52 protein-coding genes (1 of these 52 running past the window's edge) are annotated in these 55,187 nt (G+C 69.0%); 29 read left to right on the top strand and 23 right to left on the bottom strand.

Annotated features, from left to right (window positions below):
• Both SALMUC_RS00005 and SALMUC_RS00010 read right to left on the bottom strand, forming a co-directional pair.
• Positions 1–235 (bottom strand): transposase (locus SALMUC_RS00005; RefSeq protein WP_020041751.1); only part of this gene is annotated, 235 nt, incomplete at its 3' end.
• A gap of 404 nt (positions 236–639) precedes the next feature.
• Positions 640–1,254 (bottom strand): cupin domain-containing protein, encoded by a 615-nt coding sequence (locus tag SALMUC_RS00010; protein ID WP_020042058.1) that lies wholly within the window; start codon positions 1,252–1,254, stop codon positions 640–642.
• Positions 1,255–1,517: 263 nt separating this feature from the next.
• Between SALMUC_RS00010 and SALMUC_RS00015 the strand changes: the two genes are divergently transcribed.
• The 4 genes from SALMUC_RS00015 to SALMUC_RS00030 all read left to right on the top strand — a co-directional run bounded on the left by SALMUC_RS00015 (position 1,518) and on the right by SALMUC_RS00030 (position 4,981).
• Positions 1,518–2,258 (top strand): ABC transporter substrate-binding protein, encoded by a 741-nt coding sequence (locus tag SALMUC_RS00015; protein ID WP_020042059.1) that lies wholly within the window; start codon positions 1,518–1,520, stop codon positions 2,256–2,258.
• Between the two features lie 69 nt (positions 2,259–2,327).
• The gene (locus SALMUC_RS00020) at positions 2,328–2,984 is read left to right on the top strand and encodes an amino acid ABC transporter permease (protein WP_020042060.1); all 657 of its coding nucleotides are present in this window, start codon (positions 2,328–2,330) and stop codon (positions 2,982–2,984) included.
• On the top strand, positions 2,981–3,712 hold the full coding sequence (locus SALMUC_RS00025; RefSeq protein WP_020042061.1) for an amino acid ABC transporter ATP-binding protein: 732 nt from the start codon (positions 2,981–2,983) through the stop codon (positions 3,710–3,712). The genes SALMUC_RS00020 and SALMUC_RS00025 overlap by 4 nt, the downstream gene beginning before the upstream one ends.
• Positions 3,713–3,781: 69 nt before the next feature.
• Complete coding sequence (locus tag SALMUC_RS00030; protein ID WP_198014463.1) at positions 3,782–4,981, top strand: NAD(P)/FAD-dependent oxidoreductase; 1,200 nt, start codon at positions 3,782–3,784, stop codon at positions 4,979–4,981.
• Positions 4,982–5,020: 39 nt separating this feature from the next.
• Here SALMUC_RS00030 and SALMUC_RS00035 read toward each other — a convergent pair whose 3' ends face one another.
• Genes SALMUC_RS00035 through SALMUC_RS00045 form a run of 3 tightly spaced genes read right to left on the bottom strand, consistent with a single transcriptional unit; the run spans position 5,021 to position 8,116 of the window.
• Positions 5,021–6,079 carry an ABC transporter substrate-binding protein gene (locus SALMUC_RS00035; protein WP_020042063.1) on the bottom strand — a complete coding sequence of 353 codons (1,059 nt, stop codon included), beginning with the start codon at positions 6,077–6,079 and terminating at the stop codon, positions 5,021–5,023.
• Positions 6,076–7,449, bottom strand: a complete 1,374-nt coding sequence (locus SALMUC_RS00040; protein WP_020042064.1) for a sensor histidine kinase — start codon at positions 7,447–7,449, stop codon at positions 6,076–6,078. Before SALMUC_RS00040 ends, SALMUC_RS00035 begins: the two co-directional genes overlap by 4 nt.
• Positions 7,442–8,116, bottom strand: a complete 675-nt coding sequence (locus tag SALMUC_RS00045; protein WP_020042065.1) for a response regulator — start codon at positions 8,114–8,116, stop codon at positions 7,442–7,444. The genes SALMUC_RS00040 and SALMUC_RS00045 overlap by 8 nt, the downstream gene beginning before the upstream one ends.
• 157 nt (positions 8,117–8,273) lie before the next feature.
• Here SALMUC_RS00045 and SALMUC_RS00050 point away from each other — a divergent pair, with 157 nt between their 5' ends.
• From SALMUC_RS00050 to SALMUC_RS00060, 3 genes are all read left to right on the top strand, one after another.
• The gene (locus SALMUC_RS00050) at positions 8,274–9,266 is read left to right on the top strand and encodes a Bug family tripartite tricarboxylate transporter substrate binding protein (RefSeq protein WP_020042066.1); all 993 of its coding nucleotides are present in this window, start codon (positions 8,274–8,276) and stop codon (positions 9,264–9,266) included.
• A gap of 79 nt (positions 9,267–9,345) precedes the next feature.
• Positions 9,346–9,777, top strand: a complete 432-nt coding sequence (locus tag SALMUC_RS00055) for a tripartite tricarboxylate transporter TctB family protein (protein ID WP_020042067.1) — start codon at positions 9,346–9,348, stop codon at positions 9,775–9,777.
• Positions 9,778–9,787: 10 nt separating this feature from the next.
• Positions 9,788–11,329 (top strand): tripartite tricarboxylate transporter permease, encoded by a 1,542-nt coding sequence (locus SALMUC_RS00060; RefSeq protein ID WP_020042068.1) that lies wholly within the window; start codon positions 9,788–9,790, stop codon positions 11,327–11,329.
• Positions 11,330–11,400: 71 nt separating this feature from the next.
• On the opposite strand, the gene rhaI is transcribed toward SALMUC_RS00060, so the two are convergent.
• Positions 11,401–12,675: an L-rhamnose catabolism isomerase gene (gene rhaI, locus SALMUC_RS00065; protein ID WP_020042069.1), complete on the bottom strand. Its 1,275-nt coding sequence runs from the start codon at positions 12,673–12,675 to the stop codon at positions 11,401–11,403.
• 58 nt (positions 12,676–12,733) lie between these two features.
• Complete coding sequence (locus SALMUC_RS00070) at positions 12,734–14,836, bottom strand: bifunctional rhamnulose-1-phosphate aldolase/short-chain dehydrogenase (protein ID WP_020042070.1); 2,103 nt, start codon at positions 14,834–14,836, stop codon at positions 12,734–12,736.
• 193 nt (positions 14,837–15,029) lie between these two features.
• On the opposite strand from SALMUC_RS00070, the gene SALMUC_RS00075 reads away from it, so the two are divergent.
• The 7 genes from SALMUC_RS00075 to SALMUC_RS00105 all read left to right on the top strand — a co-directional run bounded on the left by SALMUC_RS00075 (position 15,030) and on the right by SALMUC_RS00105 (position 22,174).
• A complete protein-coding gene (locus tag SALMUC_RS00075; RefSeq protein ID WP_020042071.1) occupies positions 15,030–15,836 on the top strand; it encodes a DeoR/GlpR family DNA-binding transcription regulator in 807 nt (268 codons plus the stop codon).
• A 43-nt stretch (positions 15,837–15,879) separates the two neighbouring features.
• A complete protein-coding gene (rhaS, locus tag SALMUC_RS00080; protein ID WP_020042072.1) occupies positions 15,880–16,875 on the top strand; it encodes a rhamnose ABC transporter substrate-binding protein in 996 nt (331 codons plus the stop codon).
• 83 nt (positions 16,876–16,958) lie between these two features.
• The gene (locus SALMUC_RS00085) at positions 16,959–18,500 is read left to right on the top strand and encodes a sugar ABC transporter ATP-binding protein (RefSeq protein WP_020042073.1); all 1,542 of its coding nucleotides are present in this window, start codon (positions 16,959–16,961) and stop codon (positions 18,498–18,500) included.
• On the top strand, positions 18,497–19,480 hold the full coding sequence (locus tag SALMUC_RS00090) for an ABC transporter permease (RefSeq protein ID WP_020042074.1): 984 nt from the start codon (positions 18,497–18,499) through the stop codon (positions 19,478–19,480). Before SALMUC_RS00085 ends, SALMUC_RS00090 begins: the two co-directional genes overlap by 4 nt.
• The gene (locus tag SALMUC_RS00095; protein ID WP_020042075.1) at positions 19,477–20,475 is read left to right on the top strand and encodes an ABC transporter permease; all 999 of its coding nucleotides are present in this window, start codon (positions 19,477–19,479) and stop codon (positions 20,473–20,475) included. Before SALMUC_RS00090 ends, SALMUC_RS00095 begins: the two co-directional genes overlap by 4 nt.
• On the top strand, positions 20,475–20,789 hold the full coding sequence (rhaM, locus tag SALMUC_RS00100) for an L-rhamnose mutarotase (protein ID WP_020042076.1): 315 nt from the start codon (positions 20,475–20,477) through the stop codon (positions 20,787–20,789). Before SALMUC_RS00095 ends, rhaM begins: the two co-directional genes overlap by 1 nt.
• Positions 20,786–22,174 (top strand): FGGY-family carbohydrate kinase, encoded by a 1,389-nt coding sequence (locus tag SALMUC_RS00105; protein WP_020042077.1) that lies wholly within the window; start codon positions 20,786–20,788, stop codon positions 22,172–22,174. The genes rhaM and SALMUC_RS00105 overlap by 4 nt, the downstream gene beginning before the upstream one ends.
• Before the next feature lie 15 nt (positions 22,175–22,189).
• On the opposite strand, the gene SALMUC_RS00110 is transcribed toward SALMUC_RS00105, so the two are convergent.
• The 4 genes from SALMUC_RS00110 to SALMUC_RS00125 form a co-directional block, all read right to left on the bottom strand.
• Positions 22,190–22,906, bottom strand: a complete 717-nt coding sequence (locus tag SALMUC_RS00110; protein ID WP_020042078.1) for a CbiX/SirB N-terminal domain-containing protein — start codon at positions 22,904–22,906, stop codon at positions 22,190–22,192.
• A gap of 103 nt (positions 22,907–23,009) precedes the next feature.
• Positions 23,010–23,768, bottom strand: a complete 759-nt coding sequence (locus tag SALMUC_RS00115) for a uroporphyrinogen-III C-methyltransferase (RefSeq protein ID WP_020042079.1) — start codon at positions 23,766–23,768, stop codon at positions 23,010–23,012.
• A gap of 251 nt (positions 23,769–24,019) precedes the next feature.
• Entirely contained in the window at positions 24,020–24,583 is a 564-nt protein-coding gene (locus SALMUC_RS00120; protein WP_020042080.1) for a DUF4202 domain-containing protein, read from the bottom strand.
• Positions 24,584–24,696: 113 nt separating this feature from the next.
• Entirely contained in the window at positions 24,697–25,299 is a 603-nt protein-coding gene (locus SALMUC_RS00125; RefSeq protein ID WP_037371015.1) for a response regulator transcription factor, read from the bottom strand.
• 302 nt (positions 25,300–25,601) lie between these two features.
• On the opposite strand from SALMUC_RS00125, the gene SALMUC_RS00130 reads away from it, so the two are divergent.
• Entirely contained in the window at positions 25,602–27,485 is a 1,884-nt protein-coding gene (locus SALMUC_RS00130; RefSeq protein ID WP_217626323.1) for a sensor histidine kinase, read from the top strand.
• Positions 27,430–28,107, top strand: a complete 678-nt coding sequence (locus SALMUC_RS27880; protein WP_020042082.1) for a response regulator — start codon at positions 27,430–27,432, stop codon at positions 28,105–28,107. The genes SALMUC_RS00130 and SALMUC_RS27880 overlap by 56 nt, the downstream gene beginning before the upstream one ends.
• A 23-nt stretch (positions 28,108–28,130) precedes the next feature.
• Here SALMUC_RS27880 and rlmN read toward each other — a convergent pair whose 3' ends face one another.
• Positions 28,131–29,318, bottom strand: a complete 1,188-nt coding sequence (rlmN, locus tag SALMUC_RS00135; protein WP_020042083.1) for a dual-specificity RNA methyltransferase RlmN — start codon at positions 29,316–29,318, stop codon at positions 28,131–28,133.
• 76 nt (positions 29,319–29,394) lie between these two features.
• The gene (locus SALMUC_RS00140) at positions 29,395–32,283 is read right to left on the bottom strand and encodes an error-prone DNA polymerase (RefSeq protein WP_020042084.1); all 2,889 of its coding nucleotides are present in this window, start codon (positions 32,281–32,283) and stop codon (positions 29,395–29,397) included.
• A gap of 198 nt (positions 32,284–32,481) precedes the next feature.
• Here SALMUC_RS00140 and SALMUC_RS00145 point away from each other — a divergent pair, with 198 nt between their 5' ends.
• The gene (locus SALMUC_RS00145) at positions 32,482–32,826 is read left to right on the top strand and encodes an antibiotic biosynthesis monooxygenase family protein (protein WP_020042085.1); all 345 of its coding nucleotides are present in this window, start codon (positions 32,482–32,484) and stop codon (positions 32,824–32,826) included.
• A 55-nt stretch (positions 32,827–32,881) separates the two neighbouring features.
• On the opposite strand, the gene SALMUC_RS00150 is transcribed toward SALMUC_RS00145, so the two are convergent.
• The 5 genes from SALMUC_RS00150 to uraH all read right to left on the bottom strand — a co-directional run bounded on the left by SALMUC_RS00150 (position 32,882) and on the right by uraH (position 36,290).
• Entirely contained in the window at positions 32,882–34,066 is a 1,185-nt protein-coding gene (locus SALMUC_RS00150; protein ID WP_020042086.1) for an amino acid aminotransferase, read from the bottom strand.
• Positions 34,066–34,923, bottom strand: coding sequence for a 3-mercaptopyruvate sulfurtransferase (sseA, locus tag SALMUC_RS00155; RefSeq protein ID WP_020042087.1), 858 nt, complete (start codon positions 34,921–34,923; stop codon positions 34,066–34,068). Before sseA ends, SALMUC_RS00150 begins: the two co-directional genes overlap by 1 nt.
• Positions 34,924–34,999: 76 nt before the next feature.
• On the bottom strand, positions 35,000–35,236 hold the full coding sequence (locus SALMUC_RS00160) for a hypothetical protein (RefSeq protein ID WP_020042088.1): 237 nt from the start codon (positions 35,234–35,236) through the stop codon (positions 35,000–35,002).
• Positions 35,237–35,329: 93 nt separating this feature from the next.
• Entirely contained in the window at positions 35,330–35,809 is a 480-nt protein-coding gene (gene smpB / locus SALMUC_RS00165; protein ID WP_020042089.1) for an SsrA-binding protein SmpB, read from the bottom strand.
• A gap of 121 nt (positions 35,810–35,930) precedes the next feature.
• Positions 35,931–36,290: a hydroxyisourate hydrolase gene (uraH, locus tag SALMUC_RS00170; RefSeq protein WP_020042090.1), complete on the bottom strand. Its 360-nt coding sequence runs from the start codon at positions 36,288–36,290 to the stop codon at positions 35,931–35,933.
• Between the two features lie 139 nt (positions 36,291–36,429).
• Here uraH and puuE point away from each other — a divergent pair, with 139 nt between their 5' ends.
• The 4 genes from puuE to SALMUC_RS00190 all read left to right on the top strand — a co-directional run bounded on the left by puuE (position 36,430) and on the right by SALMUC_RS00190 (position 40,901).
• Positions 36,430–37,848: an allantoinase PuuE gene (puuE, locus tag SALMUC_RS00175; RefSeq protein ID WP_020042091.1), complete on the top strand. Its 1,419-nt coding sequence runs from the start codon at positions 36,430–36,432 to the stop codon at positions 37,846–37,848.
• A 21-nt stretch (positions 37,849–37,869) separates the two neighbouring features.
• Entirely contained in the window at positions 37,870–38,889 is a 1,020-nt protein-coding gene (alc, locus tag SALMUC_RS00180; protein ID WP_020042092.1) for an allantoicase, read from the top strand.
• Positions 38,889–39,374 carry an ureidoglycolate lyase gene (locus SALMUC_RS00185; protein ID WP_020042093.1) on the top strand — a complete coding sequence of 162 codons (486 nt, stop codon included), beginning with the start codon at positions 38,889–38,891 and terminating at the stop codon, positions 39,372–39,374. Before alc ends, SALMUC_RS00185 begins: the two co-directional genes overlap by 1 nt.
• A gap of 66 nt (positions 39,375–39,440) precedes the next feature.
• Entirely contained in the window at positions 39,441–40,901 is a 1,461-nt protein-coding gene (locus tag SALMUC_RS00190) for a uracil-xanthine permease family protein (protein WP_020042094.1), read from the top strand.
• Positions 40,902–40,951: 50 nt separating this feature from the next.
• On the opposite strand, the gene SALMUC_RS00195 is transcribed toward SALMUC_RS00190, so the two are convergent.
• Positions 40,952–41,503, bottom strand: coding sequence for a hypothetical protein (locus tag SALMUC_RS00195; RefSeq protein WP_020042095.1), 552 nt, complete (start codon positions 41,501–41,503; stop codon positions 40,952–40,954).
• 187 nt (positions 41,504–41,690) lie between these two features.
• Here SALMUC_RS00195 and SALMUC_RS00200 point away from each other — a divergent pair, with 187 nt between their 5' ends.
• The 7 genes from SALMUC_RS00200 (at position 41,691) to SALMUC_RS00230 (ending at position 48,819) form a co-directional block, all read left to right on the top strand.
• Positions 41,691–41,984: a hypothetical protein gene (locus SALMUC_RS00200; RefSeq protein WP_021119647.1), complete on the top strand. Its 294-nt coding sequence runs from the start codon at positions 41,691–41,693 to the stop codon at positions 41,982–41,984.
• Entirely contained in the window at positions 41,962–42,660 is a 699-nt protein-coding gene (locus tag SALMUC_RS00205; RefSeq protein ID WP_020042097.1) for a winged helix-turn-helix domain-containing protein, read from the top strand. Before SALMUC_RS00200 ends, SALMUC_RS00205 begins: the two co-directional genes overlap by 23 nt.
• A gap of 165 nt (positions 42,661–42,825) precedes the next feature.
• Positions 42,826–43,857, top strand: a complete 1,032-nt coding sequence (locus tag SALMUC_RS00210) for a BMP family protein (protein ID WP_020042098.1) — start codon at positions 42,826–42,828, stop codon at positions 43,855–43,857.
• A complete protein-coding gene (locus tag SALMUC_RS00215) occupies positions 43,857–45,395 on the top strand; it encodes an ABC transporter ATP-binding protein (protein ID WP_020042099.1) in 1,539 nt (512 codons plus the stop codon). Before SALMUC_RS00210 ends, SALMUC_RS00215 begins: the two co-directional genes overlap by 1 nt.
• Before the next feature lie 150 nt (positions 45,396–45,545).
• Positions 45,546–46,592 carry an ABC transporter permease gene (locus SALMUC_RS00220; protein ID WP_020042100.1) on the top strand — a complete coding sequence of 349 codons (1,047 nt, stop codon included), beginning with the start codon at positions 45,546–45,548 and terminating at the stop codon, positions 46,590–46,592.
• Entirely contained in the window at positions 46,589–47,536 is a 948-nt protein-coding gene (locus SALMUC_RS00225) for an ABC transporter permease (RefSeq protein WP_020042101.1), read from the top strand. The genes SALMUC_RS00220 and SALMUC_RS00225 overlap by 4 nt, the downstream gene beginning before the upstream one ends.
• A complete protein-coding gene (locus SALMUC_RS00230) occupies positions 47,536–48,819 on the top strand; it encodes an amidohydrolase family protein (RefSeq protein WP_020042102.1) in 1,284 nt (427 codons plus the stop codon). Before SALMUC_RS00225 ends, SALMUC_RS00230 begins: the two co-directional genes overlap by 1 nt.
• A gap of 277 nt (positions 48,820–49,096) precedes the next feature.
• On the opposite strand, the gene SALMUC_RS00235 is transcribed toward SALMUC_RS00230, so the two are convergent.
• The 4 genes from SALMUC_RS00235 to SALMUC_RS00250 all read right to left on the bottom strand — a co-directional run bounded on the left by SALMUC_RS00235 (position 49,097) and on the right by SALMUC_RS00250 (position 54,601).
• Positions 49,097–50,047, bottom strand: coding sequence for an ABC transporter ATP-binding protein (locus tag SALMUC_RS00235; protein WP_020042103.1), 951 nt, complete (start codon positions 50,045–50,047; stop codon positions 49,097–49,099).
• Entirely contained in the window at positions 50,044–51,921 is a 1,878-nt protein-coding gene (locus SALMUC_RS00240) for a dipeptide/oligopeptide/nickel ABC transporter permease/ATP-binding protein (protein WP_037371018.1), read from the bottom strand. The genes SALMUC_RS00235 and SALMUC_RS00240 overlap by 4 nt, the downstream gene beginning before the upstream one ends.
• Positions 51,921–52,868 carry an ABC transporter permease gene (locus SALMUC_RS00245; protein ID WP_020042105.1) on the bottom strand — a complete coding sequence of 316 codons (948 nt, stop codon included), beginning with the start codon at positions 52,866–52,868 and terminating at the stop codon, positions 51,921–51,923. The genes SALMUC_RS00240 and SALMUC_RS00245 overlap by 1 nt, the downstream gene beginning before the upstream one ends.
• A 161-nt stretch (positions 52,869–53,029) precedes the next feature.
• Positions 53,030–54,601 (bottom strand): ABC transporter substrate-binding protein, encoded by a 1,572-nt coding sequence (locus tag SALMUC_RS00250; RefSeq protein WP_020042106.1) that lies wholly within the window; start codon positions 54,599–54,601, stop codon positions 53,030–53,032.
• Positions 54,602–54,707: 106 nt separating this feature from the next.
• On the opposite strand from SALMUC_RS00250, the gene SALMUC_RS00255 reads away from it, so the two are divergent.
• A protein-coding gene (locus tag SALMUC_RS00255) for a DUF1028 domain-containing protein (protein ID WP_037371019.1) crosses the window boundary here: on the top strand, positions 54,708–55,187 show its 5' portion. The gene runs 222 nt beyond the window's last position; only the first 480 of its 702 coding nucleotides appear in the window; it begins with the start codon at positions 54,708–54,710; its stop codon lies off the right edge, out of view.

Genomic DNA, 55,187 nt, shown 5'->3' on the forward strand with positions numbered 1-55,187 from the left:
GCCGCCGCTCGGACCGGATACCAAAGCAGTATCCGACCAGGAGCATGCGGATCAGCAATTCGGGATCGACGGAGGGGCGCCCTGTGTGACTGTAGAAATCGGCAAGGTAGGCGCGGATGCTGCTGAGATCGACGAACCGATCAATGGATCGAAGCAGATGATCCCGGGGGACGTGATCTTCCAGCGAGAACTCGTAGAACAGCGCTGGCTGCGCCTCCTGCTTGGATCCCATCATCGCCATTCCTCCCGCCCGTTGGCGGAATTGAATCAGCAAGATGCCCCTCGATCAAGCGCGAGTTTTTCAACAAAATAGGCCGAACCAACATCCTCTTCGCGGCATCGCCCCGGTCGCGCGCGCCCCTGGACCAGGTGCCGGACGGCTACGGCCCCACGCAGCTCTCCGACGCGCGGGCCTTTACCGACGATCGCGGCTGGGTCGGGCACCGCTGAGCCCGCATCTTCATCGGTCGGTTCCTGGCGGTTGCCGACTCTGGCCCGGAGGCCAGCCGACGCGGCGCGGCCTGGCGCGCGAGGGCATCGGCCGAGCCGATCATGTGAGAGGGATCAGCCGTCCGAGCGGGAGGACGAAGGGCTTTTGGCTGCGCTGGTTGCGCGCCTCGGGGGCGTGCCGTTGCCCTCTCACCAGACCGGCGGCGTCGTGATCCAGATCACGCGGGTCTCGACCTCGGCCAGGTTTCGGAAACGGTGCGGCCGCGTGCTTTCGAAGTGAAAGGCATCCCCCGGCGAAAGCTGGTAGCGATGGTCATCCACGACGAGCTCCAGTCGTCCGCTCAGGACGAGACCGCATTCCTCGCCCTCGTGGGCGTAGGACTCCTCGCCGGAGCTGCCGCCTGCCTCGAGGACGATTTCCATGACTTGCAGCGCGCCCTCGTCGTGAACGGTCAGGAAGGATTTCACCATCTTCCGGTCGCCGAAGTCGACCGTCTTGCGGCGGTCCGCCCGCACGATCATGCGCGATTCGCGGCTGGCCCGCGCCTCGCCGTCGTCGAAGAGCGACAGGAAGGGAATGCCGATGACCTCGCAGATGGCCCGCAGGTTGCGCACCGAAGGCGAGGAGATGCCGCGTTCGATCTGGCTCAGCAGGCCGGTCGAGATGCCGACGCCATCGGCCACCAGTTGCAGCGAGAGGCCGCGCGCCTTGCGGGCGCGCCGAACGGCATCCCCGAGCGAGACATCGTCCGTCTCGTCCAGCGGGTTCGTCTTCAGCTTGGCTTCGGTTTCGAGAAGGGACAACGGCGATTCTTCATCTTCGTGAACGGGCTTGTCGCGTGCCGCGCGGCTGCACACACCGCCTTGTTACCTGAAATGAGTAAGGAAATGAAGGTTTTCTGTGCGGAGATCGAGACAATTTCATTTGAGTGAAGAAATTTGGTGGATCGAGTTGCATCCCCTAATGTCTTCAATATGGTGAAGGCTCCAATTGCAGAATGCCGCCCGGCGCGACCCGGGAAGAGCCCGCCACGGGCCGGCCTCCATAACAACAGGGAGTTACAATCATGAAATTCAGCAATCTCGTCTGCGCGGCCGCGCTGGCGCTCGCCGGCACGGCGGCCTCCGCACAGGAAAGCCTCTCGGTCGGTGTCACCACGACGGGCGTGCCCTTCACCTTCATCGACACCTCGACGCAGGACCCCACGGGCGCGATGGTGGACCTCGCGGCGGCGATCGCCGAGGACATCGGCCGCACGCCCGAGTTCGAGGTGATGCAGTTCTCCGGCCTGATCCAGGGCCTGAAGATCGGCCGCATCGACCTGATTTCCGCCGGCATGTTCGCCACCGACACCCGCAAGGAAGTCGTGGACTTCAGCCAGACCGTCTACAGCTACGGTGACGCGATGTTCGTTGCCGCGGATGACGAGACCGAATATGCGATCGACGACCTCGAAGGCGAAGTCGTGGGTGCGCAGATCGGCACGACCTTCGCGGACCAGCTGCAGGCGATGGGCACCTTCAGCGAGGTGAAACTCTACGACAGCCTCGTGGACATCATGCGCGACGTGCAGCTCGGCCGGATCAAGGCGGGCTTCGGTGACAAGCCGATCATCGGCTACCAGATCGCGCAGAACCCGCAGCTTGGCGTGCGCCTGGTCGAGGGTTACGAGCCGATGGGCATGGGGCAGGTCGCCCTCGCGGTCTCCAAGGAGAACCCGGAGCTGCTCGAGCAGGTCAACGCATCGATCTCCGAGATGAAGGAGAGCGGCGAGCTCGAGGACATCTTCGGCAAATACGGCCTCTAAGGCCCTTTCGACACGGGCGCGGTCCCGACGGATCGCGCCCCAATCCTGCTGCATCATCGAGGGATTCAGATGGCCCCTTTATCCGAACGGATCGTGGAGTACCTTCCACTCCTGATCTCTGGCCTTTGGCTCACGGTCGCGGTGACGTTCCTGTCGCTGATCCTGGCGACCGCGCTCGGGCTTCTCTGGGCCACCATGCGCACCTCGGGCAATGCGCTGATCGAACGCCCGGCCCGTTATATCGTCGAGTTCCTGAGGGGCATCCCGATCCTGGTGGTGCTGTTCTACATCTACTTCGTCATGCCCGAACTGGGCGTCGACCTGTCGGCCTTCCAGGCCGGGGTGATCGGCCTGGCGCTGACCTATTCGTGCTACATCGGCGAGACCTTCCGCGGCGGCATTGAGGCCGTCGACAAGGGGCAGGTCGAAGCCGCCAAGTCGATCGGAATGCGCCACGGCAAGATGATGCGCCGGATCGTCCTGCCCCAGGCTTTTCGCATCTCGCTGCCGCCCTACGGCAACAACATGGTCATGCTTCTGAAGGACAGCTCGCAGGTCTCGGTGATCTCGGTGGCCGAACTGACCCTGCAGGGCAAGATGCTGGCCTCGTCGACCTTCGACAACCTGACCGTCTTCTCGATGGTCGCGGTGCTCTACCTCTGCCTGACGATCCCGCTCAACTTCCTGATGCGCCGCCTCGAACTCAGAATGGGAGCTTCGCTGTGATCCGCTTCGAGAACGTCCACAAGTCTTTCGGCCATATCGAAGTGCTCAAGGGCATTGATGGGGAAGTGGAAAAAGGCCAGGTCGCCTGCCTGATCGGCGCCTCCGGGTCGGGCAAGTCAACGCTGCTGCGCTGCGTGAACGGCCTCGAGGATTACCAGCAGGGCCGCATCCTCGTGGACGACCAGCTTGTCGATGCGCATGCCGCCTCGATTCACGACATCCGCACGCGGGTGGCGATGGTCTTTCAGCGCTTCAACCTCTTCCCCCACATGACGGCGCTCGAGAATGTCATGGAAGGCCCCCTGCACGTTCTGGGAGAGCCCAGGGCCGAGGTGCGGGAGCGCGCCGAGGAACACCTGACGCGCGTTGGCCTTGCGGACCGCGTGAACAGCTATCCCTCCGCCCTCTCGGGCGGGCAGCAGCAGCGCGTGGCCATCGCCCGGGCGCTTGCCATGCGCCCCGACGCGATCCTGCTGGACGAGCCCACGTCGGCGCTCGACCCGGAGATGGTGGGCGAGGTGCTGACCGTTCTGCGCGATCTCGCCGAGGAGCGGATGACGATGCTGGTTGTCACGCACGAGATCCAGTTCGCGCGCGAGGTGGCGAGCAGCGTCTTCTTCCTCGACAAGGGGCTCATCGCCGAGCACGGGTCGGCCGAAGAGGTGCTGACCCGGCCCCAGAATGCGCGCACGCAGGACTTCCTGCGTCGCGTCACCCATCCGGTCTGAACGGAGGTCGTCATGCGTTTCACGTCGCTCTGGTCGGCGACAGCCGGGGCCGCGCCCGGCTGGCCCGCCTTGCAGGACAGCCGCCGGGCCGACGTGCTCGTCGTGGGTGGCGGATTCCAGGGCTTGTCGGCCGCGCTGCATCTCGCGGAGGGCGGCGCGGACGTGGTTCTTCTGGAAGCCGAGACGCCGGGCCACGGGGCCTCCGGGCGCAACGGCGGCCAGGTGATCCCGGGCCTGAAGGACGATCCCGACGCGCTCGACGCGCTTCACGGAGCTGAAACGACCGCCTTCGCGGGCGCCACCGCGCAGACGCTGTTCGACCTGGTGGACCGGCTGGGTATCGATTGCGATCCCGTCCGGGGCGGCTGGATACAGGCCGCCTCCCGGCGCAAGCATCTGCCCGGGCTGCGCAGCCGCATGGAGCAGTGGCAGGCGCGCGGCGCGCCGGTCGAGTGGCTGGATGCCCGCGACATGTCCGAGCGTATCGGCTCCGACGTCTTCCACGGGGGCTGGCTGGACAAGCGGGCCGGCAAGATCCACCCGCTGAAACTGGCGTGCGGGCTTGCAGTCGCCGCGAGCGCCGCAGGGGCGCAGATCCACGGCACGTCCCCCGTCGCCCGGCTCGAGCGGCAAGGTGGGCTTTGGCGGGCCCGCACGAAGGGCGGCGCGGAGGTCACCGCGGATCGGGTCATCCTCGCGACCAACGCCTACACGACGCGCCGGTTCTTTCCGGCGCTCAGCCAGACCATCGTGCCGGCCAACAGCTTCCAGCTCGCGACGGCGCCGCTGTCGGACGCGCAGCTGTCGCGCATCCTGCCGTCTGGCGCCGCGGTGTCGGAAAGCCGCAGGGTCGGCACCTATTTCCGCACCGGACCGGAAAACCGTCTGCTGATCGGCGGACGCGGCAGCTTTGCCGATCCCGGCAGTGCGAGCGACTTCCGGCGCCTCGAGGCCGAGCTGGCCGCGATCTTCGGGCCGGGGTTCGAGGTCACGCATCGATGGTTCGGCCGTGTCGGCATGACGCCGGATCACCGGATCAGGCTGTGCGAGCCGGAGCCCGGCCTGATGGCGGGCATCGGCTTCAATGGCCGGGGCGTGGCTCTCGCGGTGTCGCTGGGACGTGCGCTTGCGCAAAACCATCTGCAAGGCACCAGGCTGCCGTTTCCGGTCGAGACCCGTCCGAAGCGACTGCCGCTGCACGGGCTTCACGCGGTCTACGGCGGTGTGGCGATCCATTACTACCGGCTGCGGGACGCGCTCGAGAGCTGAGCCTCTTTCTCCTGCAGCCGGAAGGAGCGGCGATGCCGCTCACTCGGGTTGCGGGAAGGCGTCGCGCCAGCGCCGGATGAAAAGCTCGCGCTTGTCGGCGTCCATCGCGACCAGGAGTGTCGGGTCGAGGCCGATCGGGCGCTCCATTGTCTCCACGGTGCCCGTGACCTCGACGATCTGGCCGTCGCCCTCGTCCAGACGGATCATGAGATCGTTGGCCTCCAGCCCGGCCCGGCCCTCGGGCGAGAGCAGGTAATCGAGCAGGTCCCGGGCGAGCTCGGGCGCGGCGGCGCCGGCGGGGATCATGGCCGCGCGGGAGAGGATGAGGGTGTAGTCCTCGGGTGCGACGACGCCGAGCCGGTCGTCCCGGCGGGCGCGCTGGATCGCGTAGGACCCCAGGACATTGTAGGCAACGAGGTACCGCCCCGACGCGACCCCGTCGATGATCTCGGCCGAGCAGCAGGTCGCGATCGCGCCACTGCGGCCGAAGGCCTCCATCAGGCCGCCGAAGGTCGTCGCCTCGAGCGAGTCGATGAAGGCGAAGAGAAAGCCCAGGCCCGATTCCTCGATGTCGTAGGTCGCCACCCGCCCGGCGAAGCGGCTGGTCTCGGGCCGCAGCAGGTCGAGCAGATCGAAGCGCGACCGCGGCACCTCGGCCGGGGTGAGCAGGTCGCGGTTGTAGACCACGACCGCGGGTTCGCGGCTCACGCCCCAGAGCTGGTCGCGCCACGACAGCTGCGGAGCGAGCGCCTGGGTCCAGCCCGAGGTCGCGGTCGAGGCGCAGCCCTCGTTCACGAGCCCGACCATGTGATGCGCGGCCGAGCTGATGACGAGGTCGGCGCCGGCCTGTCCGCTTTGGCACTCCTGTTCCGAGATCGCGCGCAGATCGTTGGAGCCCCACTGCTCGTAGAGGACACGCGTCTCGCTGCGGGCCTCGGCATAGGCCTCGATCACGGGGCCGAGCACCGCAAGGTCCGTCGTGCTGCGCAGCACGAGCGCGTTCGTGGCGTCCCCGGGTCCGATGACCGCCGTCAGCTCAGCAGTCTGCGCGGCGAGCGGTTGCGAGAGCATGGCCAGGAGGATCGCGAGCCGGATCATGCCGCGCGCCCCGGAAGCTCGATGGCGACGACGAAGCCCGCGTCGCCGGTCTTCATTGTGATGCGGCCGCGGTGCACCTCGGCCACCTCGCGCGCGATGGCGAGGCCGATGCCGCTGCCGCCGGCCGCGCCGCGGGAGGAGAAGCGCTCGGTCGGGCCCTGCGTCATGTCCTCGGCCGGTCCGCTGCCGCAGTCGCTGACCCAGAGGGCGGCCTGCGGGCCGGGCGTCACGCCAAGGCGGATCGGCGGCTTGCCGTGGCGGAGCGCGTTGGTCAGCAGGTTCTTGCCCGCCTCGGCCAGCGAGAGCGCATCGCCGGTCACAGGCACGGCCCGGCCCGGAAGCTCGAGCATGACCTCGAGCCCGGCCTCGACGAAGAGGTCGTCGGTTGCCTCGACGATCTCGACGGCCACGTCGCGCAGATCCAGCAGCGTCGCCGGCTGCGTGTCGGCGCGGTGGATGATCATCGCCCGGCTGAGGATCTGGTCGAGCAGCCGCCCCAGCCCCACCGCGCGGTCCTGGATCCGGGCCGTGATGTGGTCGCGCCGCTCGGGGTCGTTCTCGGCGGCGGCAAGCTGGGCCTGCGCCCGGATCGCCGCGACAGGTGTGCGCAGCTGGTGGGCGGCATCGGCGATCAGCTTGCCGGTGGCGACGCTCTGGCGGTCGAGGCGGGCCATGAAGCCGTTCAGCGAGGTGAGCATGCCGGCCACCTCCCTCGGCGCGGCAAGGGACAGGGGCGTGAGGTCGGTGGAGTCGCGCGCCGCGAGCGCCTCGCCGATGCGGGGAAGCGGCTGCAGGGCGCGGCTGACCACGAGCCAGGCGAAGAGCGCCATGACCGCACCCGCCCCGCCCAGCACGAAGAGGGCATTCTGCGCGATGTCCCGGGCGAGGTCGCGGCGCGCGAGCAGCGTGTGGCCGATCACCACGCGGACCGGCCCCGAGAAGCTGCGTTCGGCGAAGCGCCGGGTCAGCGCGACATAGCGGGCAGGTTCGGGGCCGAAGGTCGCGTCGTAGAAGACCACTTCACCGCCGTCACCGTCTTCAGGCAGCGGTGTTGCGGGGTCGCCCGTGAGCGTCGCACCGTCCGGGCCGACGACCCGGTAGCGGATGCGGTCGTCGGGCGCGAGCGACATGAGCTCGAAAGCCGAGATCGGCAGATCGACGATCGCGTCGCCGTCCCGGATCGAGATCGCGGTGGCGATGTCGGCCGCGGCGCCGAGCAGGAGACGGTCGTAGGCCTCGCGCGCGGCCTGCTGTCCGTAGGCCAGCGCCGCGATCAGCACGACCGCGCCGCCCAGCACGAGAACGGATCCCACCGCCAGCGCCACGCGGGTCTTGAGCGAGAGCGTCGCGCGCACGCCCGCGTCAGGCATCGTCGGCGTCCATGCGGTATCCGAGCCCGCGATGCGTTTCGATCCGCGCGCTGGAGCCGGCCAGCTTCTTGCGCAGCCGGGCGATGTAGAGTTCGACGGCGTTGGTGCCGACCTCGGCCCGCTCGAAGGAGAACAGCCCCTCGAAGAGCCGTTCCTTGGACAGGATTCGGCCGCGCTGGGACATCATCAGGTTGAGCAGGGTCATCTCGCGGCGGGTCATGGGCACCGGCGCTCCGCCGACCTGGACCGACTGCGCCGCCGGATCGAAGGCGAGATCCCCGAGCTGCATCACGCCGCTCGCCTGGCCCTTGTCGCGGCGGATGAGAACGCGCAGCCGCGCCTCGAGCTCGCGCAGGTCGAAGGGTTTGACGAGGTAGTCGTCGGCGCCCGCGTCCAGCGCCTCGACCCGCGCGGTCACCTCGAATTCGGCGGTCAGGATCAGGATCGGCGTGCCGGCGCCGCGCTTGCGCAGCTGCCGGAGCAGGCTGCGGCCGTCGCCGTCAGGCAGGCTGAGGTCGAGCACGATGCATTCGTAGGACTGCACGGCAAGGAATTCCTCCGCCATCTGCAGCCTGTCGGCGAGATCGCAGGCGTAGCCCGCCCGCTCGAGGCTCGCGACCACGGCCTCTCCGACGTCGGCAGTGTCTTCCACGATGAGAATGCGCATCCGGCCCCTGTCTTGCGTCGGCACACTCTATTCCCTCGGCGCGGCGCGGGAAAGCGCCGCGTGTGCCGGGATGACAGGTTGGTGACAGGTTCGGACGCTAATGTCCGCCGCGACGGGACGCCACGAGCCGGCCCGTGGAAGTACCAGGAGGAGACACATGACACTCACGACCATCCGGCGCGGCCTTGCCGCCGCTGCCATCCTGGCCTGCGCGCCCCTTGCCGCAGCCGCACAGGATTTCACCCCCGAGAACCCCGAATGCATCGCCCCGGCCAACCCCGGCGGCGGCTGGGACTTCACCTGCCGCCAGGTGGGCAAGTCGCTTCAGGATCTCGATCTCATCCCCTCGACCATGCAGGTGGTGAACCTCTCCGGCGGCGGCGGCGGCGTGGCCTTTGCCGAGGTCGTCAACAAGCGCGCCGACGACAACGACCTGATCGTCGCGGCCTCGTCGGCAACCGCAACGCGGCTGGCGCAGAACGCCTACCCGGGCAACACCATGGACCAGGTCCGCTGGCTGGGCGCGATCGGCGCGGACTACGGCGTGATCGCCGTTGCCGCGGACAGCGAGATCGACACGCTTCCGGAGCTGATGGACCAGATCAAGGCCGATCCGTCGTCCACCTCCATCGGTGGCGGCTCCGCGGTCGGCGGCTGGGATCACCTCAAGGTCCTGATCGCCGCGCAGGAATCGGGCATCGAGGACGTGCGCCAGGTCAAGTACATCGCCTTCGCCGGCGGCGGCGAGGCCGTGACGCAGCTGCTGGCCGGCTCGCTGCAGGCCTTCACGGGCGATCTGTCCGAAGCGCAGGGTTTCGTGGAATCGGGCGACATCAAGGTCGTCGCCGTGCTGGCGCCCGAGCGCCTCGGAGGCGACTACTCGGAGTTCCCGACCGCGCGTGAACAGGGCATCGACGCCATCGGCGCCAACTGGCGCGGCTTCTACGCCCCCGGCGACATGAGCGACGCGGCCTACGACTACTGGGTCGACCGCATCGGCACGCTCTACGACAGCGATGAGTGGAAGACCGTGATGGAGAACAACGGCCTCGCGCCGCTCGACCTCCAGGGCGAGGAGTTCCAGAGCTTCGTCGCGGACTCGGTCCAGAGCATCCAGGACATCTCGCGCGAGATCGGCATTCTCCAGTGATCCGCTGACATCGCATGGGCGCATCCGGCCACGGCCGGGTGCGCCGCCCGCATTTTCCAATCCGACGGGAGATATCTCAATGAGCGACCGCATCTTCGGCGGGATCGGTCTGGTTCTCGCCATCATCTTCGCCTGGCAGGCATCCATCATCCAGGAGAGCTTCCTGTCCGATGCCGTGGGCCCGAAGATGTTCCCCTACATCATTGCCGCGGTCATGGCCGCCGCCTCGATCTATTTCCTGGCGAAGCCCGACCCGGCGCCCGACTGGCCCAGCACGGGGCACCTGGCCGAGATCGGCCTCGCCGCCCTGGTGATGTTCGCCTACGCGCTGCTGCTGCCCGAGCTCGGCTTCGTCATCGCGACCTCGGTTGCCGCCGCCTACCTGACCTGGCGCCTCGGCTCCCGCCCGGTGCAGAGCATCGTCATCGGCGTTGCCACATCGGTCGGCATCTACGTGATCTTCCGCCTCGTGCTGGGCCTGAGCCTCGCCCGCGGCCCGCTCGGTTTCTGAGGAGCGCACCATGGAACTCATGTCCCAACTCGGCGACGGCTTCGCTGTCGCGCTCACCTGGCAGAACCTCGCGCTGGCGCTGATGGGCTGCTTTCTCGGCACGATCATGGGGGCCCTTCCGGGGCTCGGCCCGTCGAACGGCGTCGCCATCCTGATCCCGCTCGCCTTTACCCTCGGCCTCGGCGCCACGCCGTCGCTGATCCTTCTCACCAGCGTCTACTACGGGGCCATGTACGGGGGGCGGATCTCGTCGATCCTGCTGAACATCCCCGGCGACGAACCGGCGATGATGACCTGTCTCGACGGCTACCCGATGGCGCAGCAGGGCCGTGCCGGCGAGGCGCTCGCCCTCTCCGGGGTCGCCTCTTTCGTGGGCGCCTTCTTCGCCACCTGGGGGCTGGTGCTGCTGGCGCCGCAGCTGGTCAAGGTCGCGCTGCTCTTCGGGCCGGCGGAATACTTCGCGCTCTTCGCGCTGGCCTTCGCCACGCTGGGCGGGATCTCCTCGACCAACCAGGCGAAGTCGGCCTTCGCCGCGGCGCTCGGCCTCGGCCTCGCGATGATCGGCGTCGACACGCAGACCGGCGTGCCGCGCTTCACCTTCGGCGAGGTGCACCTCTACGACGGCATCGACTTCCTCGTCGCCATCGTGGGCCTCTTCGCGCTGTCCGAGGTCTTCATCTTCCTCGAGCATCGCGGCACCGAACGCGACATCTCGAACCGTCCGAAGATGGAGATCGGCCGGATCATCCCCTCGTGGAGCCTGATCCGGTCCTGCATCCCGACCATGGGCCGGACCACGGTGCTGGGCTTCATCGCCGGCGTGCTTCCGGGGGCCGGGGCCTCGCTGGGGTCCTTCATCTCCTACTCGATGGAAAAGCGCCTGGTGGACCGCAAGAAGACCTTCGGCACCGGCGATCCGCGCGGTGTCGCGGCGCCCGAGGCGGGCAACAACGCGGCGGCCGGCGGGGCGCTGGTGCCGATGCTGGCACTGGGTGTGCCGGGATCGGGTACGACGGCGGTGCTGCTGGCGGTTCTGCTGGCGCTCAACATCACGCCCGGCCCGCTGCTCTTCACGCAGAACCCGGACGTGGTCTGGGGCCTGATCGCGGCGCTCTTCATCGGCAACGTGATGCTTCTGGCCATGAACATCCCGATGGTGGGGCTCTTCACCCGCGTCCTGCTGGTGCCGCCGCGGATCCTCATGCCGATCGTCGCGATGATCTCCTTCGTCGGGATCTACGGCATCTCGGGTTCGAGCTTCGACCTCATGGTCATGGTCGGCTTCGGCGTGATGGGCTGGGTGCTGCGCAAGCTGGACGTCCCGCTGGTGCCGATCATCCTCGGCACGCTTCTCGGCAACGAGATGGAGGTCAACTTCCGCCGGGCCGTGAACATCGCCGACGGCGACTACTCGGTGCTGGTCTCGTCCCCGCTCACGATCATCCTGTGGACCGTGGCCATCATCGGTTTCATCCTCCCGATCCTCGTCGGAGGCGTCGTGCGCCGGCGGATGCGGATGGCGAAGGACGTCGAGGGATCGACCGTCGACTGATCCCCGGCGGTTCGAAGAAAAAGGCCGTTCGCCCCTTGCAGGGCGAACGGCCATTCTTGTGCCTGGGCGCGCTAGACGATGCCGCCGCCGCTGCCGTCGGCCTTGGGGCGGGTCTGCGCGACCGCGGCGCGGTAACCCGAGCGGCGGTAGGCCGAGACCGGGTCGATGGCCGCGCCGCTTTCCCGCCGCGCCATCTGCAGGATCGGGGTGACGTCGGTACGGAAGGCCGCCTTGAGCGTTTCCGATGCCATGAGCGCGTCGTTCTCCTCCTGGTGGCCCGCCAGCGCGGAGCGGTCGACCAGTAGCGCCTGGGCGTAGGCGCGCTGCACCTCCATGGCGGAGTTCATCAGGCTCTCGATCGGGTCGGTGACGTTGTGGCTCTGGTCCAGCATGTGCGCCGGATCGAAGTCCGGGGTGCCCTCGGAGTCCACCAGCTCATTGAAGACGAGAAACAGGCGGTAGGGATCGATCGCGGCGGTGTCGAGATCGTCGTCGCCATATTTGCTGTCATTGAAGTGGAAGCCGCCCAGCTTGCCGAACTGGATGAGGCGCGCGACGATCATCTCGATGTTCACGTTCGGCGCATGGTGGCCGAGGTCGACGAGGCAATGCGCCTGCGCGCCCAATTCCTTGGCGATCATGTAGTTGGTGCCCCAGTCCTGCACCACGGTCGAGTAGAAGGCGGGCTCGAACATCTTGTGCTCGGTGAAGAGGCGCCAGTCGGCGGGCAGGCCGGCGTAGACCTCCTTGGCGCTGCCGAGGTAGCGCTCGAACTGCTTGGTGAAGTGACTCTGGCCGGGGAAGTTGGAGCCGTCGCCGACCCAGATGGTCAGCGCCTTGGAGCCGATCTTCTGCCCCAGCTCGATGCAGTAGAGGTTGTGCTCGACCGCCTGCGCGCGGGTCGCGGCGTCGGTGTGCGAGAGCGAGCCGTACTTGTAGCTGTGGGCCTGTCCCGGCTGGTCCTGGAAGGTGTTGGAGTTCATCGCGTCGAAGGCGAGGCCCGTCTCCTCGGCCTTGGCCAGGAGGTCGGCGGGGTCGGCATCGTCCCAGGGGATGTGCAGCGAGACGCGCGGCGTGGCGCCGGTCAGCTGGTGGATCACGCCGCAGTCGTCGAGCTTGTCGAAGACGTTGGCGGGTTCTCCCTCGCCCGGGAAGCGGGCGAAGCGGGTGCCGCCGGTGCCGACGCCCCACGAGGGGATCGCGACGCCGTAGGCGGCGACCCTGTCCTTGATGGCGGCGATGTCGATGCCGCGGCGCGAGAGGTGTTCGCCAAGCGCATCGTAGTCGGCGCGCAGGGTTGCGTCCGCCGCCTCGTTGGCCGCGGCGATGGTGGTTTCGTCGATCATGGGTCTCCTCCCTCGGGGTGCGCGCCGCCCGGTCGGGACGCGCGGCCCCGGTTCTGTCTCAGCGCGTGAAGGCCTGCACGTTGCCGGCGTCGACGTTCAGGATGTTGCCCGTCGATTTCGCGCTCGTGTCGGCGGCGAAGAAGTAGCAGGCCTCGGCGATGTCCTCGGGCAGCACGCTGCGCTTCAGCAGCGAGCGGTCGCGGTACATCTCTTCGAGCCCCTCCTTGTCGGTGCCATAGGTCGCGGCGCGCTGGTCGAGCCATTCGCCGGTCCAGATCTTGGAGCCGCGCAGCACGGCGTCGGGGTTCACCACGTTCACCCGGATGCCCTCGGGCGCGCCCTCGAGCGCAAGGCAGCGGGCGAGGTGGATCTCCGAGGCCTTGGCGGTGCAATAGGCCGAGGCGCCGGGCGACGCGGCGAGGCCGTTCTTCGAGGCGACGAAGACCATCGAGCCGCCGATGCCCTGTGCCTTGAGCACCCGGAACGCCTCGCGCGCGACGAGGAAGTAGCCGGTCGAGAGGATCGACATGTTCTTGTTCCAGAGCTCCAGCGTCGTGTCCTCGACCTTGGCCGAGGAGGCGATGCCGGCGTTCGAGACCACGATGTCGACCCCGCCGAATTCCACGGCCATGTCGGCGTAAGCGGCGGCGACGGCCTCTTCCGAGGTCACGTTCATCTCGACGCTGCGGACCATGTCGCGGCCGTAGCGCTGGACAAGCGCCTCCTTGGCCTTGCCAAGCGCCTCGGCGTCGATGTCGGCCAGCACCGCGCAGGCGCCTTCCGAGAGGTAACGCTCGGCCGTGGCCATGCCGATGCCCCCGGCGCCGCCGGTGACAATGGCGATTCGGCCGGCGAGGCTCTTGGGCTTGGGCATGCGCTGCAGCTTGGCCTCTTCGAGTAGCCAGTACTCGATGTCGAAGGCCTCCTGCTCGGGCAGGCCCTGGTATTCGCTGACCGCGTCCGAGCCGCGCATGACGTTGATGGCGTTGACGTAGAATTCGCCCGAGATGCGGGCTGTCGCCTTGTCCTTGGCGAAGGTGATCATGCCGACGCCGGGCACGAGGTAGACCACCGCGTTGGGGTCCCGCATGGCCGGGCTGTCGTCGTGCTTGCAGCGCTCGTAGTAGGCGGCGTAATCGGCGCGGTAGTCCTCGATCATGCCGCGCAGTCGGTCGAGCGTGCCGTCGATGTCCGGGTTCGCCGGGTCGAAATCGACCACCAGCGGGCGAATTTTAGTGCGCAGGAAGTGGTCCGGGCAGGAGGTGCCGAGCGCCGCGAGGCGCGGCATGTCGGTGGCGCCGACGAAGTCGAGCACCGCGTCCTGGTCGTCGAAGTGGCCGACCTTGTGGCTGTCCTCGGAAATCATGCCGCGAATCGCCGGCATCAGCGCGGCGGCGACGCGGCGGCGTTCGGCCTCGGGCAGCGTCGGGTGCGCCGCGCCGCCGAAGGGGGCGACGCCCTCGGTCTGCTCCTCGAACCAGGCGATGGCGCGGTTGATCGTGTCGAGCGTCAGCTCGTAGCACTCCTTGGCGTCGTCGGCCCATGTGAAGAGGCCGTGGCTTTCGAGGACGACGCCCTTGGCCTCGGGGTTCTTCCTGCAGAAATCCTCGAGCCAGAGGCCCAGTTCGTAGCCGGGCTTCTTCCAGGGCAGCCAGCCGATCTCGTCGCCGAAGATCTTCTGCGTCAGCTCTTTCGAGTTCGTCGAGGCCGCGATGGCGATGATCGCGTCGGGGTGGACGTGATCGACGTGCTTCTTCGGCACGTAGGCATGCAACGGCGTGTCGATGGATGCGGCGCGCGGGTTCAGGTCGTAGGTGCAGTGGGGCAGGTAGCCCACCATCTCGTCCTCGTGCTCGGGGCCGCGGTAAAGGCCCTTCAGCGCTTCGAGTTTCTCCATGTAGAGGGTCGCGAAGCCGGACTTGTCGATCGTGCCGATGTCGCCGCCCGAGCCCTTGACCCAGAGCACCTCGACCTCGGCGCCGGTCAGCGGATCGGTCTCCATCACCTTCGCCGAGGTGTTGCCGCCACCGTAGTTGGTGACGCGCTTGTCCGACCCCAGAAGGTTCGAACGGTAGAGCAGCTTGTCGGACTCGGTCATCCCGGACGCCTTCGCGTCGTCCCACAGGTTGTCGAGCCCGGTTCCGGACACGGTCTTGAGCATGGTGTTTCCTCCCATCAGGCCCGCGCTGGGCCGGTCGTGACGTTGGCCGCAGGATGGGTGGCGGAACCGCCATTGTCAATCACAAACAATCATAAGCAATCATTATGCAGCTGCAGAAAGATCAGTTTCGATCATTTATGATTGACAATGATTGGAATGCTGCGCCATGCTGCAGCACCAAGGGAGGCAATCCATGCACGAGAACGAGCGACATCGCGTGATCCTGTCCGCCGTCGAGGCCAAGCCGTTCGTGTCGGTGGCCGAGATGGTCGAGATGACGGAATCGTCCGAGGCGACGATCCGGCGCGACGTCGCGACCCTGCACATGCAGAAGAAGCTGCGCCGGGTGCGGGGCGGGGCCGAGTCGGTCGCGCCGCCGGCCGTGACGGGGCTGCTGGGGCGTCCGTTCTCGGTGAACCAGTCAAAGAATGCCGCGCAGAAGCGCGCCATCGGGCGCGCGGCGGTCGAGATGCTCGAGGACGGCGAGTCGATCATCATCAACGGCGGGACGACCACCTTCCAGATGGTGCATCCGCTGGCGACCCGCCGCTGCCAGGTCTTCACCAACTCGTTCCCGATCGCCGAGCACCTGCTGAAGCAGACCAAGAACACGGTCGTGCTGCCGGGCGGCACGATCTACCGCGAGCAGAACATCATCCTGTCGCCCTTCGACAACGACGTGACCCGCAATTTCTACGCGCGGCGCATGTTCATGGGCTGCCAGGGGGTGGCGCCGCTGGGGATCATGGAGCCGGACCCGCTGGTGATCCAGTCCGAGCAGAAGCTCATCGGGCAGGCGGAGGAGGTGGTGATCCTCGCCGACAGCTCGAAGTTCGAGAAACGGTCGAGCCTGATCCTGTGCCCGCTCGAGCGGGTTGACACGCTGATCACCGACGACCGCATGGAAGATGCCCACGCCGCGATGCTCGAAAGCGCCGGCGTGACGCTGATCGTGGCGCCCGTGGGCGCCGCGGACGAGGAGGAGGCCGAGGCGGGCTGACCGCCCGGCCGCATTCGCCAGTCGTTTCAAGGGAGGAAAACAAATGACACTGACCAGACGTTTCGCCATCGGGCTCGGCATCGCCGCGTCGCTGATGGGCTCGACCGCGATGGCGCAGGACAATGTCCGCATCGCGCTTGTCGCCAAGTCGCTGGGCAACGGCTTCTTCGAGGCCGCCGCGCGCGGGGCCGAGGAAGCCGCCGGAGAGCTCGGCAACACCGAGATCATCTACACCGGCCCGACCTCGACCACCGCCGAGGGCCAGATCGAGGTCATCAACTCGCTCATCGCGCAGCGGGTCGATGCCATCGCGATCTCGGCCAACGATCCCGACGCCGTCGTGCCCGCGCTTCAGAAGGCGATGCAGCGCGGGATCACGGTGATCTCGTGGGATTCGGGCGTCGCGCCCGAGGGGCGCGAGATGCACCTCGCGCCCTCGTCGGACGAGCTGATCGGCCAGACGATCATCAAGCTCGCCGCCGATCAGCTGCCCGAGGGCGGCAAGGTGGCGGTGCTGTCGGCGACCTCGACCTCGACCAACCAGAACACCTGGATCGAGGAGATGAACAAGGTCATGGACCAGTATCCCGACATCGAGGTGGTGGCGACGGTCTACGGTGACGACCTGGCCGACAAGTCCTACCGCGAGGCGCAGGGCCTCATGCAGTCCTACCCCGACCTCGACGCGATCATCGCGCCGACCTCGGTGGGCATCGTCGCCGCAGCGCAAGCGGTGCAGGACGAAGGCAAGGTGGGCGAGGTCAACGTGACCGGCCTGGGCCTGCCCTCGGAGATGGCGGGCGCGATCGAGAGCGGCGCGTCGAAGTCCTTTGCCATCTGGAACCCGGTGGACCTGGGCTACACCACGGCGATGATCGCGCATGCGCTGGCCACCGACGAGGCCACGGCCGAGCCGGGCGCCGAGATATCGACCGGCCGGATGGGCAGCGTGACGCTGGACGACAGCAACAGCGCGGCGATGTCCGAGCCCTTCACCTACGACGCGAGCAACATCGACGAGTTCAAGGGCATCTTCTGATCCTCTGAACACGTTCGCGCGCGCGGGGCGGATCCCGTCCCGCGCGGCCGCTCATCCTTCATCCACCGTCCTGCGGGGGTTCGATGAACTATTCCGAAAACATTGCCGGTGTCTCGGTCGCAACGGATCCGATCCTGCGGCTCGAGGGCATCACCAAGACCTTTCCGGGCGTGCGTGCGCTGGGGGATGTCGAGCTGGCGCTCTATCCCGGGCAGGTGACCGCCCTCGTGGGCGAGAACGGTGCGGGCAAGTCGACGCTGGTCAAGATCCTGACCGGCATCTACCAGCCCGACGGCGGCACAATCACCGTCGACGGACAGCCGACGCGCTTTCCGACCGCGACCGCCGCATCCGATGCGGGCGTGACCGCGATCCACCAGGAAACGGTGCTCTTCGACGAGCTGACCGTGGCCGAGAACATCTTCCTTGGCCATGCGCCGAGGGGGCGCTTCGGCCTGATCGACTGGACCGTGATGAACGACCGCGCGCAGGAGATCCTGACCCGGATCGGCGCGCAGATCGACCCGAAGACGGTGCTCCGCGAGCTTGGCATCGCGTCGAAGCACCTTGTGGCCATCGCCCGCGCGCTGTCTGTCGACGCGCGCGTCGTCGTCATGGACGAGCCGACCGCCTCGCTGTCGGCCGCCGAGATCGAGGAGCTTTACGAGCTGGTCGACCGGCTGAAGGGCGAGGGCAAGGCGATCCTCTTCATTTCGCACAAGTTCGACGAGATCTTCCGCATCGCCGACCGCTACACCGTCTTCCGCGACGGCGAGATGGTCGATGCAGGGCTCATCGCCGACGTCACCGAGGACCAACTCGTCGAGAAGATGGTCGGCCGCGCCGTCGACACGATCTTCCCCGAGCGCACCAGTACGCCGGGCGAGGACGTGCTGACCGTCGCCGGCTACTCGCACCCGACCGAGTTCGCCGACATCGGCTTCACCCTGCGCCGGGGCGAGATCCTGGGCTTCTACGGGCTTGTCGGTGCTGGCCGGTCGGAGTTCATGCAGGCGCTTTTCGGCGTGACGAAACCGTCGAAGGGGGCCTGCCGGATCGACGGCGAGGTCGCGGTGATCCGTTCGCCCGCAGAGGCCATTGCGAAGGGCATCGTCTATGTCCCCGAGGACCGGGGCAAACAGGGCGCCGTCACGGCCATGCCGATCTTCCAGAACGTCACGCTGCCCTCGCTCAAGACAACCTCGAAAGATGGATTCACCCGCATGGCCGAGGAATTCGCGTTGGCCCGCAGCTACACAGAGCGGCTGGACCTGCGCGCGGCCGCGCTCGATCAGAACGTTGGCGAGCTCTCGGGCGGCAACCAGCAGAAGGTGGTGATCGCCAAGTGGCTGGCGACGAAGCCCAAGGTCATCATCCTCGACGAGCCGACCAAGGGCATCGACGTCGGCTCCAAGGCCGCGGTGCACGAGTTCATGGCCGAACTGGCCGCCGAGGGGCTTTCGGTCATCATGGTCAGCTCGGAGATCCCCGAGATCCTGGGCATGTCCGACCGGGTGATCGTGATGCGCGAGGGGCGCATCGCGGCGGAATACGACCGCGAGGGCCTGACGCCGGAGACACTGGTGCGCGCCGCGGCGGGCTATGACGGGGAGGAGGCGGCATGATCCGCGACTTCATCAAATCACGCGAGGCGATCCTCGTCGCCGCGCTCATCGCCCTGATCCTGGTGGTGGAAAGCCGGTTCTCGGGCTTCGCCGCGCCGGGCAACCTGGCATCGGTGTTCAACGATACCTCGATCCTTATCATCCTCGCGCTGGGGCAGACGCTGGTGATCCTGACGCGCTGCATCGACCTGTCGCTGGCCTCGAACCTCGCGCTGACGGGCATGGTCACGGCGATGATAAATGCCGCCATGCCCGGCGTGCCGGTGATCGCGCTCATCGCCATCGCCATCGGGCTGGGCGTCGTCATGGGCATGTTCAACGGCATCCTCGTGTGGAAGCTGGACATCCCGCCCATCGTGGTCACGCTCGGCACCCTGACGATCTACCGCGGGCTGATCTTCCTCATCTCGGGTGGCGAGTGGGTGAACAGCCACGAGATGGGCGAGGCCTACAAGGCGGTCCCGCGTTTCGACCTGCTGGGCCTGCCGGTGCTGTCCTGGATCGCCATCGCAGTGATCGCGGGCTTTGCCGTGCTGGTGAACCGCACCGCGCTGGGCCGGGCCTTCTATGCCGTGGGCGGCAACCCGCACGCGGCAGTCTATACCGGCATCGACGTGGGCAAGACGCGCTTTGCCGCCTTCACCATCGCGGGCGGGCTGGCCGGGCTTTGCGGCTACCTCTGGGTGTCGCGCTACGCGGTCGCCTACGTGGACGTCGCCGGCGGCTTCGAGCTTGACGTCGTGGCGGCCTGCGTCATCGGCGGCATCTCCATCGCGGGCGGTCTCGGCACGGTGACCGGCGCGGTGCTGGGGGCGCTCTTCCTCGGCACGATCAAGAACGCCCTGCCCGTCGCCGGCATCTCGCCCTTCTGGCAACTCGCCATCTCGGGTGCCGCGATCATCATCGCCGTGGCCTTCAATGCGCAGAGCAACCGGAAGCAGGGCCGCATCATCCTGAAATCCGCGGAGCACGCGTCATGAGCCTTGCCGAAGACACCCGCACCCGCAGCCTGCCGGACCGCCTGAACGGACCCGGCACCCGCATCCTGAAAAGCTGGGAGCTCCTGCTCTTCGGGATCGCCGTGCTGATCTTTGTCGCGAACACGCAGGCGAGTCCCTACTTCCTCGATCCCTGGAACCTCTCGGACGCGACCTTCAACTTCACCGAGAAGGCGATGATCGGCTTCGCCATGGCGCTGCTCATCATCTCGGGCGAGATCGACCTGAGCGTCGCGGGCATCATCGCGCTGGCCTCGACCGCGATGGGCTGGGCGCTGCAGTTCGGCGTCGGCACGCCGGGCCTCATTGCCATCGGGCTCGCCGTCGGCCTGCTCTGCGGGGCCTTCAACGGCGTGCTGGTCACGCGGCTGGGGCTGCCCTCGATCGTCGTGACCATCGGCACCATGAGCCTCTTCCGCGGGATCAGCTACATCGTGCTCGGCGACCAGGCCTTCAACGGCTACCCCGACAGCTTTGCCTGGCTCGGGCGCGGCTACGTGTTCTGGGTGATCTCGTTCGAGCTGACGCTCTTCGCGCTCTTCGCCGTGATCTACGGCGTGGTGCTGCACAAGACGAACTTCGGGCGGCACGTCTACACCATCGGCAACAATCCGATGGCGGCGCGGTTCTCGGGCATCCGGGTGGAACGGGTGAAGATGATCCTCTTCCTGCTGACGGGCCTGATGTCCGGCATCGCCGCGATCTGCCTGACCGCGCGGCTGGGCTCGACCCGGCCCTCCATCGCCTACGCCTGGGAGCTGGAGGTTGTGACCATGGTCGTCCTCGGCGGCGTGTCGATCCTCGGCGGCTCGGGCTCGATCCTCGGCGTCGTGATCGCGGCGCTGGTCATGGGGATGGTGACCTTCGGGCTCGGCTTGCTGAACGTGCCGGGCATCGTGATGTCGATTTTCATCGGCGGGCTGCTGATCGGGGTGATCGCGATCCCGCGCCTCGTGACGAAGCTGCGGAGGGCGTGATGGAAAAGATCGCCTTCCGCATGACGCTGCTGCCCAGCATGGCCGAGGAATACAAGCGCCGCCACGACGCGATCTGGCCCGAGCTGGTCGAGCTGCTGCGCGGGGCCGGGGTGCAGGACTACTCGATCCACATTGACCCCGAGACCAACGCGCTTTTCGCGGTGCTATGGCGGCGCGAGGATCACGACATGGACGATCTGCCGAGCCACCCGGTGATGCAGAAATGGTGGGCGCACATGGGCGACATCATGGAGACGAACCCGGACAACTCGCCCCGGGTGGTCGACCTGCGGACGGTGTTCCACCTGCCATGACCGACCCGCGCCACATCGCCGTCATCGACGTCGGCAAGACCAATGCCAAGCTCGCGCTCGTCGACGCCGCGACCCTGCGCGAGATCGCCGTCGAAACCCGGCCCAACACCGTCCGGCCGGGCCCGCCCTGGCCGCATTTCGACCTCGAGGGGCACTGGGGCTTCTTCCTTGCAGGGTTGCAGCGGTTCCATGCCGAGCACGGGGTCGACGCCATCTCGGTGACGACCCACGGGGCGGCGGCGGTGCTGCTGGACGCGAGTGGCGAGCTGGCCGCGCCGATGCTCGACTACGAGCACGACGGGCCAGACGGGGTGCGGGCGGCCTACGATGCGCTTCGGCCCGGGTTCGCCGAGACGGGCGCGCCGCGTCTTCCCATGGGGCTGAACCTCGGGGCGCAGCTGCACTGGATGCTGGGGGAGGATCCCGGGCTCGATGCGCGGCTCGCCCATGTCGTGACCTATCCGCAGTACTGGGGGTTCCGCCTGACAGGAGAACTGGCGACCGATGTGACCTCGCTCGGGTGCCACACCGACCTCTGGGAGCCCTGGACCGGCCGACCCTCGGCGCTGGTGGGGCGGTTGGGGCTTGCGGACCGGCTCGCGCCGCCGCGGCGGGCGACCGAGATCCTTGGCACGGTGACGCCCGAGGTCGCGCAGCGGACGGGCTTGTCGCCGCAGACGCCCGTCGCCACGGGGATTCACGACAGCAACGCCTCGCTCTATCCGCATGTCCTGACGCGGACGCCGCCTTTCTCGGTCGTCTCGACCGGAACCTGGGTGGTCGCGATGGCGGTCGGCGGTGCCTCCGTGGCGCTGGATCCCGCGCGGGACACGCTGGTCAACGTCAACGCACTGGCTCAGCCGGTGCCCTCGGCGCGGTTCATGGGCGGCCGCGAATACGAGCTGATCCGCGAGGGCCGGGCGGCCACGCCCGACGCGAACGACCGCCGTGCTGTGCTATCCGGCAGGTTGCGGTTGCTGCCGTCGGTCGAGACCGGCTCCGGGCCCTTCGCAGGGCGTGCCGGCGGCTGGTCCCACAGGCCGGAGACGGAGGGGCAGGCGATGCTGGCCCTGTCGTGGTATCTGGCGCTGATGACGGATGTCTGCCTCGGGCTCGCCGGGGCCGCCGGCCCGGTCGTGGTCGAGGGGCCCTTTGCCCGGAACGCCGACTACCTCGACATGCTCGCGGCGCTGCGTCCCGAGGGCGTGATCGCCATGGGCTCGGCCACCGGCACCAGCACGGGGGCGGCGCTTCTGTTTGCTGGCGACGGCGCCGAGGCGGGCGGCGAGCCTGTCACCGCGTCCGACGCGCAGGCGTTGCGCGCCTATGCCGCCGACTGGCAGGGGGCCGTCGAAAGGGACGAGGTTCTGGCGGCGGGTCCGTGAGGAACTGCGCGGGCGTCAGCCCTGCGGTTCGGTCAGCCGCGCGAGGGCCGCGGCGATGATCCCGGGCGTTTCCGGCCAGTCGATGAAGGGCGGCAGGACCGGTCCGGCAAAGCCGGCCTCCTCCAGCGCTTCGGGCACATCCTCGATCATGTGGCCGGCCCGCAGCGCGAAATGCGGCAGGCAGATCGCCTGTCCCAGGCCCTGTGCCGCGTCGCGCAGCCAGGGCTGCTCCTCGACATAGCCGCTGCGCGCCCCGGCAAAACCGAGCCGCGCCTGCAGGGCCTCGGCAAAGGCGCGCGCCGCGCTGGCGCTGGTGCGCGAAACGGCACTGCCATGCGCGGCGACCAGAAGCTGCGTGTCACCGGCGGCCCATCCCCGTTCGTGAAGCACGCGGCGCAGTGCCTCTGCGGCCTGCACCTCGAGCTCGGGGGACACGCCGAAGGGTTCGAGAACGCTCAGACCCAGCGGGGCCGCCCGCTCGGTCAGGACCTTTCCGGTGAAATAGCCGCGCGCCATGAAAAAGGGGTAAATCAGCGGCCGGCCGAGGCGCGTCACGGCGGCGTCGAAACTCCCGTCTGCGGCCAGCGTCGCGCTGCCGATCCGCCAGCCGGGACGCGCGTCCTGAACGCGCGCGGCGAGCGCCGCGAGCGCCACCTCCTGCGGCTCGGGGTCCGAGGGGCTGCCGTGCGCCACGAGCAGCGCGGCGGGTCCTTGGTCGTTGGGTCGGGTCATGGCCGATCAGGGCTCCGAAAGAGTATGCGGCCCTTCCGCCGGTGCGGCGGGGTGCCTGTTTCCCGGAACCTAGGGCCGGTGTCCCGGGCGGTCCAGATCCCGGTCAGGCGAAGATCGCCCTCTGACGGCTGTTTTCCTGCCACCTGTGGCGCGCCACGACATCGCCCACCACGCAGACCAGCTGGCCTTCGGGGGCCAGCGTTGCGAGGATGCTGCGCAGGTGACACAGGCGGCTCCGGATGCTGGATTCGCGCGGCGTCGTGGGCTCGGAGACGACGAGCACCGGGACCGCTGCCGGCATGCCGTTGCGCATCAGCCGCTCGGCCACGGTGCCGAGGCGCGTGGCTTCCATCTGGCAGACAAGCGTCGTGCGGCGGTCGGCCATCGCCTTCCAGTCCGCGCGTTCTGGGAGTTCGTCCAGCGGATCCCGGAGGAACCGCACGCCGCCTCCGATCTCGCCGGGCGCGAGCGGCACCGCCGCGGAGGCGGCGATGGCCTGCGCGGCGATCAGGCCAGGCACGACCTCGTGCGGGATGCCGGCGGTGCGCAGCGCGACGATCTCGGCTTCGAGATCGCTCTCCATCAACGAGACGTCGGCCTTGAGACGCACCACTCGCAGGCCCTGCAGGGCCAGCGAGACCATGAGGCCGGCGGCCTCCGCCTCGTGGGGGCGCGCGGCGGCGTCCACGTCGAAACGGGCGATGGTGCGTGGCAGGATGTTCAGGATCTCGGGCGCCACGTCGCGGTCGTACACGACGACCTCGGCCTGCTCGAGCACCCGGCGGCCCTTGACGGTCATCAGGTCGGGATCGCCGGGGCCAGCGCCGACGACATGGACCTTGCCTCTGCACGGGGCGTTCATCGTCCCGCGCTTCCGCTGCTGAATGGCTCGCGCCCGCGCATGGCGAGCGGGTGGCGGGAGGTCCGATCGGACCCATGGCTATTCGTGTATGGCATCGTGAAACTGCAAGATCGCGGTGCCGTCTTCCGACACCGGCGCGGGGATATTCAGGGTGCGTCGGGGGGCAACACGGCCCAACGGGCAGCGTTCCGTGAATTAATATATCGAAGAATGACCTTCAGTCTTTGACATAGGACAATTTCTTCGACGCCTCAGCCACGAAAGGCGGCGGCGAAGGATTCGGGCAGATCGAATTCCGCGAGCGCCCTGGCGCGGCCCGCTTCGGACATCTTGGCGGCCGTTCGCGAGACGATTCGTTCCAGTGAAGCGTTGCTGCGTCCCTCCGCGAAGTCGGCGAAATACCAGCGCAGGAAGACGAAGCAGATGACATCCTCAAGCGCCTGAACCTCGGTGTCCCGCTTGAGTGCCTCCTTGCGCAGCATGGTGCCGACGCGCGCGCGGTCGGGCTCGGGATAGCCTGCCTCCTCCATCATGCCGGCGATGCGGTTGGCGTGGCGTCGGCCCTGTTCGCGGCGCCAGGCGAAGTAGCCGGCGCGGCCATCGGGATAGGCGTCGCGCGGCAGGAGCCAGCGTTCGACGTGCTGCCCGCGCGCCGCGATGCGCAGCAGGTCCGAGGCCTCCGGCTCCAGCCGGTCGAGCTCTGTCGTCATGCGCTGACCGTAGACAAGCGCGGCAGGCGTGCCGTCTTCCGTGTTGGGGTCGGCAGCGTTGGCGGCGTCGATGGCCGCGATGACCTGGGCAAGGCGTTCCGTCATCTGGTGCGATCCGTCGGCAGGTGAGTGTTACCGGGTTCCCTGCAGGATGTCGCAAGGCGCGCGGCGGGTCGAGCCCCCAGGGTCACTGCCATGGCATCGTGCCGGACCTGCACTCAGGCGATGTTCAACTCCTTGGCGATCATGGCGGCGTGGGTCCGGTTGCGCGCCTCCAGCTTGCGGCTGAGAGTCTTGACGTGAAGTTTCACGGTGACCTCCTGAAGCTCGAGATCGCGCGCGATCTCCTTGTTCGACTTGCCCTCGCAGATGCCGCGCAGCACCTCGTGTTCGCGCTTGGTCAATTCGCCCGCCTTTCCCTGCCCGCTGCGGGACATGAAGGTGTAGGGGGCAAAGATCTCGCCCGCCGCCATGACGTGCGTGGCGCTCACGATGGTGCGCGAGGGCAGCGTCTTGGGGACGAAGCCGGCGGCTCCGGACCGGATCGCCGCCTCGGCGATTTCCGGCGTGGCGCTGCCCGAGAGCAGGGCGACCGGAAGTCCGTCGTTCGCCTCGCGCATCTCGGCAAGGCCGGCCAGGCCGTTCATCCCCGGCATGTTGTAGTCCAGCAGGACCAGGTCGAAGGCGCCCGAGCCACGTGCGCGCGCCATGGCCTGATCCAGCGTGGCGGCGGTTTCGACGTCCTCGATCCCCTCGGCACGCAGGAACGCCGCGATGGTTTCGCGGACAAGATCGTGGTCGTCGGCGACGAGTATGCGCATCTGCCTTCCCTTCGGCTTGTCGGCCATGGCGGCAGGTTTGGCGCAAAATCCTTTCGGATTGGTTGCCCCGAAAAGACCGGGTCGCGGTTTGCGGTTTGGTAACGCCCGTCTGCGACAGGCGGCGTCGATATTCATCGCCCGAGGGTCCTGCTCATGATCCGATGCCTTGCCTGTCTGCTGGTATCGTTGCCCCGAAAAGGGTGGCGACGGCGCGTCTACCGGCTCGATTCAGATGCCGCTCGGCGATTCGGGCTCGTCCATCTGCGCCGCATCCCGCAACCGGACAGGCGCGATGTCCGGCCGTGACGGGTCACGCGCGACAGGGTGGCCGATGGCGGGGCCTGCGTCGGTGGCGCGGAGGGCTGATCGCGGCGCCCTTCATCGCGCTGTGCTGCGCTGCTGTAGTGGTGCTCAGTGCCGATGCGGCACGCCACATTCAGGCCCTGGCCACCGCCAACAGCGACAGCAGCCAGTGGGCGCTCGCTCAGGTCGAGGTCGAGTTCGCCGCCCTCCAGGAAGCGTTGAATGCTCCTCCGGAGCGCGTCGAACCGGCCGAGATCCGGCGCGCCTTCGATGTCTTCTACAGCCGCACGCAGACCATCGCCACGGGCGCGCCCTATGCTGGTGTCGTCGCCGAGGAACGCGCCGGCGCGGCGATGGGCCGGTTGCAGGATTTCCTGCGCGACGTCGTTCCGCTGATCGACGGGCCGGACACGGCGCTGATCGACGCGCTGCCCCGCCTTCAGGTCCGCGCGACGAACCTGCGGTCCGACGTCCGGCGGCTGTCGCTGGACGGCGTGCGGGTGTTCTCGACCGAAGCGGAGGCGCGGCGTCGTGCGGTCATGCAGGGGCTGGTCCGGCTGGCTGCCACGACCGCGGCGCTTGTCATGGCGCTCGCCGTCGGGGTGGTCGCGCTTTGGCGCCTCGTGCGGGAGGCACGCGAGCAGGCCCGGAGGCGCGCCCGCGCAAACCACCGGCTGGAGGCTGTGGTCGCAACCGCACTGGATGCCATCGTCGTGACGACCCGCAACTGGCGGATCCTCGAATTCAACGCCGCGGCGCGCGCCATCTTCGGGCTTTCGCGCGAGGCGGCGCTGGGCCAGCACGCCGGCGATCTCCTGTTTCCGCCCGAATGCCGTGCGGTGGCCTGCCGTGACAGCGACGGCGGGCGGCTGCGCACCACGGCGCGGCGCGCCGACGGGACAAGCTTTCCCGCCGAGGTTGCGGTGACCCGTTCGGAGCAGCGCGGCAATGTCCTGCGGGTGATCTCGCTGCGCGATATCACGCGTCAGGTCTCGGACGAGGCCGAACTGGTGGCCGCGCGCGACCAGGCCGTGGCAGGGGAACATGCCAAGGCGCGCCTGCTCGCGGTCATGAGCCACGAGATGCGGACGCCGCTGAACGGGATGATCGGCGCGCTGGAGCTGATGGACGACACGCAACTGTCGGCGGATCAGCGCGAGTACCTGCGCGTCCTGCGCCGCTCGGGCGACATCCTGCTGGGACATGTGAACGACGTGCTCGACATTTCGCGGCTCGAGACCGGCGAATTCACCTTTGCCCGCGCGCCATTCGTCCCGCACGCGCTGCTCGAGGAGGTGGCCGATACCCTGCAAACGGCGGCAAGGGCACGCGGTACGCGTCTTTGCCTGGCCACGACAGATGATGGGCCGCCCGTGCTGGGGGACCATCGCCGCCTGCGGCAGGTCCTGCTGAACCTCGTCGGCAACGCGGTCAAGTTCACCGAGAACGGCGAGGTTCGCATATCGCTCCGGCGGGACTCCGCGCGCGAGCGGATCGCCATTGCGGTCGCGGACACCGGGATCGGTATTTCTCCCGAGCAGCTCGAATGCATCTTCGAGGATTTCGTGACGCTCGATGCCTCCTACATGCGCACGGCGGAGGGGACCGGGCTGGGGCTTGGCATCGCGCGGCGGCTTGTCGAGGGCATGGGCGGCACGACTCTCGGTCGAGAGCGCGCCCGGGGCGGGGTCGACCTTCACGGTCACGGTGCCGGCCCCTGCGGCCGAACACACCACCGCTGCGCCGCCGGCCGAGGGGAGGGCGCCGCCTCAGGTGCCGGGTCCGGCGCGCGAGGTGCTGCTGATCGAGGACAATCCCGTCAATCGCATGATCGCGACGGCCATGCTGCGGCGTCTCGGGCATGTCGTGACCGAGGCCTGTGACGGGACCGAGGGGCTGGCCCGTGCCTGTGAAGGGCGCTTCGATCTGATCCTGATGGACATCAGCATGCCGCGGCTCGACGGGGTCGAGACCACCCGGCGCATCCGCGCCGGTGGCGGGCCCAATGCGGAGACGCCCATCGTCGCACTCACCGCGCATGCGCTGCCGGGGGACCTCGCCCGGTTCGAGGCGGCCGGGATGACGCAGGCGCTGACGAAGCCGGTGTCGCGCGCGGCGATGGCGGCGCTCTTCGAGCAGGACCCGCCCGCCGCGACGCCGGCTCAGGCGCCTGTGGACGAGGTTCTCGACCGCGCGACGCTGGAGGCCGCCGCGGCGACGCTGGGACACGAGACCTTCGAGGCGATCCGCGCGCAGTTCATCGAGGAGACAGAGGCGGCGCTTGACCGGCTGCACGAAGGGCTGGCCGCGGGGCTGGCGCCCGAGGACTACGCGGCGGAGATCCACAAGCTGGCGGGATCGGCCGCGGTTTTCGGTGCGGCGGGGCTGCACGCGGCGCTGCGTGCGCAGGAAACGCGCGCGCAGGACGGGGCGGAGCTGCGGGCCGCCCACGAGGGGCTGTTTCCGGTCTGGCAGAGCACGCGCGCGGCGCTCGCCGCGCGCTGACGCGCCCGAAGGCGCCCCGGGCGTCAGTCCAATCCGGCCTCGGCGGCGATGGCGCGGCGCGACTTGCGCTGACGCTCGGTCGCGGATTTCAGCTGGCCGCAGGCGGCCATGATGTCCTCGCCCCGCGGGGTGCGGATGGGCGAGGCGTAGCCCGCCTTGTACACGATGTCGGCGAAGGCCTCGATCCGGTCCCAGTCGGAGCGTTCGTAGGGTGCGCCGGGCCACTCGTTGAAGGGGATCAGGTTGATCTTGGCCGGGATGCCCGAGATCAGCTTGACCAGCCGCCGCGCGTCGGCGTCGCTGTCGTTCACGTCCTTGAGCATCACGTATTCAAACGTGATCCGCTCGGAGTTCGACAGCCGCGGATACTCGCGCAGGGCGTCGAGCAGCGTCTCGATGTTCCAGCGCTTGTTGATCGGCACCAGCTTGTTGCGCACCTCGTCTGTGGTGGCGTGGAAGCTCACGGCCATGAGGCAGCCGATCTCCTCGGCGCAGCGGGCGATCTCGGGGACGATGCCGCTGGTCGAGAGGGTGATGCGCCGGCGCGAGAGTGCGATGCCCTCGCCGTCCATGACGATCTTCATGGCGTCGCGCACGTTGTCGAAGTTGTAGAGCGGCTCGCCCATGCCCATGAGCACGACGTTCGACAGCAGGCGCGGGCCGCCCTCGCCGGTGCCGGTGCCCGGCTCCGGCCATTCGCCGAGATCGTCGCGCGCGAGCATGACCTGGCCGACGATCTCGCCCGCGGTGAGGTTGCGCACCAGCTTCTGCGTGCCGGTGTGGCAGAACGAACAGGTCAGCGTGCAGCCCACCTGGCTCGAGATGCAGAGCGTGCCGCGCCCCTCCTCGGGGATGTAGACGGTCTCGACCTCGTGGCCGCCGGCGATGCGCACGAGGTACTTGCGCGTGCCGTCGGCCGAGACGGTCCTGGACACCATCTCGGGCAGTTCGATGGTGAAGCGCTCTGCCAGCAGGGCGCGGTAGCTCTTGGCGAGGTTGGTCATCTCCTCGAAGTCGCGCACGCCCCAGTGATAGACCCACTGCCAGACCTGAGTGGCCCGCATCTTGGCCTGCTTCTCGGGGGTGCCGGCCTCGATCAGGGCCTCGCGCAGCTGCGGCCGCGTGAAGCCCACGAGGTTCACCTTGCCCGTCTCGGGCAGCTTGCGGGGAATGGTCACCACGTCCTGCGTGATCGGCGCGTCTGCGGCCATGTCGTCGGTCCTCTGGCAGAAGAAGCCGAACCCATACAGGATTCGACGGCAAAAACAAAGGGCAGCGTGGCGTCGCTCACGGCGGCGTGGGCCTGCCGCTACCCGGCGTCAGGATGTGGCGCAGCAGCGCCACCGGATGGCGGCGCAGGGTCAGGCGCATGGCGACGAAATCCTCGACGATCTCCTCGCCCTCGGTCATTTCGGGCAGCTGCGCGGCGGGCTCCTCGGGCAGGCCACCCTCGAGGTCGTCGGCGAAGAGCGGCAGCGGCGCGGGCGCCTCGAGCCCCTTGGCCTCCCACAGCGCCTCGCGGCGCGAGAGGCCGAGCTCGGCAAAAACATCGGCCTCGGCCAGCCGCGCGAGCGGGGCGGGCCCCAGCCCGGCCCGGCGCCAGACGTCGCGCACCGAGCGATAGCCGTTGCCTCGCGCGCAGGAGATCCAGAGCGCGTCCTCCTCGGCCAGGCCACGGATCTGCCGGAACCCCAGCCGCAGCGCCAGCCCGCCCGTGCCGTCGGGCTCCATGACGTTGTCCCAGGCGCTGGCGTTGATGCAGACCGGGCGCACCGTCACCCCGTGGGCGCGGGCGTCGCGCACGATCTGCGAGGGCGCGTAGAAGCCCATGGGCTGCGAGTTCAGCAGCGCGCAGGCGAAGATGCCGGGGTGGTGCCGCTTGATCCAGGCCGAGGCATAGACCAGCAGCGCAAAGCTTGCCGCGTGGCTTTCGGGGAAGCCGTAGGAGCCGAAGCCCTCGATCTGGGAAAAGCAGCGTTCGGCGAATTCGGCGTCGTATCCGTTGTTCGCCATGCCGCGCAGGAAGCGGCCGCGGAACTCGCTGACGTTGCCGTGTTTCTTGAAGGTGGCGAGCGAGCGGCGCAGGCGGTCGGCCTCGTCGGGCGTGAAGCCCGCGCCGGTGATGGCGATCTGCATGGCCTGCTCCTGGAAGAGCGGCACGCCAAGCGTCTTGCCCAGCACCCGGCCGAGGGCGTCGGAGGGAAAGCTCACCTCCTCCTCGCCGTTGCGGCGGCGGATGTAGGGGTGGACCATGTCGCCCTGGATCGGGCCGGGGCGGATGATCGCCACCTCGATCACGAGGTCGTAGAAGCAGCGCGGCTTCATCCGGGGCAGGAAGTTCATCTGCGCGCGGCTTTCCACCTGGAAGACGCCGATGGTGTCGGCGCGGCAGAGCATGTCGTAGACGCGCGGGTCCTCCTGCGGGAGCGTCGCCAGCGTGTGCCGCGCGCCCTCGTGCTGCGCCACGAGGTCGAAGGCCTTGCGGATGCAGGTCAGCATCCCGAGGCTCAGCACGTCGACCTTGAGGATGCCGAGCGCGTCGATGTCGTCCTTGTCCCAGCAGATGACGGTGCGGTCCTCCATCGTGGCGTTCTCGACCGGCACCAGCTCGTCGAGCCGCCCCTCGGTGACGATGAAGCCGCCGACGTGCTGCGACAGGTGGCGGGGGAAGCCCTGGATCTCGTCCACGAGGTCCAGCGTCAGCCGCAGCCGCCGGTCGGCGGGGTCGAGCCCGATCTCGCGCAGGCGCTGGTCCTGCAGCCCGTCGCCGCCGAAGAAGCCCCAGAGCTGCGAGCTGAGCGCGCCGAGCGTATCCTCGGAGAGCCCCATGGCGCGGCCCACCTCGCGCAGGGCGCGCTTGCCGCGGTAGTGGATCACGGTGGCGCAGAGCCCCGCGCGGTGGCGGCCGTAGGTGTCGTAGATGTGCTGGATGACCTCCTCGCGCCGCTCGTGCTCGAAGTCGACGTCGATGTCGGGCGGCTCGTCGCGGGCCTCGGAGACGAAGCGCTCGAAGACCATTGTGCCGGTCTCGGGCGAGACCGAGGTGACGCCGAGGCAGTAGCAGACCACCGAGTTGGCAGCGCTGCCGCGCCCCTGGCAGAGGATGCCGCGCGAGCGGGCGAAGGCGACGATGTCCCGCACGGTAAGGAAGTAGGGCTCGTATTTCAGCTTTCCGATCAGGTCGAGCTCGTGGGCGAGCTGCCTGCGCACGCTCTCGGGCGCGCCGTGCGGGTAGCGCCAGTCGAGGCCTGCGCGCGCCAGCCGTGCCAGCCGGTCCGTGGCGGTCTCGCCCTCCGCGATCTCGGAGGGATACTCGTAGCGCAGGCTGCCCAGGTCGAAGGTGCAGGTGCGGGCGAGCGCGGCGGCGCGGTCCACGGCCGCCTCGTGGGGGCCCAGAAGGCGGCGCATCTCGGGCCCCGAGCGCAGGCGCTGTTCCGCGTTGGCCAGCGCCGCGCGGCCCAGTTCCTCGACCCGGCAGCCGAGGCGGATGGCGCTCAGCGCGTCGGCCATCCGGCGGCGGCGGGCGTGGTGCATCCGGGGCCGCGCGGTGGCGACGGTGGGCAGGCCGAGCCTCTCGGCCAGCGCCGCGTTCCGGTCGAAGCGGGCGGCGTCCTGCCCGTCGTAGGCGGGGGCGAGCGCGAGGTGGCATTGGCCGGGAAAGCGGCGCGCCAGCCGCCGCGCCTGCGATTCCCACGCGCCGGAGGCGTCTTCGGGCGGGTGCAGGATCAGTTCCAGTCCTTCGGCGCCCTCCATCAGGTCGGCGAGGTGCAGCCGGCAGGCCCCCTTCTCGGCCCGCAGCCGCCCGCGCGAGATCAGCCGGCAGAGCCGCGCCCAGCCCGCGCGCGTGGCGGCCAGCGCGGTGGCCTCCATGCCCTCGGACAGGACCAGCCGCGCGGCGGGGATCAGCCGCGGGACGCAGTGCGCCACGGGCGCGCGCGGTGGGGCGGGCAGATGCGCGGGGGCAGGGGGGCCGAACAGGGCGTGCTGCCGCTCGGCGACCTCGCGGGCGATCTCCTTCATCCGCGTGTGGGCGCGTACGATGCCGGCGACCGAGTTCTCGTCGGCGATGGCGATGGCCTCGATCCCGAGGGCGGCGGCGCGCTCCATGTATTCCTCGGGGTGCGCGGCCCCGTGGAGGAAACTGAAGTTCGAGGTGATCGAGAGCTCGGCGGACATGGGCGTAGTATGTTCCACTTTTGTTCCGATTTGGAGTCCCGGTGTCGTGAGTGTTTCGCCCGGCCCGGAAACAAGGCGCGCAGCGCCGCCGGGCCAGAGGCCGTCCGGGCGGCCAGTCGGGCGCCGGCCTTCCCGTTTTGAGGCGCCCCTTGGAAAGCGCAGGCCCGCGGGGCAAGCTGCGCGGCGGAAGGAGGACCCATGATCGCCATCATCTTCGAAGTCATCCCCGCCGAGGGACAACGCGAGGCCTATCTCGACATCGCGGCCGAGATGCGGCCCATGGTCGAGGAGGTCGAGGGATTCCTCTCGGTCGAGCGTTTCGAGAGCCTGACCAACCCGGGCAAGCTGCTCTCGATCAGTTTCTTCGAGGACGAGGCCGCCGTCGCGCGCTGGCGCCGGCTGGCGGCGCACCGGCGGGCGCAGTCCAAGGGGCGGGCGGGCATCTTCGCGGACTACCGGCTCAAGGTCTGCCACGTCCTGCGCGACTACGGCATGACCGACCGCGCCGAGGCGCCCGAGGACAGCCTGCAGACCCACGGCTGACACGAAAACGGCGGGCCCGGAGGCCCGCCGCGAATGCCGTGCAGCGAAGGCGCGCTCAGACGCCGGCGTCGACGATGGCCTTGGCCAGGATCGGCACGCTGTCCTTGTTCAGGCCCGCGATGTTGATGCGCGAATCGCCCACCATGTAGATCGCGTGATCCTCGCGCATCCTGGTGACCTGCTCGGGCGTGGCGCCGAGGCGCGAGAACATGCCCCGGTGCTGTGCGATGAAGGAGAAGCGGTCCGAGCCGGACAGGCGCTGCAGTTCGGTCGCGAGCTGGTCGCGCAGGCCGAGCATGGTGTTGCGCACCTCTTCCAGTTCCAGCGCCCAGTCGGCGCGCAGCGCCTCGTCCTGCAGGACCATCATCACCAGACGCGCGCCGTGGTCGGGCGGGAAGGAGAAGTTCTGCCGGTTGAGGTAGTTCAGCGTGCCCTGGTGCAGCTTCTGCCGCGCGGGATCGTTGCAGACCGCCATCAGCAGGCCGGTGCGCTCGCGGTAGATGCCGAAGTTCTTCGAGCAGGAGGCCGCGATCAGGCATTCCGGCACCGAGGAGGCCACCATGCGCACGCCCTCGGCATCCGCCTCGAGCCCGTCGCCGAAGCCCTGGTAGGCGATGTCGATCATCGGCGTCGCGCCCTTCTCGAGCAGCAGGTCCACCACGGCCTTCCACTGCGGCATCGTCAGGTTGGCACCGGTGGGGTTGTGGCAGCAGCCGTGCAGCAGCACCACGTCGCCCGGCAGCACGTGCTGCAGGTCGGCGATCATGCCGGCGAAATCGACGCCGCGCGTCTCGTCGTCGAAGTAGCGGTATGCCACGGTCTCGATCTGCATGTGCTTGAGGATCGAGAGGTGGTTGGGCCAGGTCGGATCGCTGACGAAAACCCGCGCCTTGGGGTTCGCCATGCGGATCATGTCGAAGCCTTGGCGCACCGCGCCGGTGCCGCCGGGGGTGGCCGCCGCCGCGACCTGCTCGCGCGCGACCGAGTCGCCCAGCACGAGCTTGACCATCGCGTCGGAAAAGCCCGGATCGCCCGCAAGGCCGGTGTAGGCCTTGGTGGTCTCGGTCTCCCAGAGCTGTTTTTCGGCGGTCTTGATGGCGCGCATGATCGGGGTGTTGCCGCTGGCGTCCTTGTAGACGCCGACGCCAAGGTCGATCTTCTGCTCCCGCGGATCCTCGCGGTAGGCCTGCATCAGCATCAGGATCTTGTCGGCGGGTTGTTCTTTCAGCGTCTCGAACATCAGTCGTCTCCGGTGGCCACGGGCAGCGTGGGGAAGAGCCCCCATTCGCTCCAGGACCCGTCATACAGGGAATGGTCGCTCTTGCCCATGCGGGTCAGGGCGAGATTCAGGATCGCCGCCGTCACGCCCGATCCGCAGGAGGTGATCGCGGGTTTTTCCAGGTCCACGCCGGCCGCCTCGAAGGTGGCGCGCAGCGCCTCGGGGTCCTTCATCGTGCCGTCGCCGTTCAGCAGGACGCCGAAGGGCACGTTCCTGGAGCCGGGGATGTGACCGGCGCGCAGGCCCTCGCGCGGCTCGGGCACCTCGCCGCGGAACCGCTCGGCCGCGCGGGCGTCGATGATCTCGGTGTCGCCGAGCTTGGCCGCGGCCGAGACCTGCGTCACGTCGCGGACCATGTGGTTCTGGCGCCGCACGGTCATGTGCCTGTCGCGCACAACGGGGGGCATGTCCTCGACCTCGCGGCCCTCGGCCTGCCACTTGGGGAAGCCGCCGTCGAGCACGGCGACGTCATCGTGTCCCATGAGCTTGAAGAGCCACCAGACCCGCGCGGCCGAGAACAGGCCAGCGCCGTCGTAGACCACGATCTGGTGGCCGTCGCCGACCCCCATGTCGCGCATCCGGCTCATGAATTTCTCGACCGGCGGGACCATGTGCGGCAGGTCCGAACGCTGGTCCGAGATGTCGTCGATGTCGAAGAAGCGCGCGCCCGGCACGTGGGCGGCGTCGTATTCGGAGCGCGCGTTGCGTGCCATCGCCGGCAGGTACCAGCTTGCGTCCAGCACGCGCAGGTCGGGGTCCTTGAGGTGCCGTGCCAGCCAGTCGGTGGACACCAGCGTCTTGGGATCGTCCTGGGCCATGGGCCTCTCCCGGGCAGTTCAGCGTTTGCCCGTGCTTAGTCGGCCCGCCGTGCAGAGGCAAGTCCGCCGGGGGCGGTCATTCGGCGGTGGAATGCGCGATGAGCCCGGCCAGCAGCAGCGCCAGCAGCCCGCCCGCCGCCGCAGCGGCCCAGAGCGCCGGCCCGTCGCCGGCCGACGTCACGGCAAGGGCGCTGCCCAATCCGCCGCCGACGAGCCCGGCCAGCGGGTCCAGCACCCGGCCGATGCTGAGCCGCGGCGCCATGAGGCCCGCCAGCGATGCGGCAAGCAGTCCTGCACTCATTCCCAGAAACATGCACTCATCCCCCGACAAAATGCAGCAGCCGACTCGCAGCCGAGCCGGACGAAAACTGTACCGTGGTTCGCGCGTGGAGTCTCTGTCGCCGGCTCAGCCGCGCTCCTTCAGGAGGCGCTGTTTCTGGCGGTTCCAGTCGCGCTTGGCCTCGGTCTCTCGTTTGTCGTGGATCTTCTTGCCCTTGGCGACACCGACCTTCAGCTTCGCGATGCCCTTGTGGTTGAAATACAACACCAGTGGCACAATTGTCATGCCCTTGCGCTGGGTCTCGTTCCAGAGCCGGGCGAGTTCCTTTTTCGAGACCAGCAGCTTGCGACGGCGGCGATCCTCGTGGCCGAACATCGCCTGCTCGTAGGGGGCGATGTAGCTGTTGACCAGCCACAGCTCGCCGTCCTCCACCGCCGCGTAGCTTTCGGCGATGTTGGCGGTGTTCTCGCGCAGGGACTTCACCTCGGAGCCGCTGAGCACGATGCCGCATTCCAGGTCGTCCTGGATGGCATAGTCGTGCCGGGCGCGCCGGTTCTCGGCGATCACCTTGTAGTTCGGATCCGCGTTCTTCTTGGGCTTGGACATTGCGTGCAGATAGTCTCTGGGGGCGCGGCTGTCCATATGCGGGGCACGATCCGCGGCGGTCGGGCGCTGGCCCGGTGGTGCTGCGCGCCTTGATTCCGGGCCAGGGCGCAGATCGCTGCCCTCAGCTCCCCCGGTAGGTCGAGTAGCCGTAGGGCGAGAGCAGCAGCGGCACGTGGTAATGCGCGTCGGCCTCGGCCATGCCGAAGCGGATCGGCACCTCGTCGAGGAAGAGCGGCTCGTCCCCCGCCTGGCCCGAGGCGCGCAGGTAGTCTCCCGCAAAGAAGATCAGCTCGTAGGAGCCCGTCTCGAAGCGCGCTGCCGGCAGGATCGGCGTGTCGGTGCGCCCGTCGGCGTTGGTCCGCATCTCGGCCACCATCTCGCGCCTCTCGCCGGTCAGCCGGTAGAGCAGGATGCGCAGTTCCGCCGCGGGCACCCCCCGCGCGGTGTCGAGCACGTGGGTGGTCAGGTATCCCTCCGCCATGAGCGTTTGCTCCCTTTTTCATCGGTGCTATTGAAGGCGGCAGGCCGGATCGCGCCGCGCCAAAGGTTCTCGGTTCCGCCCGGACTAGAGCGCGATTAGGCCGAGGATACAACGACCCCGACGACAGGAGACCGCGCCGATGCAGCGCTACGCCCGAAACATGATCGGATACGGGCCGGACCGGCCCGATGCAGGCTGGCCCGGCGGGGCGAAGATCGCGGTTCAGTTCGTGCTGAACTACGAGGAGGGCGGCGAGAACTGCCTGCTGCACGGCGACGCCGCCTCCGAGGGCTTCCTGTCCGACATCCCCGGCGCCGCGCCCTGGCCCGGCCAGCGGCACTGGAACATGGAGTCGATCTACGAATACGGCGCGCGGGCCGGGTTCTGGCGGGTGCACCGGCTGTTCACCGGCGCGGGCGTGCCGCTGACCGTCTACGGCGTCGCCAGCGCCCTCGCGCGCGGGCCCGAGCAGGTCGAGGCCATGAAGGAGGCCGGCTGGGAAATCGCCAGCCACGGGCTCAAGTGGATCGAGCACAAGGACATGCCCGAGGCCGAGGAGCGCGCCGCCATTGCCGAGGCGATCCGCCTGCACAAAGAGGTCGTGGGCGAGGCGCCGCGCGGCTGGTACACCGGGCGCTGCTCGGACAACACGGTGCGGCTGGCGGCCGAGACCGGGCAGTTCGACTACGTCTCGGACGCCTACGACGACGACCTGCCGCACTGGCTCGAGATCGGGGGACGGCAGCAGCTCATCATCCCCTACACGCTCGAGGCCAATGACATGCGCTTCGCCAACTCGCCGGGCTGGATCGAGGGCGAGCAGTTCTTCACCTACCTGCGCGACAGCTTCGACATGCTCTACGCCGAGGGGCAGGCGGGGCGGCCGGCGATGATGTCGGTGGGGCTGCACTGCCGGCTCATCGGGCGGCCGGGCAAGATCGCGGGGCTGAAGCGCTTCCTCGACTACATCGCGGGCTTCGAGGACGTCTGGACCCCGCGCCGCATCGAGATCGCGGAACACTGGGCCGCGCATCACCCGCCGGCCGAGCCGGGCACCGCGCCCTCGCGGATGGACCGCGAGAGCTTTGTCGCGGCCTTCGGCGGCGTGGTCGAGCATTCGCCCTGGGTCGCCGAGCGCGCCTTCGAGCTCGAGCTCGGGCCCGCCCACGACCGTCCGGCGGGGCTTGCCAACGCGCTGGCGCGGGTGCTGCGCACGGCCTCGGAGGACGAGCGGCGCGGCGTGCTGCTGGCGCACCCGGACCTTGCCGGAAAGCTCGCCGCGGCGAAGCGGCTCACCGAGGAGTCGACCGGCGAACAGGCCAGCGCCGGGCTGGACGCGCTGACCGACGCGGAACGTGCCCGCTTTACCGAGCTCAACGAGGCGTATAAGGCCAAGCACGGGTTTCCCTTCATCATCGCCGTGCGCGACCACGACAAGGCCGGTATCCTCGCCGCCTTCGAGCGCCGCGTGGACAACGAGACGGAGGTCGAATTCCCCGAGGCCTGCCGCCAGGTCGAGCGCATCGCGCGCCTGCGGCTGGACCAGATGCTCGGATAACACCAGAAGAAGAGGCCGCGAATGCCATCCATCGAATCCCTGAACCCCGACCTGCCGCTTTTTGCGCGCTCGGGGATCAATCTCGCCTCCGCCGGCCTTGGCGCGAAGGCGCTCGAAGCCACCAACGAGTTCTTCGCCCCGCTGGAACGGATGCTCGCCGACAGCGAACCCGTCTTCATCGAGGGCAAGTTCGACGACAACGGTAAGTGGATGGACGGCTGGGAGAGCCAGCGCCGCCGCGACGGAGGCCACGACTGGGCGGTCATCAAGCTGGCGGCGGCGGGCCGCGTGCTGGGCTTCGACGTCGACACGCGGCACTTCACCGGCAACTACGCGCCCGCCTGCCGGATCGAGGCAACGGTGCTGGGCGCGGACGAGAGCCCCGACGAGAGCACCCGCTGGGTCGAGATACTGCCCTACAAGCCGCTCGGCCCCTCGGCGCATCACTTCTTCCGCTGCGACAGCTACGAACGCTGGACCCACCTGCGGCTGCACATCTACCCCGATGGCGGCGTCGCGCGGCTGCGCGTCTACGGCGTGCCCGAGCTGGACGAGGCCGATGCCAAGGGCGAGATCGACTTCGCCTCGGCGCTGAACGGTGGCCGGGTGCTGGCCCTGTCCGACGCGCACTACGGCGACTACCGCCGCATCCTCGCGCCCGGGCGCGGGCTGGACATGGGCGACGGCTGGGAGACGCGGCGGCGGCGCGAGCCGGGCTATGACTGGATGATCATCGCGCTGGGCGCGCGCGGCACCATCGACAAGGCGCTGATCGACACCGCCCATTTCAAGGGCAACTACCCCGATGCCGTCTCCATGCACGCGGCGGACATGCAGAATTTCGGTGACGGCCTGACCGACGCGCTTATTACTGATTCCATGTTCTGGAAAGAGTTGCTGCCACGTCAACCGCTTGGCCCCGACGCCGAGCACAGGTTCCGCGAGGAACTGGCCGATCTCGGCCCGGTGACGCATGTGCGCCTCAACATCCACCCCGACGGCGGCGTCAGCCGGCTGCGGCTCTTCGGGCGGGCGGCGTGATGCGCGAGATCGCAGCGCGGCCGCTCACGGCGGCGGGCTTCGCGCCCTTCGGCGATGTTCTCGAGATTTCCGGGGCCCCGGACAAGATCATCAACCAGGGCCTCTGCGGGCGCCACCACGACCGGGCGACGCTGGATTTCGGCCCCGGCGGCCGGGCGGGCATCAGCCTCTTCGACGCCGAGCCGCGCAGCCTGCCCTACCGGCTGGAAATGGTCGAGCGGCACCCCGAGGGCAGCCAGGCGTTCATCCCGATGCATCGCGAGGAATGGCTGGCCATTGTCGCCGGTCCCGGCGAGGTGCCGGGCCCGGTGCAGGCCTTTCTCGTGGCGCCGGGGCAGGCGATCAATCTTCATCGCGGCACGTGGCACGGGGTGCTCACGCCCCTGCACGCGCCGGGCCTTTTCGCCGTCGTGGACCGGATCGGGGACACGACGAACCTCGAGGAGCACTGGTTGGAGGAGCCCATGCTCGTAACCGGCCCCTGACCGGGGCCTTCTCCTCCTGCAAGCGTCCGGCAAGAGACGGGGAGGCCGTGGACAGGGAGACGACCGATGGCCACACGTGCAGACCTTTCGCTGGGCACACCCGCGCAGCTTGCCGACCCCGACTACATGCCGCCGCTTGCCAAGGCGGTCCCGCTGGGCATCCAGCACGTGCTGGCGATGTTCGTCTCGAACGTCACGCCGGCGATCATCGTCGCCGGCGCGGCGGGCTTCGGCTTCGGCTCGAACTCGCCGGACTTCCCCGAGCTTCTCTACCTCATCCAGATGTCGATGCTCTTTGCCGGCATCGCCACGCTCTTTCAGTCCATCGGCATGGGTCCGGTCGGCGCGCGTCTGCCCATCGTGCAGGGCACCTCGTTCGCCTTCATCCCGATCATGATCCCGCTCGTCGCGGGGCAGGGGGTGGCCGCGCTTGGCGCGCTCTTCGGGGGCATCGTCGTGGGCGGGATCTTTCACGCCTGCCTCGGCACGGTGATCGGCAAGATCCGCTTTGCCCTGCCGCCGCTGGTGACGGGCCTCGTGGTCACGATGATCGGTCTCGCGCTGGTCAAGGTCGGCATCGAGTATGCCGCCGGCGGCGTGCCCGCCAAGGCCAGCGGCGCCGAGAGCTACGGCGGTCTCGCAAGCTGGTCGGCGGCGCTGGTGGTGATCTTCGTCACGCTGGGCATGAAGTTTTTCGCCCGCGGCCTCGCGGCGATCTCGGCGGTGCTGATCGGCATCCTGGCGGGCTATTTCTATGCGCTGGCCATCGGTCTTCTGTCGCTCGATGCCATCGCCTCGAGCTGGCAGAACTCGGCCGCCTTCGCGCTGCCGGTGCCCTTCAAGTACGGCTTCGACCTTTCGGTCGCGGCGATCGTCGGCTTCTGCCTCATGGCCTTCGTCTCGGCGGTCGAGACGGTGGGCGACGTCAGCGGCATCTGCAAGGGCGGCGCCGGGCGCGAGGCGACCGACCGCGAGATCCAGGGCGCGACCTATGCCGACGGCGTCGGCTCGGCGCTGGCGGGGATCTTCGGCGGCTTTCCCAACACCTCGTTCAGCCAGAACGTCGGGCTCATCGCCATGACCGGTGTCATGAGCCGCCACGTCGTGACCATCGGCGCGATCTTCCTGATCTTCTGCGGGCTCGTTCCCAAGGTGGGCGGCGTGATCCGCACCGTGCCCATCGAGGTGCTGGGCGGCGGGGTGATCGTCATGTTCGGCATGGTCGTGGCCTCGGGCGTGTCGATGCTGGCCGACGTGATCTGGGACCGGCGCAACATGGTGATCTTCGCCGTGGCCTTGTCCGTTGGGCTGGGCCTGCAGCTCGAGGTGCTGAACGTGCCGCCCGGCGCGCCGAACGCGCTGCAGCACCTGCCCGACACGCTGAGGATCCTCGGCGCCTCGGGCATTCTGCCCGCTGCGCTGATCGCCATCGTGCTCAACCTGACCCTGCCCAACCCGCTCTCCGAGGTCTCGACCGAGGAAATCACCGGCGGCATGGCCGGACGCGGCCCCGAGCCGGGCGAGTAATCCGCCGGCAAGGGCATGCCGGGGCCTTGGCCGCGGCATGCCCGGGACGCTCAGTCACGGCGGCCGTGGCGCCAGTCCGGGTCGTTGCGGGCGCGGTCCCGGCGACCGTGCCCGTCGCCCCGGCGCGGGGCGTCCCGGTCCAGCCGGTAGCCGTCGCGGCGCAGGCAGCCCGCGACATAGGCCGGCCGGACGCCGCGCCCGGTGCGGACCCGGGTGAGGCACTCGCGGGGCAGGCGGTTCACCCGCACGCCGTTGCGCTGCAGGCAGCCCTGGCCGAGCACGTAGCGCATGCCGCCGCCGCGCACCTCGAAGACGCAGCGCGAGGGAAGCACGCGCCGCCGGTCGTGGCGCGGCCTGTTGCCGAACCCGCGCCCGACGACCTCGGGCAGGGCGCGATGGCGCTGGCCCTGCGGCGTGTGAAAGCGCCAGTCGACGCGGTCCTCGCCGCGCGCGTCGGCGATGGTCTTGCCAAGGATGAAGAGCGTGGCCGCCGTCCCCAGCACGCGGGCGGCATCCTTGCCGTCGGCCCTGGCGGGGGCTGCGGACCAGGCGGTGATGGACAGCGATGCGGCCAGGACGGCGGCGATGAATCTGCGTGACATGACGGGTCTCCTTGGGGTGAGGCTGGTGTCTCGAAGGCCGCGGCGCCCGACCGGGCGGTGCGTCCTGCCATGAGCCTCCACGCGGGCCGGGAAGACAGGCAATCGCGCGCCTGTGTTATCGGATAACGGAACCCGAATCGGCATAGCGCTATTGAACTACATGGATGATATGCGCAGGCTCCCGGCCATGAAGACATGGCTCCGAACGTTGGCGGTCGCGCTCGCCCTGGCATTGCCCGCGGCGGCCGACGCGGCCTGCTACGTGGAATACAAGGCAAAGCAGGACGGGCCCCTCCGTCTGCACTACGGCATCGCGCTGCTGCACAGCGCGACATGCCCCAGCCGCGACTCGGCTGCGGCGCAGCTCGTGCAGCGGCTGGACCGCAACGGCTGGACCCTGCTCACCGTGATCGCGGTCTCCACCGGCGAGCCCTCGGGCAAGAAGAAGGCGAACGCCGGTGACTACTACCTCCGTTTCTGAGAGCCGCCGCGCCGGCACCCGCATCGTCACGTTCGGCATCGTCGCAATCGTCGCGCTCCTGGCCACGGGGGGCGCGCTTCTGATGCTCACGCTGCCCGACGCCAACGCCTTCAACGCGCGGGTCGAGCGGCTCTTCATCGAGAACGACGACCTGACCGCGCAGGCCGAGATCAAGCTGCTCGAGATCCTCGCCCAGTCGGGCACCGCCTTTTCCGACACGCTGGCCAGTTACCGCACGGTGATCTTCGTGCTGATGATCTTCGCCACCGCGCTGCTGGTCGCCGCGCTGGTCTTCCTCGTGATGCTGGTGACGCTCAACCGCCGCATGGCGCAGATCGAGCGGTCGGGCATCCAGGTCAACTCGCTCATCATCTCGCGCGAGGAGAACACCGTCTACCTCAACACCATGGGGTTCGAGCTGACCGAGGCCCTGATGGAGACGCTCGCCGTGCTGGCCGAGGCGCGGCTCGACGGCGAGATGCTGTCGGGCGCGCAGATCGAGGCCATGATCTCGGGGCGCGACGCCGCCGACTGCGAGGAATCCGCCGGGGCCATGCGCATCAAGCGATTGCGCGACGGGCTGGGCAACAAGCTGGTCAGTGAGCTGCTGGTGCGCAACATCGCCCGGCGCGGCTACATGCTGGCGATCGACAAGGACGTGATCGAGGTCGTCTGAAGCCCGCGCGCCCGGCGCTGCCCGAAAGCTGGGCGCGCCCCGGCGCGGCGATGAAAACCGCGCAGAACTCGCCCGGCGTCGGTCGCTTTCGATTGCCGCGACTCGCGCCGCCCTTTACCGTCCGGTCAAAAATTCATCATCGACCAACAGGGGACGGACCACGAAATGACCGACAGACGCGCGCATCTCGCCTATCTCAACCGCCGACGGATGCTCATGGGCACCGCCGGTTTCGCCGCTGCCGCGGGCACGGGCGTCCTGCCCGGCCGCCTGCTCGCGCAGGAGCCGATCTCGGTCGCGGGGATCTACACCGTGCCGGTGGAGCAGCAGTGGGTCAGCCGCATCCACAAGGCCGCCGAGGCGGCCAAGGCCGACGGGCAGATCACCTACACCTTCTCGGAAAATACCGCGAACACGGACTACCCGCGCGTCATGCGCGAATACGCCGAGAGCGGCGCCAAGCTGATCGTGGGCGAGATCTTCGGCGTCGAGCAGGAGGCCCGCGAGGTGGTGCTCGACTATCCCGACACCGCCTTCCTGCTGGGCTCGTCCTTCATGCCCGATCCCGCCTATCCGAACCTCGCGGTCTTCGACAACTACATCCAGGACGCCAGCTACCTCTCGGGCATCATCGCGGGTGCCATGACCGAAAGCGGCAACATCGGCATGGTCGGCGGCTTCCCGATCCCCGAGGTCAACCGCCTGATGCATGCCTTCATGGCCGGCGTCCGCGAGATGACGCCCGAGGCGGAGTTCCAGGTCAGCTTCATCGGCTCGTGGTTCGATCCGCCCAAGGCCAAGGAAACCGCCTTTGCCATGATCGAGAACGGCGCCGACCTGCTCTACGCCGAGCGCTTCGGCGTGTCGGACGCGGCGCAGGAGCGCGACATCCTCGCCATCGGCAACGTGATCGACACGCAGGAGGAATACCCCGACACAGTGGTCGCCTCGGCGATCTGGCACTTCGAGCCGACGCTGCAGGCCGCGCTTGCCAAGGTGGCCGACGGCAGCTTCGAGGCGGACAACTACGGTGTCTACAGCTTCATGAAGCACGGCGGCTGCTCGCTCGCGCCGCTGGGAACCTTCGAGGGCAAGGTGCCGCAGGCGGCGCTCGACCTCGTGGCCGAGAAGGAGGCCGCCATCAAGTCGGGCGAGTTCACCGTCGAGATCGACGACACCGAGCCCACCTCCTCCTGATGACGCATGAAGACGGGGCGCAGGACACGGTCCTGCGCCTGACCGGCATCACCAAGCGCTTCGGCGCGCTCACGGCCAACGACGACATCTCCTTCGGGCTGGCCCGGGGCGAGGTCGTGGCCCTTCTGGGCGAGAACGGTGCCGGCAAGACCACGCTGATGAACATCCTCTTCGGCCACTACACGGCCGACGCGGGCACCGTCGAGGTCTTCGGCCGCGCGCTGCCGCCGGGCCAGCCCGGCGCGGCGCTGGCCGCCGGCGTGGGCATGGTGCACCAGCATTTCACCCTGGCCGACAACCTGACGGTGCTCGAGAACATCCTGCTGGGCACCCGCCCGCTCTGGGCGCCCGGGCTTGGCCGGGCGGCGGCGCGCCAGCGCGTCGCGCAGCTGTCGCGCGACTTCGGCCTCGCGGTGCATCCCGACGCCCGCGTCGGCGCGCTGTCGGTGGGCGAGCGGCAGCGGGTCGAGATCCTCAAGGCGCTCTACCGCGACGCGCGTATCCTGATCCTGGACGAACCCACCGCCGTGCTGACCCCGCAGGAGACCGAGGCGCTCTTCGAGACGCTGCGCCGCGCGGTGGCGCAGGGGCTCTCGGTGATCTTCATCAGCCACAAGCTGCACGAGGTCACGGCGATTTCCTCGCGCGTGCTGGTGCTGCGCCACGGCCGGCTGGTGGGCGAGGTGGCGACCGCCCGGACCGATAGGCACCGGCTGGCAGAGATGATGGTCGGCGCCGAGATCTCCGCCCCCGCGCCCTCGGTGGCGCGCCCCGGCGCCGTGCTGCTGGAGCTGGACGGGGTCGAGACCGAGGCGCAGGGCAACGCCACGGGCTTGCGCGGCGTGAACCTCGCGCTGCGCGCCGGGCAGATCACCGGCCTCGCGGGGGTCTCGGGCAACGGGCAGGGCGCGCTCGCCGACCTGCTCTCCGGCCTCGCGGCACCGAGCGCCGGGCGCATGACGCTCGGCGGCGCCGAGGTGGCCGACTGGTCGCCCCGCGCCGCCGTCGCCGCCGGTATCGGACGCATCCCCGAGGACCGCCACCGCACCGGCACCATCGCCGACTTCACGCTGACCGAGAACGCGGTGCTGGAAAGCTACGCCCGCCAGCCGGTCAGCCGCCGCGGCTGGATGGACCGCGCCGAGGCGCGGCGCCGGGCCGAGGCGATCATCGCCGCCTACGACGTGCGCTGCCCAGGCCCCGAGACGCGCATCCGCCTGCTCTCGGGCGGCAACATGCAGAAGCTGATCCTCGGCCGCGTGCTCGAGGCGGCTCCCTCGATCATCCTCGCGAACCAGCCGGTGCGCGGCCTCGACATCGGCGCGGTCACCTACGTGCAGGAACGCCTGATCGCCGCCCGAGATGCCGGCGCGGCGGTGCTGCTCATCTCCGAGGATCTCGACGAGGTGCTCGCCCTCTCCGACGAGATCCGGGTCATTTCCGAGGGCCGGCTCTCGCCCGCCTTCCCGCGCGGCAGCCGCTCGCCCGCCGAACTGGGCCAGTGGATGGCCGGTCATGGGTTCGACGATGCGGCCTGAGAAAGACGATGGACGAGAGCCCGAAGCCCACGGCGGCCGAAGACCGGCGCCGCGAGAGATGACCGCCCCGTGCCCTTCATCTTTCCCCAAATACGCAAAGGGCGCGGGCACCGTCTGCCGCGCCGACACCGGACCGGGGGACCACGCCTGATGCGCCTTGAACCCATCGCCGCGCCCACGCCCGCGCGCCGCCTCGGCCTGCCCGCGCTGGCCCTTGCCGCGACCGTCGTGCTGGCCTCGGGGCTGAGCATGCTCGCCGGCGCCGACCCGCTCGCGACTTTCGGGCAGATCCTGCAGGGGGCCGCCGGCTCGAAGTTCGCGCTGCTCGAGACGCTGAACCGCGCGACGCCGCTCATCTTCACCGGCCTTGCCGTTGCCGTCGCCTTCCGCGCCAAGCTGTGGAACATCGGCGCCGAGGCGCAGCTCTACGCCGGCGCGCTGGTCACCGTGGTGATCGGCACGCAGACCGGCCTGCCCGGCCCGCTGGCGATCCCGGCGATGGCGCTGGCGGCGGTGGTCGCGGGCGGGCTGGTGCTGCTGGGGCCGGTGCTGCTCAAGGTGCGGCTTGGCGTGGACGAGGTCGTGACCACCCTGCTGCTGAACTTCATCATGGCGCTCTTCATCTCCTACCTGCTCGAGGGACCGCTCAAGGACCCGATGGGCATGGGCTGGCCCAAGTCGCCGGCGCTGCCGCGCGACGCCCGCCTGCCGCGGATTGTCGAGGGGCTGCGCCTGCACTGGGGGTTCGTGCTCGCGCTGATCTGCGCCCTGGGCGTCTGGGTGATGCAGACCCGCACCACGCTCGGCTACGAGATCCGCGCCACCGGCCTCAACCCGCAGGCGGCGCGTTTTGCCGGCATCCCGGTGGGCCGCGTTCTGGTCAAGACGGCGCTGATCTCGGGCGGGCTGGCGGCGCTCGCGGGCTTCTCCGAGGTCGCGGGCCTCAAGGGCAACCTCACCGCCGACCTGTCGCCCGGCTTCGGCTACACCGGCATCATCGTCGCCATGCTGGCGCTGCTGCACCCGCTGGGGGTCGTGGTCTCGGCGCTCTTCGTGGCGGGCATCTTCGTGGGCGCCGACAGCATGTCCCGCGCCGCCGAGGTGCCCAGCTACATCGCCGACATCCTGCTGGCGGCGGCCCTGCTGTTCATGGTCCTGGCGATCCTGCTGACGCGGGTCAGGGTGGTGCGCGGATGACCGAGATCGTCGAAATCCTGCTCTCGGCCAGCTTCTGGGCCGCCGTGCTGCGCATCGCCTCGCCGCTGATCTTCGCCACCATGGGCGAGCTGATCTGCGAACGCGCGGGCGTTCTGAACCTCGGGATCGAGGGGATCATGGTCATGGGCGCCTTCGCCGGCTGGATGGCGGTCTATGCCGGGCTGGGCCTCTGGCCCGGGGTGCTGTTCGCGCTGCTGGCGGGCATGGCCTTCGGCGCGGTGCATGCCGTGCTGACCGTGCCCTTCGGCCTGTCGCAGCATGTCGTGGGGCTGGGGATCACGCTGCTGGCGACCTCTTCGACCTACTACGCCTATCGCCTGTCGCTTCCCGAGGTGACCTCGCCGCCGCGGATCGAGCCCTTCCAGCCCCTCGAGTGGCCGCTGCTGGAGCGCATCCCCGTCGTGGGCGAGGCACTGGCGGCGCAGACCGCGCTCACCTGGCTGGCCTTTGCCGTGGTGGTGGTCGTGGCGCTGGTGCTCTACCGCACGCCGCTGGGGCTGGCCCTGCGCGCGGCGGGCGAGAACCCGCAGGCTGTGGAATCGCAGGGCCTCTCGGTCACGGCGATCCGCATGGGCGCGGTGATCGCGGGGTCGGGCCTGATGGCGGTGGGCGGGGCCTTCCTGACTATGTCGGCCTTCTCGTCCTTCTTCTTCGAGATGGTGAACGGGCGCGGGTGGATCTGCATCGCGCTTGTGGTTTTCGGCGCCTGGAAGCCCGGAAAGGCGCTGCTGGGCGCGCTGCTCTTCGCCGGGTTCGACGCGCTGCAGATCCGGTTGCAGCAGACCGGGCTCGGGCAGATCGTGCCCTATCAGGTCTTCCTGATGATCCCCTATGTGCTATCGATCCTCGCGCTCGTGCTCATGTCGCGCCGGGCCGAGGTGCCCGCCGCCCTGATGACCCCCTTCAACCGAGGAGACCGCTGATGGCCTCGTTCGACATCCTCGTGACGGGCGGCACGCTGCCCGACGGCACCGTGACCGACATCGGCATTCGCGGCGATCGCATCGCCGGGATGGGCGACCTTGCCGGGGCCGAGGCGGGCGAGGTGATCGACGCCACCGGCGATCTCGTCTCGCCGCCCTTCGTCGATCCGCATTTCCACATGGACGCGACGCTGAGCTACGGGACGCCGCGCATCAACGCCTCGGGCACGCTGCTCGAGGGGATCGCGCTTTGGGGCGAGCTCAAGCAGCTGACCACTGTCGACGAGATGGTCGAGCGGGCGCTGACCTACTGCGACTGGGCGGTCTCGATGGGGCTGCTCGCGGTGCGCAGCCATGTCGATACCTGCGACGACAGCCTCAAGGGCGTCGAGGCCATGCTGCACGTCCGCGAGGCGGTGAAGCCCTACCTCGACCTGCAGCTCGTGGCCTTCCCGCAGGACGGCTTCTACCGCGACCCGACGGCGCGGGCGAACACGCTGCACGCGCTGGACATGGGGGTCGACGTGGTGGGCGGCATTCCGCATTTCGAGCGCACCATGGCCGAGGGCGCTGCCTCGGTCCGCGAGCTCTGCGAGATCGCCGCCGCGCGCGGGCTACTGGTCGACATGCACTGCGACGAGACCGACGATCCGATGTCGCGCCATGTCGAGGCGCTGGCCTACGAGACGACACGGCTGGGGCTGCAGGGGCGGGTGGCCGGTTCGCACCTGACCTCGATGCACTCGATGGACAACTACTACGTCTCCAAGCTGCTGCCGCTGATGGCCGAGGCCGAGCTCGCCGCGATCCCCAACCCGCTCATCAACATCACGCTGCAGGGGCGGCACGACACCTATCCCAAGCGGCGCGGGCTGACGCGGGTCAAGGAGATGCAGGCCGCAGGCCTCGCGGTCGGCTGGGGACAGGATTGCGTGCGCGATCCGTGGTATTCGCTGGGCACGGGCGACATGCTGGACGTGGCCTTCATGGGCCTGCACGTGGCGCAGATGACCTCTCCCGAGGAGATGCTCCGGTGTTTCGACATGGTGACGAGGGTCAACGCGGGGATCCTGCATCTCGAGGATTACGGGCTGGCCGAGGGTCGGCTGGCCTCGCTCGTGGTGCTGGATGCGGGCGATCCGATCGAGGCGCTGCGGCTGCGGCCCGACCGGCTCTGCGTGATCTCCAAGGGGCGTGTGGTCTCGCGCAAGGCGCGCAACGACGCCGCCCTCGCGCTGCCAGGCCGGCCCGGCTCGGTGCGCCGGCGGCATCCGGTGGGGTAGGGGCAGCCCGACGCGCGGAGCCCATGCCAACCGGCCAAGTGAAATACCCGGCCCGGAATCAAGGCACGCAGTGCCGCCGGGCCAGCGCCCGACCGCCCCCTCGGGCGGGCGCCTTGAGACGTGGGCCTGCCGTTTCGAATGGGGGCATATGGCCGACGGATAAAGTTCCCGGGCCTCGACCGGCAGGAGCGCCCACCCGGAGGTCGGGCACTGGCCCTGATGTCGTCCTGCGCCTCAGGTCGGTTTTGCCCCGGAAGAGCGGACCGCTCCCGCCGCCCTACCGCACCGGGTGGAAACAGGCCGCGAGATGCCCGTCGCCCTCGAGCATCGGCTCCTCCTCCGCGCAGCGTGCCCCGGCGTTGGGACAGCGGGCGCGGAAGGCGCAGCCCTTGGGCGGGTTGAGCGGGTCGGGCAGCTCGGTCTCGCGTCCCTCGGGCGCCGTCAGCGCGCGGCCGACAACCGGCGCGCTCTCGGCCAGCAGCCGCGTGTAGGGATGGCGCGGACGGGCGAAGACATCCTCGGCGCGGCCCACCTCGACCACCGAGCCGAAGTAGAGCACCGCCACCCGGTCGCTCACCGCCTCGACCACCGCGAGGTCGTGCGAGATGAAGAGATAGGTCAGACCCAGCCGCTTCTTGAGGTCCGCCAGCAGGTTCAGCACCTGCGCCTGCACCGAGACGTCCAGCGCCGAGACCGGCTCGTCCAGAATCAGTATGCGCGCCTCGGCCGCGAGCGCCCGCGCGATGCCGATGCGCTGTGCCTGCCCGCCCGAGAACTCGTGCGGGTAACGGTCCAGGAACTCCTCGCGCAGGTTCACCTGGGCGAATATCTCGCGGATTCGGTCGTCGCGCTGCGCCTTGTCCATGCCGTGCAGCAGCTTCAGCGGCGCCTCGACGATCTGCCGGATCGTCTTGCGCGGGTTGAGCGAGCTGATCGGGTCCTGGAAGACGTACTGGATGCGCTTGCCGAAGACCGCCGGGTCGGCGTTGTCGAGCGGCTTGCCAGCGATCTCGATGGTCCCGTCCGTCGGCTCGAGCAGCCCCACCAGCATCCGCGCCAGCGTGGACTTGCCACAGCCGCTCTCGCCCACGATGCCCATCGTCTCGCCCTCCGCGACCTCGAGCGACACCGGATGCACCGCGTGCACGTGCCCCTTGGGCGCCCCGAAGAGCCGCTTGCCCACGGCAAAGGTCTTGGACAGGTTCTCCAGCCGCAATGCCGTGGTCATTGTGCCGCCTCCAGCTCGGTTTCGGGGTGGATGCAGCGCACCCGGCGCCGCGCGGTGCCCTCGAGCGCGATCTCGCCGCGCTTGCAGGCCGGCTCGGCCTTGTCGCAGCGCGGGGCGAAGGCGCAGCCCGGCGGCAGGTCGTTGACCGCGGGCGGCAGGCCCGGGATCGCGTGCAGCTGGCGCTTGCCCTCGCCCAGTTCCGGCACGCAGGCGATGAGCCGCGCGGTATAGGGATGCGCCGGCGCGTCCAGCACGGCCTGAGTCGGCCCCTCCTCGACGATCCGGCCGGCATACATCACCGCCACCCGGTCGCAGAGTTGCGCCACGACGCCGAAATCATGCGTGATGAAGACGATGGCCAGCCTCTTCTCCCGCCGCAGCGTGTCGAGCAGCGACAGGATCTGCGCCTGCACGGTCACGTCGAGCGCGGTGGTCGGCTCGTCGGCGATGATCACCTCGGGATCGTTGGCAAGGCTCATGGCGATGCCCACGCGCTGGCGCATGCCGCCCGACATCTCGTGCGGGTAGCTGTCCATGCGGCTCTCGGCGTTGGGGATGCGCACGTCCTTGAGCAGTCCCAGCGCCTTCTGCCGCGCCTCCTTGTCGGGCACCCTGTGGTGCACCCGGATCGCCTCGACCAGCTGGTCGCCCACCTTGTAGAGCGGGTGCAGCGTCGCCAGCGGATCCTGGAAGATGTAGGAGACCTCGCGCCCGCGCAGGTCGCGCAGAGTCTCGTAGGGGGCGCCGACGAGGTCCTGCCCCTTGTAGTGCACCGCGCCCCCGGTGATGACCCCGGGAGGCGAGGCCACCAGCCCCATGACCGACAGCGCCGTGACCGACTTGCCCGAGCCGCTCTCGCCGATGATGCCCAGGCATTCGCCCGGCTTCACGCCCAGGCTCACGCCGCCCACGGCGCGGTAGACGCGGTCCTTGACGTGGAACTGGGTCTGCAGGTCGCGCAGGTCGAGCACCGCATCGCCCTGCGCCTCCGGCACCGGGCCCTCGCGCCGCACGGTGGTCGAGGCCATGGGCCGCGTCAGCGCGCCCGAGCGCAGCCGCGGGTCGAGCGCGTCGCGCACGCCGTCGCCCAGCAGGTTGATCGCCATGACGATGACGAGGATCATCACGCCGGGTACCACCGAGGTATGCGGGTTGGTGATGAGCGCCGACCGCGCCTCGCCCAGCATCGAGCCCAGGTCCGCCTGCGGCGGCTGCGATCCGAGGCCGAGGAACGACAGGCCGGCGGTCTCGAGGATCATCCAGCCCACGGTGGTCGACATGGCGATGACGATGACCGGGATCACGTTGGGCAGGATCTCGGTCAGGATGATCCGTCCGTTGCCCATGCCGGCCAGCTTCGCGGCATCCACGAATTCCTTGTGCGCGATGCCCACGGTGATGCCGCGGATGTTGCGCGCGAAGAAGGGGATGTTCACGGCCGCGACCGCGATCAGCGCGTTCAGCAGGCCCGGCCCCAGCGCCGCGACGATGGCCAGCGCCAGCAGGATGTAGGGAAAGGCCATGAGCATGTCGACGCCGCGCATGATCAGGTTGTCGGTCCTGCCCCCGTAGTAGCCCGCGACGATGCCCACGGCGGCGCCCAGCACGGCGGCGATCACTGCCGCGGCAAAACCCACCGCCAGAGACAGCCGCGTGCCCCACATCAGCCGCGACAGCAGGTCCCGCCCGAGGTGATCGGTGCCCAGCAGCGCCCCCTCGGAAAAGGGCGGCAGGAAGCGGTCGCCGGTATTGGTGACATCCGGATCGGCCAGCGGCAGCAGCGGCGTGACCAGCGCCAGCAACACCACCAGCACCATGACGACGAGCCCCGCCAGCGCGAGCCGGTTGCGGGCGAGCAGCGAGAGAAACCCCATCATGTCTTGATCCTCGGGTCGAGCAGGCTTTGCGCCACGTCCACGACGATGTTGAACAGGACGTAGCAGGCGGCGACGAAGACCACGCCGCCCTGCACCAGCAGGATGTCACGGGTCAGGATCGCGTCGACCAGCATCCGCCCGACGCCGGGCCACTGGAACACGATCTCGATGTAGACGGCGCCCGACAGCACGAAGCCCGCCTGGATGCCCAGAACCGGGATGATGCTCACCATGGCCGCCCGCAGCGCGTGGCGCCAGATCACGCCGCGCTCCGGCACGCCCTTGGCCCGCGCCGTGCGGATGAAGTCCTGCCGCAGGACCTCCAGCATGGCCGAGCGCGAGAGCCGCGCCACCACGCCGGTGGCCACCACCGCCAGCGCGATCGCGGGCAGCGTCAGGTGCTGCACCAGCGTCATCAGGTCGCGCGAGCCGTAGACCGGCCACATGCCCGAGACCGGGAACCAGCGCAGCTGCACCGCGAAGATCAGGATCATCATCATGCCCAGGAAGAACGACGGGATCGAGATCCCGAGCAGCACCGCGAAGGTGATCGCCTTGTCCGCGAAACCGTACTGCCGCGCCGCCGAGACGACGCCCGCCGCCACACCGAAGACCGCGCAGAGCACGAAGGAGGTGCCCGCCAGCGCCAGCGTCGCACCGAAGCGCTCCAGCACCTCGTCCAGCACCGGCCGGTTGAGCGAGAAGGAGCGCCCGAAATCGCCCTGCAGCATGTTGCCGAGCCAGATGAAGTACCGCTGCACCGCCGGCTTGTCCAAGCCGAGGTCGCGGTTGATCTTCTCCACGTTCTCGGGCGTGGCGTAGCTGCCCAGGATCGCGGTCGCCGGATCGCCGGGGATCAGCGCCATGATGGCGAAGACGATCACCGTGATCCCCAGCAGCACCGGGATCGCCGAGACCAGCCGTTTGAGGATGTAGCTTCCCATGCCGCGCGTCCTCCGCGTCTGGAGAGTGGATGGCCCCGGAGCATCTTCTGGCCCGAAATATCCCGGGGAGTCCGCGCAGCGCGCGGACGGGGCAGAGCCCCTCGGGCGGGCCGCAAGGCCCGCCATCGGGCGGAGCCGGAGGCGCCGCCCGCAGCGTCAGCTCAGTTCTTGGTCACGTCGTCGAGCAGCAGGAAGAACGAGGGCTGCAGCTCGAAGCCGCCGACCCGCTCGTTGGTCACCGCGTTCTGCTTCCAGTTGGCGACGAAGACCCAGGGCGCATCCTCCTGCACGATGGTCTGCATCTCCTTGTAGAGCTCGGCCCGGCGCTCCTGATCGGTGGCGACGCGCGCCTCCTCCAGCAGCTCGTCCACCTCGGGGTTCGAGTAGTAGCCCGAGTTGAACCCGCCCTCCGAGGGGAAGGCGTCGGTGCGCAGCGCGAGGTAGGGCAGGGTGTCGGGGTCGTTGGTCATCCAGGCCATCTCGGCCATGTCCGCCTTGCCCTCGAGCCCGGGGTTCACCTCGCCCAGGAAGGTGTTCCACTCGTAGGTCTCGATCGCCACGTCGAAGCCCACGGCCTCGAGATCCGCCTGGATCGCGGTGCCCATGGCCACCGGGTCCAGCATGCCCGAGCCGCCCTCGGTCACGTAGAAGGTCAGCTCGGCGCCCTCGGCCCCGGCCTCGGCCAGCAGCTCCCTGGCCTTCTCCGGATCGTAGGGATAGGGCTCCAGCGTGTCGTTGTAGGCCCAGGAGAAGGCCGGCGGCGTCGGGCCTGCGGCGACCTCGGCGGTGCCTTCCAGCACGTCCTCGACCAGCGCCTTCTTGTTCACCGCGTAGTTGGCCACCTGGCGGACCAGCTTGTCCGCGAAGGGGCCTTCCTTGGCGTTGAGGATCAGGAACCAGACGTGCGGGCCGGCCTGTTCGTGCACGGTGAAGTCCTCGCCCTCGAACTCCGACAGCGAGACGGGCGGCACCTCGACCATGAGGTCGATGCCGCCGGCCAGCATCTCGGCGGTGCGGGTGTTGGCGTCGGTGATCGGGCGGAAGACCACGGCCTCGAGCTCGGGCGCGCCGTCCCAGTAGTCGGCGTTGCCCTCGACCACCACGGCCTCGTTGCTGCGCCACTCGGCGAAGGTGAAGGGACCGGTGCCGACCGGGTTGCGGCCGAACTCGGCGCCGTATTCCTCGACCGCCGCGGGCGAGACGATCAGCCCGGTCGGATAGGCCAGGTTCGACAGGAAGGGCGCGTAGGGCTCGCTGAGCGTAAATTTCACCGTCAGCTCGTCCACGGCCTCGACCGTGTCCACCGAGGAGAAGAAGAAGGCCAGCGGGAACGGCCCGGTGTCGTGGAAAGGATGGTCCTCGTTCAGCATCCGCTCGAAGTTGAAGACCACCGCCTCGGCGTTGAACGGCGTGCCGTCGTGAAAGCTCACCCCCTCGCGCAGGGTGAAGGTATACTCGGTGCCGTCTTCGCTGATCTCCCAACCGGTCGCCAGCGCCGGCTCGACCTCGAGCGTGCCGTCCTTGTAGCGCACCAGGCCGTCGTAGACGTTCATCAGGATGCGGAAGTCGTTCACCGCGGTGACCGCCGCCGGGTCGAGCGCCTTGGGCTCGGCGATCTGGCCCACGAACAGCACGTTCGGCGGAGTCTGTGCCGCCGCCGGCATCCCGAAGCTCATCGCCAGCGCGGTGCCCGCCGCCAGAACGGCCCGCCGCGTGAATGTCAGAAGTGCCATCGTCTCTTCCTCTCTGTTGCTCCGGTGACCGGAATTTTTCATGATTAATTTGAAGTGAGCCAAATTATCGTGATAAATTCAAGGAAAATGGCCATTGGACAGTTGCGTGACCTTCTCCCTGCTCACCCTTGACCGCGAAACCGGCACCTTCGGCGCGGCCGCCGCGACGGGCAGTCTCTGCGTGGGCGGCTGGGTGCTGCGCGGCGATCTCGATTCGGGGCTCTCGGCCAGCCAGGGCACCGCGCCCTCCACTTTCTGGGGCGAGGACGTGCTGGCCGCCATGCGCGAGGGCCTGCCCGCCGATCAGGCGGTCGCCCGGGCCACCGGGGCCGACCCCGGCCGCGCGCACCGCCAACTCGCGGCGCTGGACCCGGCGGGCGGCACGGCGGCCTTCACCGGGGACGAGAGCATCGAGGTCTCCGGCCAGATCGCCGAGCCGGGGCTCGTGGTGGCGGGCAACATGCTGGGCGCCGAGACGGTGCTGCCGTCGCTGCGCGCGGGCTTCCTCGAGGCTGCGGGCGACATGCCGGCGCGGCTGGTCGCCGCCCTGCGCGCCGCCGACCGCGACGCCAGCGACTACCGCGGG

It is taken from the genome of Salipiger mucosus DSM 16094, assembly GCF_000442255.1.
In the GTDB taxonomy this organism is placed as follows: Bacteria; Pseudomonadota; Alphaproteobacteria; order Rhodobacterales; family Rhodobacteraceae; genus Salipiger; species Salipiger mucosus.

Excerpts from the sequence above, each read along its gene's own strand:
- SALMUC_RS00050 (WP_020042066.1), top strand. The coding sequence starts at position 8,274 with ATGACACTCACGACCATCCGGCGCGGCCTTGCCGCCGCTGCCATCCTG.
- SALMUC_RS00015 (WP_020042059.1), top strand. The coding sequence starts at position 1,518 with ATGAAATTCAGCAATCTCGTCTGCGCGGCCGCGCTGGCGCTCGCCGGC.
- SALMUC_RS00090 (WP_020042074.1), top strand. The coding sequence starts at position 18,497 with ATGATCCGCGACTTCATCAAATCACGCGAGGCGATCCTCGTCGCCGCG.
- uraH (WP_020042090.1), bottom strand. The coding sequence starts at position 36,290 with ATGGCGGAGGGATACCTGACCACCCACGTGCTCGACACCGCGCGGGGG.
- SALMUC_RS00215 (WP_020042099.1), top strand. The coding sequence starts at position 43,857 with ATGACGCATGAAGACGGGGCGCAGGACACGGTCCTGCGCCTGACCGGC.
- SALMUC_RS00235 (WP_020042103.1), bottom strand. The coding sequence starts at position 50,047 with ATGACCACGGCATTGCGGCTGGAGAACCTGTCCAAGACCTTTGCCGTG.
- alc (WP_020042092.1), top strand. The coding sequence starts at position 37,870 with ATGCCATCCATCGAATCCCTGAACCCCGACCTGCCGCTTTTTGCGCGC.
- SALMUC_RS00095 (WP_020042075.1), top strand. The coding sequence starts at position 19,477 with ATGAGCCTTGCCGAAGACACCCGCACCCGCAGCCTGCCGGACCGCCTG.
- SALMUC_RS00125 (WP_037371015.1), bottom strand. The coding sequence starts at position 25,299 with ATGCGCATACTCGTCGCCGACGACCACGATCTTGTCCGCGAAACCATC.
- SALMUC_RS00230 (WP_020042102.1), top strand. The coding sequence starts at position 47,536 with ATGGCCTCGTTCGACATCCTCGTGACGGGCGGCACGCTGCCCGACGGC.
- SALMUC_RS00020 (WP_020042060.1), top strand. The coding sequence starts at position 2,328 with ATGGCCCCTTTATCCGAACGGATCGTGGAGTACCTTCCACTCCTGATC.
- SALMUC_RS00060 (WP_020042068.1), top strand. The coding sequence starts at position 9,788 with ATGGAACTCATGTCCCAACTCGGCGACGGCTTCGCTGTCGCGCTCACC.
- SALMUC_RS00190 (WP_020042094.1), top strand. The coding sequence starts at position 39,441 with ATGGCCACACGTGCAGACCTTTCGCTGGGCACACCCGCGCAGCTTGCC.
- SALMUC_RS00185 (WP_020042093.1), top strand. The coding sequence starts at position 38,889 with ATGCGCGAGATCGCAGCGCGGCCGCTCACGGCGGCGGGCTTCGCGCCC.
- SALMUC_RS00160 (WP_020042088.1), bottom strand. The coding sequence starts at position 35,236 with ATGTTTCTGGGAATGAGTGCAGGACTGCTTGCCGCATCGCTGGCGGGC.
- SALMUC_RS00040 (WP_020042064.1), bottom strand. The coding sequence starts at position 7,449 with ATGCCTGACGCGGGCGTGCGCGCGACGCTCTCGCTCAAGACCCGCGTG.
- SALMUC_RS00120 (WP_020042080.1), bottom strand. The coding sequence starts at position 24,583 with ATGACGGAACGCCTTGCCCAGGTCATCGCGGCCATCGACGCCGCCAAC.
- SALMUC_RS00110 (WP_020042078.1), bottom strand. The coding sequence starts at position 22,906 with ATGACCCGACCCAACGACCAAGGACCCGCCGCGCTGCTCGTGGCGCAC.
- SALMUC_RS00250 (WP_020042106.1), bottom strand. The coding sequence starts at position 54,601 with ATGGCACTTCTGACATTCACGCGGCGGGCCGTTCTGGCGGCGGGCACC.
- SALMUC_RS00075 (WP_020042071.1), top strand. The coding sequence starts at position 15,030 with ATGCACGAGAACGAGCGACATCGCGTGATCCTGTCCGCCGTCGAGGCC.
- SALMUC_RS00145 (WP_020042085.1), top strand. The coding sequence starts at position 32,482 with ATGATCGCCATCATCTTCGAAGTCATCCCCGCCGAGGGACAACGCGAG.
- SALMUC_RS00035 (WP_020042063.1), bottom strand. The coding sequence starts at position 6,079 with ATGATCCGGCTCGCGATCCTCCTGGCCATGCTCTCGCAACCGCTCGCC.
- SALMUC_RS00045 (WP_020042065.1), bottom strand. The coding sequence starts at position 8,116 with ATGCGCATTCTCATCGTGGAAGACACTGCCGACGTCGGAGAGGCCGTG.
- SALMUC_RS00085 (WP_020042073.1), top strand. The coding sequence starts at position 16,959 with ATGAACTATTCCGAAAACATTGCCGGTGTCTCGGTCGCAACGGATCCG.
- SALMUC_RS27880 (WP_020042082.1), top strand. The coding sequence starts at position 27,430 with ATGATCGCGACGGCCATGCTGCGGCGTCTCGGGCATGTCGTGACCGAG.
- SALMUC_RS00220 (WP_020042100.1), top strand. The coding sequence starts at position 45,546 with ATGCGCCTTGAACCCATCGCCGCGCCCACGCCCGCGCGCCGCCTCGGC.
- smpB (WP_020042089.1), bottom strand. The coding sequence starts at position 35,809 with ATGTCCAAGCCCAAGAAGAACGCGGATCCGAACTACAAGGTGATCGCC.
- rhaM (WP_020042076.1), top strand. The coding sequence starts at position 20,475 with ATGGAAAAGATCGCCTTCCGCATGACGCTGCTGCCCAGCATGGCCGAG.
- rhaI (WP_020042069.1), bottom strand. The coding sequence starts at position 12,675 with ATGATCGACGAAACCACCATCGCCGCGGCCAACGAGGCGGCGGACGCA.
- SALMUC_RS00195 (WP_020042095.1), bottom strand. The coding sequence starts at position 41,503 with ATGTCACGCAGATTCATCGCCGCCGTCCTGGCCGCATCGCTGTCCATC.
- SALMUC_RS00055 (WP_020042067.1), top strand. The coding sequence starts at position 9,346 with ATGAGCGACCGCATCTTCGGCGGGATCGGTCTGGTTCTCGCCATCATC.
- rlmN (WP_020042083.1), bottom strand. The coding sequence starts at position 29,318 with ATGGCCGCAGACGCGCCGATCACGCAGGACGTGGTGACCATTCCCCGC.
- sseA (WP_020042087.1), bottom strand. The coding sequence starts at position 34,923 with ATGGCCCAGGACGATCCCAAGACGCTGGTGTCCACCGACTGGCTGGCA.
- SALMUC_RS00200 (WP_021119647.1), top strand. The coding sequence starts at position 41,691 with ATGAAGACATGGCTCCGAACGTTGGCGGTCGCGCTCGCCCTGGCATTG.
- SALMUC_RS00150 (WP_020042086.1), bottom strand. The coding sequence starts at position 34,066 with ATGTTCGAGACGCTGAAAGAACAACCCGCCGACAAGATCCTGATGCTG.
- SALMUC_RS00115 (WP_020042079.1), bottom strand. The coding sequence starts at position 23,768 with ATGAACGCCCCGTGCAGAGGCAAGGTCCATGTCGTCGGCGCTGGCCCC.
- SALMUC_RS00245 (WP_020042105.1), bottom strand. The coding sequence starts at position 52,868 with ATGGGAAGCTACATCCTCAAACGGCTGGTCTCGGCGATCCCGGTGCTG.
- SALMUC_RS00140 (WP_020042084.1), bottom strand. The coding sequence starts at position 32,283 with ATGTCCGCCGAGCTCTCGATCACCTCGAACTTCAGTTTCCTCCACGGG.
- SALMUC_RS00105 (WP_020042077.1), top strand. The coding sequence starts at position 20,786 with ATGACCGACCCGCGCCACATCGCCGTCATCGACGTCGGCAAGACCAAT.
- SALMUC_RS00070 (WP_020042070.1), bottom strand. The coding sequence starts at position 14,836 with ATGCTCAAGACCGTGTCCGGAACCGGGCTCGACAACCTGTGGGACGAC.
- rhaS (WP_020042072.1), top strand. The coding sequence starts at position 15,880 with ATGACACTGACCAGACGTTTCGCCATCGGGCTCGGCATCGCCGCGTCG.
- SALMUC_RS00240 (WP_037371018.1), bottom strand. The coding sequence starts at position 51,921 with ATGGGGTTTCTCTCGCTGCTCGCCCGCAACCGGCTCGCGCTGGCGGGG.
- SALMUC_RS00210 (WP_020042098.1), top strand. The coding sequence starts at position 42,826 with ATGACCGACAGACGCGCGCATCTCGCCTATCTCAACCGCCGACGGATG.
- puuE (WP_020042091.1), top strand. The coding sequence starts at position 36,430 with ATGCAGCGCTACGCCCGAAACATGATCGGATACGGGCCGGACCGGCCC.
- SALMUC_RS00225 (WP_020042101.1), top strand. The coding sequence starts at position 46,589 with ATGACCGAGATCGTCGAAATCCTGCTCTCGGCCAGCTTCTGGGCCGCC.